At 43.0% G+C, this 57,671-nt stretch carries 48 protein-coding genes, 2 tRNA genes and 1 other RNA gene (2 of these 51 running past the window's edge); 29 read left to right on the top strand and 22 right to left on the bottom strand.

The features are described from left to right. The 4 genes in view from mnmA to CWD77_RS10940 are tightly spaced (at most 56 nt apart) and all read left to right on the top strand, a layout consistent with a single transcriptional unit that may run on beyond the window. Positions 1-624, top strand: the 3' portion of a protein-coding gene (mnmA, locus tag CWD77_RS10955) for a tRNA 2-thiouridine(34) synthase MnmA (RefSeq protein ID WP_101073614.1). 513 nt of this gene lie to the left of the window's left edge; 624 of the gene's 1,137 nt are visible here — the last part of the coding sequence; its start codon lies off the left edge, out of view; it ends in the stop codon at positions 622-624. A 56-nt stretch (positions 625-680) separates the two neighbouring features. Further along, a complete protein-coding gene (locus tag CWD77_RS10950) occupies positions 681-1,439 on the top strand; it encodes a hypothetical protein (protein WP_101073613.1) in 759 nt (252 codons plus the stop codon). A 10-nt stretch (positions 1,440-1,449) separates the two neighbouring features. Next, a complete protein-coding gene (locus tag CWD77_RS10945) occupies positions 1,450-2,184 on the top strand; it encodes a 5'-nucleotidase C-terminal domain-containing protein (RefSeq protein ID WP_101073612.1) in 735 nt (244 codons plus the stop codon). Further along, positions 2,181-3,119, top strand: coding sequence for a bifunctional metallophosphatase/5'-nucleotidase (locus CWD77_RS10940; protein WP_101073611.1), 939 nt, complete (start codon positions 2,181-2,183; stop codon positions 3,117-3,119). The genes CWD77_RS10945 and CWD77_RS10940 overlap by 4 nt, the downstream gene beginning before the upstream one ends. Here CWD77_RS10940 and CWD77_RS10935 read toward each other — a convergent pair. Next, positions 3,116-4,186, bottom strand: a complete 1,071-nt coding sequence (locus CWD77_RS10935) for a branched-chain amino acid aminotransferase (RefSeq protein ID WP_101073610.1) — start codon at positions 4,184-4,186, stop codon at positions 3,116-3,118. The two genes, CWD77_RS10940 and CWD77_RS10935, sit on opposite strands and share 4 nt — an antisense overlap. 93 nt (positions 4,187-4,279) lie before the next feature. Between CWD77_RS10935 and CWD77_RS10930 the strand changes: the two genes are divergently transcribed. From CWD77_RS10930 to CWD77_RS10910, 5 genes are all read left to right on the top strand, one after another. Then, complete coding sequence (locus CWD77_RS10930) at positions 4,280-5,623, top strand: M24 family metallopeptidase (protein WP_101073609.1); 1,344 nt, start codon at positions 4,280-4,282, stop codon at positions 5,621-5,623. 149 nt (positions 5,624-5,772) lie between these two features. Continuing rightward, a complete protein-coding gene (recQ, locus tag CWD77_RS10925) occupies positions 5,773-7,953 on the top strand; it encodes a DNA helicase RecQ (protein ID WP_101073608.1) in 2,181 nt (726 codons plus the stop codon). A gap of 58 nt (positions 7,954-8,011) precedes the next feature. Continuing rightward, positions 8,012-8,689: a uracil-DNA glycosylase gene (locus CWD77_RS10920; protein WP_101073607.1), complete on the top strand. Its 678-nt coding sequence runs from the start codon at positions 8,012-8,014 to the stop codon at positions 8,687-8,689. 55 nt (positions 8,690-8,744) lie between these two features. Beyond that, complete coding sequence (locus CWD77_RS10915; protein ID WP_101073606.1) at positions 8,745-9,593, top strand: LEA type 2 family protein; 849 nt, start codon at positions 8,745-8,747, stop codon at positions 9,591-9,593. 72 nt (positions 9,594-9,665) lie between these two features. Continuing rightward, positions 9,666-10,880: a PQQ-dependent sugar dehydrogenase gene (locus CWD77_RS10910; protein WP_101073605.1), complete on the top strand. Its 1,215-nt coding sequence runs from the start codon at positions 9,666-9,668 to the stop codon at positions 10,878-10,880. A 53-nt stretch (positions 10,881-10,933) separates the two neighbouring features. Here CWD77_RS10910 and CWD77_RS10905 read toward each other — a convergent pair whose 3' ends face one another. From CWD77_RS10905 to CWD77_RS10895, 3 genes are all read right to left on the bottom strand, one after another. Further along, positions 10,934-12,349: an NAD(P)(+) transhydrogenase (Re/Si-specific) subunit beta gene (locus CWD77_RS10905; RefSeq protein WP_101073604.1), complete on the bottom strand. Its 1,416-nt coding sequence runs from the start codon at positions 12,347-12,349 to the stop codon at positions 10,934-10,936. Then, positions 12,346-12,636, bottom strand: coding sequence for an NAD(P) transhydrogenase subunit alpha part 2 (locus CWD77_RS10900; RefSeq protein WP_101073603.1), 291 nt, complete (start codon positions 12,634-12,636; stop codon positions 12,346-12,348). Before CWD77_RS10900 ends, CWD77_RS10905 begins: the two co-directional genes overlap by 4 nt. 79 nt (positions 12,637-12,715) lie before the next feature. Then, the gene (locus CWD77_RS10895) at positions 12,716-13,840 is read right to left on the bottom strand and encodes a Re/Si-specific NAD(P)(+) transhydrogenase subunit alpha (protein WP_101073894.1); all 1,125 of its coding nucleotides are present in this window, start codon (positions 13,838-13,840) and stop codon (positions 12,716-12,718) included. Positions 13,841-14,036: 196 nt separating this feature from the next. Here CWD77_RS10895 and trxB point away from each other — a divergent pair, with 196 nt between their 5' ends. Continuing rightward, a complete protein-coding gene (gene trxB, locus CWD77_RS10890) occupies positions 14,037-15,017 on the top strand; it encodes a thioredoxin-disulfide reductase (RefSeq protein WP_101073602.1) in 981 nt (326 codons plus the stop codon). Between the two features lie 70 nt (positions 15,018-15,087). Here trxB and CWD77_RS10885 read toward each other — a convergent pair whose 3' ends face one another. Next, complete coding sequence (locus CWD77_RS10885; RefSeq protein WP_101073601.1) at positions 15,088-15,465, bottom strand: DUF4342 domain-containing protein; 378 nt, start codon at positions 15,463-15,465, stop codon at positions 15,088-15,090. Positions 15,466-15,555: 90 nt separating this feature from the next. Here CWD77_RS10885 and CWD77_RS10880 point away from each other — a divergent pair, with 90 nt between their 5' ends. Continuing rightward, positions 15,556-17,097: a YifB family Mg chelatase-like AAA ATPase gene (locus CWD77_RS10880; protein ID WP_101073600.1), complete on the top strand. Its 1,542-nt coding sequence runs from the start codon at positions 15,556-15,558 to the stop codon at positions 17,095-17,097. Positions 17,098-17,264: 167 nt separating this feature from the next. Here CWD77_RS10880 and CWD77_RS10875 read toward each other — a convergent pair whose 3' ends face one another. From CWD77_RS10875 to CWD77_RS10855, 5 genes are all read right to left on the bottom strand, one after another. Then, a complete protein-coding gene (locus CWD77_RS10875) occupies positions 17,265-17,987 on the bottom strand; it encodes an SDR family NAD(P)-dependent oxidoreductase (RefSeq protein WP_133120220.1) in 723 nt (240 codons plus the stop codon). An 11-nt stretch (positions 17,988-17,998) separates the two neighbouring features. After that, positions 17,999-18,562, bottom strand: a complete 564-nt coding sequence (locus tag CWD77_RS10870) for a DUF6580 family putative transport protein (protein ID WP_101073598.1) — start codon at positions 18,560-18,562, stop codon at positions 17,999-18,001. Positions 18,563-18,699: 137 nt separating this feature from the next. Further along, a complete protein-coding gene (locus tag CWD77_RS10865) occupies positions 18,700-19,305 on the bottom strand; it encodes a YceI family protein (RefSeq protein WP_101073597.1) in 606 nt (201 codons plus the stop codon). A gap of 155 nt (positions 19,306-19,460) precedes the next feature. After that, complete coding sequence (locus CWD77_RS10860) at positions 19,461-20,072, bottom strand: DNA-3-methyladenine glycosylase (RefSeq protein WP_101073596.1); 612 nt, start codon at positions 20,070-20,072, stop codon at positions 19,461-19,463. Beyond that, positions 20,072-20,992, bottom strand: coding sequence for a YihY/virulence factor BrkB family protein (locus tag CWD77_RS10855; protein ID WP_101073595.1), 921 nt, complete (start codon positions 20,990-20,992; stop codon positions 20,072-20,074). The genes CWD77_RS10860 and CWD77_RS10855 overlap by 1 nt, the downstream gene beginning before the upstream one ends. Before the next feature lie 167 nt (positions 20,993-21,159). Between CWD77_RS10855 and mutS the strand changes: the two genes are divergently transcribed. The 3 genes from mutS (at position 21,160) to CWD77_RS10840 (ending at position 27,017) form a co-directional block, all read left to right on the top strand. Then, positions 21,160-23,832, top strand: coding sequence for a DNA mismatch repair protein MutS (gene mutS, locus CWD77_RS10850; RefSeq protein WP_101073594.1), 2,673 nt, complete (start codon positions 21,160-21,162; stop codon positions 23,830-23,832). A gap of 5 nt (positions 23,833-23,837) precedes the next feature. Then, a complete protein-coding gene (locus CWD77_RS10845) occupies positions 23,838-24,731 on the top strand; it encodes a GntR family transcriptional regulator (protein ID WP_101073593.1) in 894 nt (297 codons plus the stop codon). Positions 24,732-25,094: 363 nt separating this feature from the next. After that, positions 25,095-27,017 (top strand): DEAD/DEAH box helicase, encoded by a 1,923-nt coding sequence (locus CWD77_RS10840; protein ID WP_101073592.1) that lies wholly within the window; start codon positions 25,095-25,097, stop codon positions 27,015-27,017. A gap of 257 nt (positions 27,018-27,274) precedes the next feature. On the opposite strand, the gene CWD77_RS10835 is transcribed toward CWD77_RS10840, so the two are convergent. Beyond that, entirely contained in the window at positions 27,275-28,069 is a 795-nt protein-coding gene (locus CWD77_RS10835; protein ID WP_101073591.1) for a tryptophan 2,3-dioxygenase, read from the bottom strand. A 252-nt stretch (positions 28,070-28,321) separates the two neighbouring features. Next, entirely contained in the window at positions 28,322-30,076 is a 1,755-nt protein-coding gene (polX, locus tag CWD77_RS10830; protein WP_101073590.1) for a DNA polymerase/3'-5' exonuclease PolX, read from the bottom strand. Between the two features lie 514 nt (positions 30,077-30,590). Between polX and CWD77_RS10825 the strand changes: the two genes are divergently transcribed. Both CWD77_RS10825 and CWD77_RS10820 read left to right on the top strand, forming a co-directional pair. Further along, positions 30,591-30,674: transfer RNA gene (locus CWD77_RS10825), tRNA-Leu, on the top strand. 116 nt (positions 30,675-30,790) lie between these two features. Then, complete coding sequence (locus CWD77_RS10820; RefSeq protein WP_101073589.1) at positions 30,791-33,151, top strand: DUF5686 and carboxypeptidase-like regulatory domain-containing protein; 2,361 nt, start codon at positions 30,791-30,793, stop codon at positions 33,149-33,151. Positions 33,152-33,230: 79 nt separating this feature from the next. Here CWD77_RS10820 and CWD77_RS10815 read toward each other — a convergent pair whose 3' ends face one another. Continuing rightward, positions 33,231-34,178: an OmpA family protein gene (locus tag CWD77_RS10815; RefSeq protein ID WP_101073588.1), complete on the bottom strand. Its 948-nt coding sequence runs from the start codon at positions 34,176-34,178 to the stop codon at positions 33,231-33,233. A gap of 138 nt (positions 34,179-34,316) precedes the next feature. On the opposite strand from CWD77_RS10815, the gene CWD77_RS10810 reads away from it, so the two are divergent. The 4 genes from CWD77_RS10810 (at position 34,317) to ffs (ending at position 38,138) form a co-directional block, all read left to right on the top strand. Continuing rightward, positions 34,317-34,390: transfer RNA gene (locus CWD77_RS10810), tRNA-Ala, on the top strand. Positions 34,391-34,956: 566 nt separating this feature from the next. Then, positions 34,957-35,682: a FecR domain-containing protein gene (locus tag CWD77_RS10805; protein ID WP_101073587.1), complete on the top strand. Its 726-nt coding sequence runs from the start codon at positions 34,957-34,959 to the stop codon at positions 35,680-35,682. A gap of 167 nt (positions 35,683-35,849) precedes the next feature. Further along, the gene (locus CWD77_RS10800) at positions 35,850-37,982 is read left to right on the top strand and encodes a CHASE2 domain-containing protein (protein WP_101073586.1); all 2,133 of its coding nucleotides are present in this window, start codon (positions 35,850-35,852) and stop codon (positions 37,980-37,982) included. Positions 37,983-38,038: 56 nt separating this feature from the next. Further along, an RNA gene (ffs, locus tag CWD77_RS10795) (signal recognition particle sRNA small type) lies at positions 38,039-38,138 on the top strand. A 4-nt stretch (positions 38,139-38,142) separates the two neighbouring features. Here ffs and CWD77_RS10790 read toward each other — a convergent pair. Beyond that, a complete protein-coding gene (locus CWD77_RS10790; protein ID WP_101073585.1) occupies positions 38,143-39,096 on the bottom strand; it encodes a YpdA family putative bacillithiol disulfide reductase in 954 nt (317 codons plus the stop codon). A gap of 42 nt (positions 39,097-39,138) precedes the next feature. Beyond that, positions 39,139-40,122 carry a YheT family hydrolase gene (locus CWD77_RS10785; RefSeq protein ID WP_101073584.1) on the bottom strand — a complete coding sequence of 328 codons (984 nt, stop codon included), beginning with the start codon at positions 40,120-40,122 and terminating at the stop codon, positions 39,139-39,141. A gap of 80 nt (positions 40,123-40,202) precedes the next feature. Between CWD77_RS10785 and CWD77_RS10780 the strand changes: the two genes are divergently transcribed. The 7 genes from CWD77_RS10780 to CWD77_RS10750 all read left to right on the top strand — a co-directional run bounded on the left by CWD77_RS10780 (position 40,203) and on the right by CWD77_RS10750 (position 50,016). Then, positions 40,203-41,762: a Ppx/GppA phosphatase family protein gene (locus CWD77_RS10780; RefSeq protein ID WP_101073893.1), complete on the top strand. Its 1,560-nt coding sequence runs from the start codon at positions 40,203-40,205 to the stop codon at positions 41,760-41,762. Between the two features lie 363 nt (positions 41,763-42,125). Next, positions 42,126-42,602, top strand: a complete 477-nt coding sequence (locus CWD77_RS10775) for an ankyrin repeat domain-containing protein (RefSeq protein ID WP_101073583.1) — start codon at positions 42,126-42,128, stop codon at positions 42,600-42,602. Between the two features lie 195 nt (positions 42,603-42,797). Then, entirely contained in the window at positions 42,798-43,907 is a 1,110-nt protein-coding gene (locus CWD77_RS10770; protein ID WP_165779136.1) for a serine hydrolase domain-containing protein, read from the top strand. Between the two features lie 84 nt (positions 43,908-43,991). After that, on the top strand, positions 43,992-46,442 hold the full coding sequence (locus CWD77_RS10765) for a zinc-dependent metalloprotease (RefSeq protein WP_101073581.1): 2,451 nt from the start codon (positions 43,992-43,994) through the stop codon (positions 46,440-46,442). Between the two features lie 111 nt (positions 46,443-46,553). Continuing rightward, on the top strand, positions 46,554-47,684 hold the full coding sequence (locus CWD77_RS10760; RefSeq protein WP_165779135.1) for a lysophospholipid acyltransferase family protein: 1,131 nt from the start codon (positions 46,554-46,556) through the stop codon (positions 47,682-47,684). Between the two features lies 1 nt (position 47,685). Further along, a complete protein-coding gene (locus CWD77_RS10755; RefSeq protein WP_101073579.1) occupies positions 47,686-49,068 on the top strand; it encodes a sodium/glutamate symporter family protein in 1,383 nt (460 codons plus the stop codon). Positions 49,069-49,098: 30 nt separating this feature from the next. Continuing rightward, on the top strand, positions 49,099-50,016 hold the full coding sequence (locus CWD77_RS10750; protein WP_101073578.1) for a serine hydrolase: 918 nt from the start codon (positions 49,099-49,101) through the stop codon (positions 50,014-50,016). 59 nt (positions 50,017-50,075) lie between these two features. Here the strand turns inward: CWD77_RS10750 and CWD77_RS10745 are convergent, their stop codons facing one another. From CWD77_RS10745 to CWD77_RS10725, 6 genes are all read right to left on the bottom strand, one after another. Further along, a complete protein-coding gene (locus tag CWD77_RS10745) occupies positions 50,076-50,648 on the bottom strand; it encodes a plastocyanin/azurin family copper-binding protein (RefSeq protein ID WP_101073577.1) in 573 nt (190 codons plus the stop codon). A gap of 84 nt (positions 50,649-50,732) precedes the next feature. Beyond that, positions 50,733-51,344 (bottom strand): SCO family protein, encoded by a 612-nt coding sequence (locus CWD77_RS10740; protein ID WP_101073576.1) that lies wholly within the window; start codon positions 51,342-51,344, stop codon positions 50,733-50,735. Positions 51,345-51,351: 7 nt separating this feature from the next. Further along, positions 51,352-53,043, bottom strand: coding sequence for a cbb3-type cytochrome c oxidase subunit I (locus CWD77_RS10735; RefSeq protein ID WP_101073575.1), 1,692 nt, complete (start codon positions 53,041-53,043; stop codon positions 51,352-51,354). Continuing rightward, a complete protein-coding gene (locus CWD77_RS10730) occupies positions 53,043-53,519 on the bottom strand; it encodes a cytochrome c oxidase subunit II (protein ID WP_101073574.1) in 477 nt (158 codons plus the stop codon). Before CWD77_RS10730 ends, CWD77_RS10735 begins: the two co-directional genes overlap by 1 nt. A gap of 3 nt (positions 53,520-53,522) precedes the next feature. Continuing rightward, positions 53,523-53,654 carry a hypothetical protein gene (locus tag CWD77_RS15720; protein ID WP_276307522.1) on the bottom strand — a complete coding sequence of 44 codons (132 nt, stop codon included), beginning with the start codon at positions 53,652-53,654 and terminating at the stop codon, positions 53,523-53,525. Between the two features lie 173 nt (positions 53,655-53,827). Continuing rightward, the gene (locus tag CWD77_RS10725; protein ID WP_101073573.1) at positions 53,828-54,769 is read right to left on the bottom strand and encodes a DUF4097 family beta strand repeat-containing protein; all 942 of its coding nucleotides are present in this window, start codon (positions 54,767-54,769) and stop codon (positions 53,828-53,830) included. Positions 54,770-55,040: 271 nt separating this feature from the next. Here CWD77_RS10725 and CWD77_RS10720 point away from each other — a divergent pair, with 271 nt between their 5' ends. Further along, entirely contained in the window at positions 55,041-55,892 is an 852-nt protein-coding gene (locus CWD77_RS10720; protein ID WP_101073572.1) for a proline dehydrogenase family protein, read from the top strand. Between the two features lie 85 nt (positions 55,893-55,977). On the opposite strand, the gene CWD77_RS15570 is transcribed toward CWD77_RS10720, so the two are convergent. Beyond that, positions 55,978-56,142: a hypothetical protein gene (locus CWD77_RS15570; protein ID WP_165779134.1), complete on the bottom strand. Its 165-nt coding sequence runs from the start codon at positions 56,140-56,142 to the stop codon at positions 55,978-55,980. A 732-nt stretch (positions 56,143-56,874) separates the two neighbouring features. Between CWD77_RS15570 and CWD77_RS10715 the strand changes: the two genes are divergently transcribed. Next, positions 56,875-57,671 carry the 5' end (the start) of a SusC/RagA family TonB-linked outer membrane protein gene (locus CWD77_RS10715; protein WP_101073571.1) on the top strand. The gene runs 2,392 nt beyond the window's last position, so the window shows 797 of its 3,189 coding nt (coding positions 1-797); its start codon is at positions 56,875-56,877; its stop codon lies beyond the right edge, outside the window.

The following is a 57,671-nucleotide window of genomic DNA, read 5'->3' as shown; positions in this document are numbered from 1 at the left end:
TTCCCGCTTGGGAAATATCATAAAACGGAAATTCGTCAGATGGCGGAAGATTACGGACTATTAAATGTGGCTACAAAGCCCGATTCGTATGAAATCTGTTTCATTCCGGATAACAACTATCACCGTTTCCTGAAAGAAAAAGTGGATGATCTCGAAGAGCGTGTTAGCGGCGGTGTGTTTGTAGATCAAAAAGGAAATATTGTTGGAAATCATAAAGGGTTTCCATTTTACACCATTGGTCAGCGACGAGGATTGGACCTTTCACTCGGTAAACCGGTTTATGTAACTCATATAGACGCAGAGAAGAACGTGATCACCGTGGGCGAAAAAGAGGATTTGATCAGCACAACCTGCCGGGCAAAGGAGCTGAATCTTATTAAATACGATAAAATTCCGAATGGTGAGATGGAGATTACCGGAAAGATTCGTTACAATGATGACGGGGCTATGGGAACCATCAAACAGCTTTCGGATGATGAAGTTGAAGTACACTTTCCTGCAGGCCGAGAAGCCATTACGCCCGGACAGGCCGTAGTTTGCTACGAAGGCGACGATGTGGTTGCCGGCGGATGGATCCACAAAGTAAATGTGGAGTTCAGTGAACCTGCAGAATTGAGCAGCTGAAACAAACCGGACGGCAGAGCGTTTACTTTTATGAATATTACTCTTAGTTCTCAATTATGAAATCATATATCTACTTCAGTCTGGTCATTCTTTTTTCTTTAGCAATTATACAGCCGGCATACAGCCAGTTTGAAGGGCAGGTTGAGTATCTGATTTTAAGTGAGGAAACCTCGCAGCCGGAGAGAACAAATCTGAATATGACATTTACCAAAGATCGCATCTTTGTTGAGTCAAGCAGTTCATTGGAAGTGATGTCTGGGATTAGCACGAATGGAATTTTGATTCGGAACGATCATCAGGATTTTATTTTCAATACCGGTGAAAATGAAGCCTTTAAAATTGCGAAGTACGATATCGACAGACTGGCGGATTTGATGAACAGAGTATCCGGAAAATCAGACAATGGAAATTCCTCCAATTTTGATTGGGAGAACAGGGTGGTTGAAACCGGTAATTCAAAAGAACTTCATGGATATACGATAAATGAGTTTGTGCTGCAAAGCGATGAAGAGAATAAATCAGTTTCAATCTGGTTAACAGATCAAATAAAAGTAGACTGGGGCTTACTCTATGAAGCATGGCAAACTACGGGGCGCAAACAAGTTGAAGAGGATGTACCTGTTGAGTTGATCATGAACCAAAATAGTTTTCCGCTTCTGATTGAAGGATTTGAAGATGACAAAAGGGTGTTTAAAGTAGAGGCTGCCGCTATCAATCAGAGAACATTTGACAGATCAAAAACGGAAATTTCACCCGATGTGGAACTACTGGGTTTCAGTGATTTGATGATGAATATGTTTAGACAAAGGAGATAGAGCGAACTTCATGCAGATTCGTTGGTTGCTCCCCATTTTTATTATTGCCGGCCTGTTCACCGGCTGCTCTCAGTACTCTTCAACTGAAGATAAAAGAAATTCGGTGTCGAATATCGAGACTACCTACCCAAATCCGGACCCTGAAATTTCTGCACTTCTTGAAAGCTATCGGGATTCATTAGATACGGTAATGGGGCAGAAAATTGCCACTGTTCACGATACACTTCGATTCAGCAAACCCGAAAGCCCGCTTGGAAATTTGGTAGCAGATGCATTGCGCTACAGAGCCGGGAGTGAACTGAAGGAGTTTGTCCACTTGGGCATAATCGGAGCTTCATCGTTTGGTCTTTATCTTACACCCGGTGAACTGACTCTGCACGAAGTGATGGAATTTATGCCCTACGAGAATCACCTGGTGATTTTAAAAATGCGTGGGTCAAAAGTATTTGAACTAGCCAATCAAATTGCAGAAATGGGCGGTGCTCCGGTCAGTGGTATACGCTTTCGTATTGAGGATGGTGAGGCTCGAGGTGTACTTGTTAATTCACAGATTTTAGACCACAGTACAGAATATATGGTGGCAACGAGTAGCTGGGCCGCAAATGGCGGAGATCGATTCCCCGCACTCTGGGACTATAACGACCGAATTGATTTATATGACGTAAATGTTCGGGATCTTTACACCGATTATTTTAAAAGCCGGCAGGATATCTACCCAAATTTAGACGGGAGGATAAGGTTTTGATATCCAGAAAAGAGTTTTTAAAGCGAGGTGCACTACTTGCTGCAGGAGCTACTATGCCGTTAGGTCTCACAGGTAAATTGTTGACACCAACGGCTTCGGCTATAACAATTTTGTATACAAACGATACACATGCCCGTTTGGATCCCTTTCCAGAAAATGCAGTTGATTATGCCGGGCTTGGCGGAATTGCAAGACGTGCCTCACTCGTTAAAAAAATTCGTACTGAACAGAAAAATGTGCTCTTGCTGGATGCAGGGGATGTTTTCCAGGGAACGCCGTGGTTTGATGTTTATGGAGGGAAAGTTGATCTGAAGTTGATGTCCGAAATGGGGTATGATGCCATGGCAGTCGGTAATCACGAATTTGATCGTGGTCCGGATGGTTTTGCGGAGGCGGCTGATAAGACGGATTTTCCAATTCTTGCTGCAAATTATGATGCTGCCGGTACGCCGATGAATCCTTACCTTCGCCGATTAATAGTACGTGAAATGGATGGGTTTAGAATCGGGATTTTTGGCTTAGGTATTGAATTTGAGGGAGTTATTCCTTCAGAACTTCATGGTGGTGTTAAAGACAGAGATCCCGTTGCGTGGGCAAACGGAATGACAAACAGCTTGCGGGATTACCACAAGTGTGATTTTATAATCTGTTTAAGTCATTTAGGATTTCAGTATAACAACGGAAGAATGGACGATATGAAGCTGGCTGAAAAAGTAGCCGGAATAGACCTGATCATTGGTGGCCACACGCATACGTTTTTAGACTATCCTGTTGGAGTGGTGAATCCGGAAGGTAATGTCACTCAAATCACACAAATGGGTCATGGTGGAGTTCGCCTTGGTCGAATTGACCTGGATATCAATTCCGGTAACCAAAAAACTAAAATGTCCGACCGATTCTATGTCATCGGTGAAGATTTTAATCTCTCTTCTTAATCCAAAGATATGGGATGAGTCCAGCCAAATGGATCGTCAATTTTGCCATATTGAATACCTGTAATAGTTGCGAACATTTTTTTAGCAAAAGGCCCAATTTTTTCCTCATCCAATCGAATGGTCTCGTCCCCATGTTGAATGACTCCGACCGGTGAAATTACCGCTGCAGTACCGGATCCGAAGACTTCTTTTAGTCTCCCGGATTTATGAGCTTCAATAATTTCATCGATTCCTACTCTACGCTCTTCAACTACTGTACCCCAATTTTTAGCAATTTCGATCACGGATCTTCGGGTAATTCCCGGAAGTACCGATCCGGATAGTTTTGGAGTAACCAGTTTCTCATCAATTTGAAAGAAGATATTCATAGTACCCACTTCTTCGATGAACCGTTTTTCTTTGGCATCCAGCCAAATAACCTGTGTAAACCCTTTCTTCTGAGCATTCTGGGCAGGTAAAAAACTTGCTGCATAGTTTCCGGCGGCCTTAGCTTCCCCGGTGCCTCCTTCAACAGCGCGTACAAATTTCTCTGAGGTGGTTAATTTTACCGGGTTAAATCCCTCGCTGTAGTAGGCTGCCACCGGACTTGTAATCACATAAAATCGGTATTCCTTCGATACTTTAGCGGCAAGGTATTCTTCGGCGGCAAACATAAAAGGCCGCACGTAGAGTGCGTGACCATGTTGCTTCGGTACCCACTGATGATCCAGGGAGATCAGCTCTTCAAGTCCTTCAATAAAGATCTGTTCATCAATTTCAGGCATGCATAGGCGTCTGGCTGAATTGTTTAGCCGTTGATGATGATCCTTAGGCCTGAAAAGGTGGAGCGTTTCATCATCCACATGATAGGCTTTCATCCCTTCAAAAATAGCCTGACCATAGTGCAATGCCTGCATAGACGGGGTAAATTGAATCGGACCGTATGGAATAATCTTTGGTTCGTGCCATTGGCCGTCTTTATAAACCATCTCAAGCATATGATCAGAAAAGATCCTCCCAAACTGCAGATGATTAAAATCAACCTCGGAAATTCTGCTTTGATCTGTTTCGGTAATGCTTATTTTCATAATGGCTTATTCGTTTACATTCAATCCTATTAAAGATAACAGGAATTTTTGTAAATCTTAGGCAAAAACTAATAATTCAGTCCTATTGCTCTTATGAAAAAGATCATTTTAATTACTGTTTTTTCAATATTTATGGCGGATGGCGCTTATTCGCAAAGTGTTAATGATATTACGCCTCATATCCTGTCTATGCGTGATAGAGCCGAGGTTATGGACCGGTGGGCAGAAAATCGATTAGACCATTTGGTACCGGAGTTGATGAGAAGGGAAGGAGTTGATATGTGGGTTTTGGTGGCCCGCGAATATAATGAGGATCCGGTGTTGTTAACCATGCTCCCTGCAACCTGGCAGTCCTCACGCAGAACAACAATTTTGATGTTTTTCGATCCGGGAAATGGTGAACCTTTGGAGCGACTGGCCGTAGCCCGGTATAACATCGGGTTTTTTGAAACGCAGTGGTTTCCGGATGAGGAGCCGGATCAGTGGAAACGGTTTGGACAGGTGGTTGCCGAGCGAAACCCGGATAAAATTGGGGTGAATTTTTCTGAAAACTTTGCCTTGGCTGATGGGATCAGCTATACAGACTATACGAATTTGAAAAATAGTCTGAGCTCTGATCTTCAAGATCGTATTGTCTCAGCTGAAAATCTGGCCATTGGCTGGCTCGAAACCCGCACAGAGGAGGAGAAAACAGTTTACAGGCAGATAAACCGAATTGCCCACAACATTGTAGCTGAGGGATTATCAGAGCGGGTTATTACTCCGGGAATTACAACTACTGAAGATTTGCAGTGGTGGTACCGGGAAAGAATACGCGACCTGAACCTGACAGCCTGGTTTCACCCATCCGTTTCGGTTCAGCGAAGTGAATCTGATGAACATGACGGAGACTTTTCGGATCGGTCCGGTGCGGATGTCATTATGCCGGGTGATCTTATCCATATGGATTTTGGAATTGAGTACCTGGGTTTGTCAACAGACACCCAGCGTCATGCCTACGTTCTGCGGCCCGGAGAGACGGAAGCTCCAAAGGGATTACGAGATGCTTTGAAAATTGGAAATCGCCTGCAGGATATTTTAACGAATGAGTTTAGAACAGGCAGAACCGGAAATGAAATTCTGACATCAGCGCTTCAAAATGCAGAATCTGAAGATATCAACGCAACAATTTATACACATCCGATAGGATATCAGGGACACGGTGCGGGCCCCATCATTGGGCTTTGGGATCAACAGGATGGAGTACCCGGCAAGGGAGATTATCCGTTGTATCCAAATACAGCTCACTCCATTGAATTAAATGCAGAAGTATATATTCCCGAGTGGAATCGATCCATTCGAATCATGCTCGAGGAGGATGCCATTTTTGATGGAGCAGAGGCCGCGTATACTGATGGCAGGTTGGAGGAGTTTTATCTGATACCGAGACAGAAATAAAGATTCTTACCGGTAAAATTTTGTACAAATACTCTATTTCTTTGAATGGATTGGATCTTTTTTGAATTGAATCTGTAAGGAAGCACTATATCCGGTATCTTATATATAGCTATCGAAGAATTGAAATTAGCACATAGGAAAAGGCAGATATGGTAAAGGAAGCGAAGCAGGTCCTGCAAGAAACGTTTGGTTACAATCAATTCAGACCGCTTCAGGAAGAAGTTATTTCAAAAGTTCTCAAGAAAAAAGATTCATTAGTGATCATGCCCACCGGCGGTGGGAAGTCGATCTGTTATCAAATACCGGCGCTTATTTTTGATGGCTTGACCATTGTGATCTCTCCGCTTATCTCGCTGATGAAGGATCAAGTTGAGCAGCTGGATGAGTACGGAGTACCCGCTCTTTTTCTGAACAGTACGTTGACACCTGAACGGTACAGTGAAAATGTCCGAAAATTAAAAAAGGGGGAAGCAAAACTTCTCTATCTGGCTCCCGAGACGCTTATGATGGAGAGTACACGCGAACTTTTAAAAGGGTTGACGGTGGACTGCTTTACCATTGATGAAGCGCACTGCATTTCTGAGTGGGGACACGATTTCAGGCCCGAATACCGACAGCTTGCAACGGTTCGGAAGGACTTTCCGGATGCGGTTTGCCTGGCCTTAACCGCAACCGCTACACCAAGGGTAAGAGATGATATCCAGCAGATACTGGAGATGAAAGATTCTGAAACTTTCGTTGCCAGTTTCGACCGAAAAAATCTTCTTCTGCAGGTTGTGGATAAGCAGGAGCCGCTGGAGCAGATTCTTGATTTTCTTTACACCCGTCCAAAGCAGTCAGGAATTATCTACTGCTTTTCGCGTCGTCAGGTCAATGAACTCTACAGCGATCTAAAACATGAGGGGCATTCCGTTCGCCCATATCATGCCGGCCTTTCGGAAGCACAGCGTACCCGGAATCAGGAAGCATTTATCCGGGATGACATTCAGATAATTGTGGCAACCATTGCGTTCGGAATGGGAATCAACAAGCCGGATGTACGTTTTGTGATTCACCATGATATGCCACAGAATATTGAGTCGTACTATCAGCAGATTGGTCGGGCCGGGCGTGATGGTTTGCAGGCAGACTGCATGTTGCTCTACAGCTACTCCGACAAGCAGAAAATTCAGTATTTCATCAACCAGAAAGAGGGTGAAGAGAAGAAAGTTGCAGAGAAACACCTGGACGCACTATTGCACTTTCTTGAATATGACGGTTGCCGCCGGAAACCCCTGATGGAGTATTTCGGTGAGGAGTATCCGCATGATGAATGTGGTATGTGTGATAATTGCCTGCAGTACAAAGACAACATGCAGAACTACACGGAGCAGGCGCAAAAATATATGAGCTGTATTGCCCGAACAGACGAGACTTACGGAGCCTACTATATTGCTGATATCCTGAGAGGATCGAAGCAGAAGAAAATTTTGGAAAACGGCCACGACAAGCTGTCAACCTACGGGATAGGGCAGGAGTGGACGAAAAACCAATGGATCCAGCTTTCCAGATTGTTGCTGAGGAAAGATCTCTTGAAGAAGGATCCGGAACACGGAAGCCTGAAACTAACAGCCGCTGCTACAGCTGTACTGAAAGGAGATGAACGCGTTGAAGGAATTCTGGATCGAACACAGGCAACATCAGATGAAGATAAACCGTCTCGAACCAGCACGGATGTGGAGAACAAACACAATGCGGATCTGTTTGAAAAACTCCGGGCAAAACGGAAAGAACTGGCGGATGAGCAGGAAATTCCTCCGTATGCAATTTTCCCCGATACAACTTTGATGGAGATGTCGTATTACTTTCCTCAGGATGATGAGAGTCTGATGGCTATATACGGTGTTGGATCCGTTAAGCTGAAAAAATATGGCGATGACTTTCTGCCGATCATCAAAGAGTTTACCGAAAATAATGACGTGGATGAGAAGTCGAAAGCCATCAAGAAAAAGGTTGAGAAAACCACAGAAAAGAAAAAATATGAATTGGTCGGGGAGGAGTTTAATAATGGAAAATCGATTGAACATCTCGCTGAACAGTTTGGCGTTAAAGCCGTAACCATTTTGAGTAATCTGAAAAAATATCTGGATGATGGGAATAAAATTGAGCCGGAAGGAATTTTAGAGGCTTCTACACTTTCTCAGCGTAAAATCGATGAGGTTTATGCTTCCATGGATAAGGTTGGGGCTGATATTCTGAAACCGGTTTACGAAGATCTGGATAAAACGGTGGATTACGGTGAACTTCGTGTTCTTCAGCTGGCCTACCTGGCTGAAAACGGAGCCTCTTAAACGCTCTACCGAATGATTTAGTAACGTTTTATTAATCTTTTTATAGCTTAACTGTTTTATGATTTCGAAGTTTGTTCAATCTTTGAAAAGAACCCCGCGCGGACTATTTAATCCCTGGTTTCACCAGGATAAAAAGAATGACCTGGTTCCCAATGCTCCGGATATCAGAAAAAAACAGCTGGAGACTTACCTGGAGGAGAGGAAAGACAGGGCAAAGTACCTTTTCATTGCCGAGGCGCTGGGGTATCAGGGAGGTCATTTTACGGGAATTGCTATGACATCCGAGCGGATTTTACTCGGTTTCCAGGAAGAGAAGTACGGAGTTAAGCCAGAGCACGTTTTTAAATCTGAAATACCGAACCGGACGAGCAGACCGGATTTGATTGAAAAAGGGATGAGTGAACCAACAGCCACAATTATGTGGGGTGCACTCAGAGATCTTAAAATTGACCCGTACGAGGTGGTTCTATGGAATGCCGTACCGTGGCACCCATACAATCCCGATAAGGGCTTGTTGAGCAATCGCACACCTTTGGCGGGTGAAATGGAAGCCGGGTTAAGGCATCTGAAGAGTTTCATTCGTCTTTTTAATGCTCCTAAAATCGTGGCTGTTGGGCGTAAATGTGAGCAGAGTTTGTCTGAACTCGGAATTGATTACATTGGTGTACGTCATCCCGCAAATGGAGGAGCACCAAAATTCCGTCGTCAGCTTGCCGAAATGACTAACCCGGGTTGAAACTTTTTACATCAAAAAGACTTTATTTATTACTATTAAAGCTGATATTAAGAATATGAAAAGAGTACTACTAATCCTTACCGCTGTATTAATCCTGGCTGGCTGTGGCACAATACGTGATGCTGCGGACATTCGGGAACCCGATGTTACTTTTCAGGATATGTCTATCGATCAAATTACTTTTGACGGTGTGACCCTTCTGTTTGACTTTGAAGTAAACAACCCCAACCGTTTTGGTGTTTCGGCCGAACAGTACAGCTATGAGTTTTTTATCAATGAGCAATCTTTTATTACAGGATTGCAGGAAGATCCTCTTTCTATTGGCCGGGAATCTTCTCAGTCTATCCAGGTGCCTGTAACATTGAATTTTTCTGAAGTTTATGAAACATTCAGTTCTGTAGTGCGCCAGGACAGCCTTTCGTACGCACTCTCTACTGAAGTTGAATTTGATATGCCGGTGTTAGGAATGCGAAAAGTACCGGTTCGAACATCCGGAGAGATTCCAATACCTAAAGTCCCCAGAATTTCAATGGGAGATTTTAATGTAAAAGAGATGTCTCTGAGCGGAGCGGAAGTTGAGGTAACGTTTAATGTCCAGAACCCAAATCCATTTGCAATATCCATTGCGAATGCCGCGTACGAATTAACCGTAAATGGACGTAAGTGGCTGGATACAACGCTCGGCGAAACCATTCGGGTAGGCGGTTCAGAACGACAAACAATCAGCATTCCAATTCGCTTGAGTTCGTCTCAAATGGGTTCAGCATTGATGGACATTATGAGAGGAGAATCAACTTTTAATTACGATTTGAAAGGATCGGCTGATATCTCAGCAGATCTGCGGGGATTCCGTGATGGGCAAACATTTCCATTTGATTTGTCCGGAACCTATACGCTGGATTGATAAAACGGAAATTTTCGTTAAGATAATGCAGTAGATAAGTTTATAAACCAATCAACCATAAACACCTATCTTATGACAGTTTTAAAGACAACAAAATTATTAACGCTTTTTACAGCTTTACTTCTGTTTTTGGCTGTGGGCTGTGCAGAAGCGTTGGAGACAGAATCTAATAATGGGTCAGACTCAGACTCAGATCCGGAAGAGTATTTTGCACTGCCGGATTCGCCGGGTGAACAAGTAGAATCTGAAGAGTTTGATTTTTACGTTCAAACGGTCGTAGAAAGTTTGGATCTACCATGGGCAGCTGCGTTTTTACCTGATGGCATTGTACTCATTACGGAAAGAGATGGTGATCTCAGAAAAGTGAAGAACGGTGAGCTGCACTCCGATCCAATTAGCGGTGTGCCTGAAGTATTTGCGAATAATCAGGGCGGATTGCTGGATATCGAACCCCACCCAAATTACGAGGAAAACGGCTGGCTTTATATAAGCTATTCAAAACCACAGGATGGAGAGGGACAAACAGCCATCATCCGCGCTAAATTTGATGAAGAATCACACAGCTTAACCGACCTCGAAGAGCTTTATGTAGGAACTCCGTTCACAAGCAGAGGCCACCATTTCGGAAGCCGTATTGTATTTGATCACGATGGATATATGTTCTTTTCAATCGGTGACCGCGGTGAAATGGAAACAGCTCAGGACTTAAGTAAATCGAACGGGAGTTTGTTTCGCCTGAACGATGACGGTACTGTTCCTGAAGATAATCCTTTTGTTGGAAGCGAAGGTTTGGATGAGATCTATTCATACGGTCATCGAAATATTCAGGGAATGGCAGTTCATCCCGAAACAGGGATTGTCTGGACCAATGAGCATGGACCGCGCGGCGGAGATGAGATTAATATTAACGATAAACCCGGTGCGAACTACGGCTGGCCTGAGATTACCTATGGCATAAACTATGACGGTACAACCATTACGGAAGAGACCGAAAGGGAAGGCATGGAGCAACCTGTACACCAATATACACCATCTATTGCTCCGGCAGGTATGGCATTTGTTACATCAGACAAATACCCCGGATGGGAAGGTAATGCGTTGATTGGTGCTCTTTCATTTCAATTGATCTCCAGGGTAGAGTTGGATGGAGACCAGTTTGTTAAAGAAGAACGTTTGGTTGAAGGGATCGGGCGTATTCGCCATGTTATTGAAGGTCCGGATGGCTACATCTATTTCCTTAATGAATCGAATGGTACTCTGAATCGAATTGTACCGATCTCAGACTAACTTCTATTGAAAAACTTGAAAAGCCCGGGGAGAGATCTTCGGGCTTTTTCTTTTTAGTCTAATTCTTTTAAAGCAGTGGCGAGTTCCTGTAGTGATTTTTTAGCATCTCCAAAAAACATCTGGTTTTTATCACTGTAAAACAGATCGTTATCAATACCGGCATAACCGGGACTCATACTTCTCTTGAAGACAATCGTTCTTTTTGCTTCATCCACGTTCAAAATTGGCATTCCGTAGATTGGACTGCCGGGCGACGTTTTAGCTGCAGGATTCACAACATCATTTGCGCCAATGATGAGTACTACATCCGTTGATTTAAACTCGGGATTAATCTCATCCATGTCGTACAGTTGGTCGTAAGGGACGTCGGCCTCGGCCAGCAGAACATTCATATGTCCCGGCATTCGGCCGGCAACCGGATGTATTCCATATTTTACGGTAACTCCGCGTTCTTCCAGAATATTAGCAACTTCTTTCAGGGTGTGTTGTGCCTGAGCAACTGCGAGACCGTATCCGGGAGTGATAACAACTTTGGAAGCGTAAGTGCATTGAATTGCCACATCGTCAGCAAATGTCTGCTGATAGGATTTATCTCCATCATCTGAATCACCTGCATCGGATACTCCACCGAAAGCTCCGAAAAGTACATTTATCAGTGTGCGGTTCATCGCTTTGCACATGATATTTGTAAGGATCAATCCGGCTGCTCCAACTAAAGCGCCACTAATGATCAGTAGATTGTTACCGAGTACAAATCCAGCCATAGAGGCTGCAATTCCTGAATAAGAGTTGAGCAGTGAAATCACAACCGGCATATCTGCGCCTCCGATTGGCAGTACAGTCAATACACCTATTAGCAGTGCAAGGCCAAAGAGTAACCAAAAAACAAGCTGATATTCGGGGTCAACAGCGAACCATCCAACCAAACCTAAGGCAATTGCTGTTAAAAGAAGGTTAATATAATTCTGACCGGGTAGCGCAATTCTCCCCCCGCCAATAAATCCTTTCAGCTTTCCAAATGCGATAAAACTACCTGTAAACGTAATAGAGCCAATCAGTATACTGAGGCCCGTTGTTACCAATCCTTGAGTATCAAAAATTGAAGGGTCCAGTCGTGTGAATTCACCCCAGGCAACCAGTGCGGATGCACCTCCGCCAAATCCATTGAATATGGCAACCATTTCCGGCATGGCGGTCATCTGTACTTTTTTGGCTGCAAATATTCCTATGAACGCGCCAATAACCATTCCTGCAATAATAAACTCAAAGGCAATGATTTCGCGATCAAAAAGTGTAACTACAACCCCAATCAGCATACCGAGTGATGCCAGTTGATTTCCTGATCGAGCGGTTGCGGGCGAGCCCAAACGTTTGATTCCTACAATGAAGAATCCCGTGGCAATGAGGTAAAAAATTTGTATCAGATTCGGTAAAAAGGAATGAAAAGCTTCAGGTAAGAACTGGCTCATTTTTCACCCTCCTTTTTCTTAAACATCTCGAGCATTCTGTCTGTAACCATAAATCCACCAACCACATTAATTGTAGCAAATATGATGGCGGCAAATCCAATCCACTGCGCATAAACAGAATCGGGTCCGCCGGCAATAATCAGGGCACCAATCAGGGTAATTCCTGAAATGGCATTCGCGCCGGACATGAGGGGAGTGTGAAGAGTGGGAGGCACTTTTGTGATCAGTTCAAATCCTACAAAAGAGGCCAGCACAAAGATAAAAAGGTTGAAAATGAAAGCTTCCATAGTTTTATGCAGTAAGTCATGAGTTTGAGTACAGGCAGCTCTATTTAACAGAACCGGCTGTAATTTGATGCCGTTGGATTTATTTCATGTTTTCCTTCACAAATGGAGAGATGAGTTCTCCGTTATGGGTTACGGTAGCATTTGCAATGATTTCATCATCAAAATTGAAATTCGGTTGACCATCTTTGATCAGCAGATCAAGCAGGGACAGTATATTTTTTGAGTAGAGTTTGCTTGCGTGATGGGCAAGACTGCTCGGCAGATTTAAGGGCCCGTCTACAATTACTTCGTTGTGTCGGATCGTTTTCCCGGGTTCAGTCACTTCACAATTCCCGCCTTGCTCCGCAGCAATATCAATAATTACAGAACCTGCTGACATATCTTCAACCATTTGGCGGGTAATCAGCTGAGGAGCCGGTTTTCCGGGAATTAACGCTGTTGTAATCACAATATCAGATTTTGCCACATGCTTGTGGATTACTTCACGCTGTTTCTCCTTGTTTTGGTCTGATAGCTCCTTAGCATAGCCACCCTTGGTTTCAGACTCCTCCTCGAGCGGTACCTCTACAAATTTAGCACCTAAACTCTCTACCTGCTCTTTTACAGCTGGACGTATGTCGAAAGCTTCAACTACGGCTCCAAGCCGTTTTGCAGTTGCAATGGCCTGAAGACCGGCAACTCCGGCGCCCAGTACAAGTACTTTTGCGGGAGGTATGGTACCGGCAGCGGTCATCATCATGGGTAGATATCTGTCCAGGTGATTAGCTCCGAGAAGTGCTGCTTTATATCCTGCAATATTGCTCATAGATGAGAGAGCGTCCATCGATTGGGCACGGCTTATTCTGGGAATCGTATCCATCGCCATTCCGGTCAAATCGGCGTTCAGAAGGAAATCAACATACTTCTTATGCTGCAGAGGCCACAAAAATGCTATCAAGGCCGAATTCTTCTTCATTTTCTCAAGATCTTCAGCAAGAGGAGCCTGAACGGCCAATAGCAGATCCGTTTCTGATAAGATCTGATTCCGTTTTTTAATCTCTGCACCTGAATCGATATACTGTTGGTCAGAATAGCTTGATGCCAATCCGGACTCGCTTTCTATATAAATGGTGAGCCCCATTTTAGAAAGTTTTTCAGTCCCCTCAGGAGTAAGAGCAACACGCTTTTCAAGAGCCTCTGTTTCTTTGCAAACACCGACGATCATGACACGCCTCATTAATTTATTTTAGATAAACATAACCAATTTTAAATAATTTGCAACAGTAATGGCTAATTAGAACCCAAATTTTGGGTGAAGTAATATATGTGAGGGTCTATACATCTGATAGACAAGATTGACCAAAATTGAGTTGAATAATTGTTACATTTCGTTTAAAGAAAAGTAAAATCAAACCAATAAAATGAAAGATATTCAAGGAAAAACATTTGATGTAGTAATTGTCGGAAGTGGTCCGGCAGGATTGACTGCAGCAATTTATGCTGCCCGTGCCGATCTTAATCCAATCGTTTTTGAGGGACCCGAGCCCGGCGGGCAATTAACCCAGACGACTGAAGTAGACAATTATCCGGGTTATCCCGAGGGAGTGATGGGGCCAAAAATGATGGAAGATTTCCGTCAGCAGGCTACGCGCTTTGGAGCAGATTGCCGATACGGTTATGTTACCAGTATTGAGTTCGATGAGAGACCCTATAAGCTAACCGTTGATGAAGAGACGGAGATTTTTGCTAAAGCGATTATTATTGCTACCGGTGCATCGGCCAAGTGGCTCAATCTGCCAAGTGAGCAGCGTTTGCGCGGTAAAGGTGTGAGCGCCTGTGCAACCTGTGATGGGGCATTTTTCCGCGATCAGCATGTTGTCATTGTTGGTGGAGGAGATACGGCAATGGAAGAAGCACTCTTTTTAACAAAGTTTGCGAGCAAGGTATCTGTGATTCATCGCAGAGATGAACTGCGCGCTTCCAAGGCAATGCAGAACCGTGCATTTAAGAATGATAAAATTGAGTTTATCTGGAATTCAGGTCTTCTGGAAGTTCTTGGTGATCAGGTTGTGGAAGGTGTGAAAGTGAAAAACAAAAACACCGGTGAAGTTTCAACGTTAGAAGATGTAACGGGAGTGTTCATCGCTATTGGCCATAAGCCAAATACAGATCTGTTTAAAAACGTTCTGACAATGGATGATGTAGGCTATATCCAGACAAAAGGACAGTCAACAGAAACAGACCTTCCGGGAGTATTTGCCAGCGGTGATGCAATGGATCCGATCTACCGACAGGCTGTTACAGCTGCGGGAACCGGTTGCCGTGCTGCACTGGATGCAGAACGTTTCCTGTCCGATACATTAGACAGTGAAGAAGCAATTGCGCAAAAGCACTGGAAGTAAGAGGAGAGTTTTAGTCACTTATTAAAAATGAATAGTAATGGCAGGTATCTTCGAGATATCTGCCATTTTTTTATGGTTTTTTTCCTACAGTTTTATCCGTGGGATCATCGTTTTTCTTTTCATCTTCATCATCCTGAATATCGATGACTTCTGCATCTATTTCGTACTCGTCAGAAGATTCATTAATCTCTTTCTCTACAAAAACACGGACATCACTGACATAAAGCACAAGAGTGGTTATGGCTGTAAATATCGGTGCGTAAATTGCTAATACAGCAGCTCCGGCAACACCAAGCGTCAGTCTGCTTTCCAATAGCACATTGCCCTTTCGGTTTTTTACAATCACCCGTTTGGCATCTCCTTTACGGATGAGCTCCTTAATTTGTGAAATGATTTCCTGAACGGTTCCCTGAATCTCTTCGAGGATAGTTTTCTCTGTTTTTTCCATGATTAATCTCCATCAGTTTGAATTAAAACTGTAAGGAAGTTTGAATTCCTGTTTCATACTACGAGAAACCAAATAAAAAGATTCAGAAATATGCTATCAAGAGTTTATTGTGCGTCAACGATAGGAGTAGATGCACGTCTGATTGAAGTGGAAGTAAACCGAAGCGGAGGATTACCAAAATATTTTTTGGTAGGATTGCCCGACCGTGCCGTAAGTGAATCTAAAGACAGGATTGATGCCGCCTTAAAAAACGCAGATGCTTTTTTCCCTCGTGGGAGAATAACTGTCAATCTTGCACCGGCTGATCTGCCGAAGGAGGGGAGCGCATTCGATTTACCCATAGCAGTAAGCTTGTTAGCTGTATCGGAACAGGTAAAAACCGAAAAACTGGAAAAGTCACTGATTCTGGGAGAGCTGGCACTGGATGGGAAGTTGAGGCCGGTAAAAGGTGTATTGCCAATGGCTGTGGAAGCAAAAGAGCGAGGATTGAAATATATAATTCTCCCCGAAGAAAACGGCCCGGAAGCAGGTGTGGTGGATGGAATCGATGTATTGCCGTTTAAAGATTTGCGTGAAGTGATGAATTGGTTTGAGGATGAGCGTACAAAAGAACCGTTGATTATTGATCCAAAAAATCTGTTCAGCAAAAATGGAAAAGCTGAAGTGTTGGATTTTGAAGATGTACGTGGTCAGGAAAATGTAAAGCGCGCCCTAGAAGTTGCTGCTGCCGGAGGCCACAACGTTATTATGGTAGGCCCTCCTGGGTCCGGGAAAACGATGATGGCAAGACGGCTGCCTACAATTTTACCTCCGCTCACTTTGGATGAAGCTCTTGAGACCACGAAAATTCATTCGGTAGCCGGAATACTGGAAAGCGGTAAATCATTGGTAACTCATCGTCCATTTCGAAGCCCGCATCATACCGTATCGGATGTGGCTCTTGTTGGAGGGGGAAGTATACCCATGCCGGGAGAGATTTCAATGGCACATAATGGAGTTCTGTTTCTGGATGAATTGCCGGAGTTTAAAAGAAGTGCACTTGAGGTGATGAGGCAACCATTGGAAGATGGGAATGTAAGTATTTCGCGGGCCAGGATGAGCGTGAATTATCCGAGCAGAATTATGCTTGTGGCTTCGATGAATCCTTCGCCAACGGGTGACTGGTATGATCCGGATGATGAAAGTGGTTCAACACATATGCAGATGCAGCGATATTTGAATAAAATCAGCGGGCCAATGCTCGACAGAATAGACCTCCATGTGGATGTTGAGAAAGTGAGTTTTGATGAGTTATCAAATAAAAATAAAGGGGAGAACTCAACCAGTATTCGTGAAAGGGTGATTGAGGCCCGGGAAATTCAAGACCGACGTTTTATGGGTATTAGCGGTGTTTATTGCAATGCACAGATGAATACAAAGATGGCCAGGAAAATTTGCAGAATTGATGAGGCCGGAGAGCAGATGCTAAAAAAAGCGATGAATACCCTTGGACTGTCGGCTCGTGCTTTTGACCGAATACTCAAGGTTTCAAGGACGATTGCGGATTTGGATCGATCGGAAGGCATACTGTCAAATCATATCGCTGAGGCAATCCAGTATAGAAGTTTAGACAGAGAAGGCTGGTTAGGATGATCTAATCGGAAGTCTGAAACAATTTTAACTATTTTCGGTTATAAAAAAGAAAAGCTATGGAAGTTAGAGAAACAACGAAATATCATTCTTCTGACTGGGTGTTTACACTCCCTTTCATTCTGTTTCTGCTCTATTTATTGTTATGAGAGAGCAATGTAAAAGCAGAATTATATCCGGTCAATAACCCAATTTGGGATGAGTTTAATAAACCACGCGATGAGCCTCCATCTACGTGTGATGTAGGAGTAGGATTTCTTCTTTTCAATATCCTTTAAAATTTGCCGTACTGCCTTTTCAGTCTCGGCTACCCAAAACAATCCCTTCTTTCCCTCAATCATTTCACTTTTAACGAAACCCGGTTTTACATCCGTAACAGTGATATCGGCCTTCAATTTATTGCATCGTTGCCGATATGCTTGCATGTATGTTGAGATAAAAGCTTTGGAAGCGCTGTAAGGTGCAGCCCGGGACGATCCAAACAGACCCGCTATAGACGACATGCCTACCAGTTGTCCATGTCCCTGTTTTCTGAAATAAAGAAATGCTTCTCCAAAAAGCTGTACGAATCCGCTTATATTTACATCGATCACCTTCTGCTCCATTGCAATAATGGAAGAAGCAGGATGATTTGAGATGCCTGCATTCAGAACGATGATGTCCATGCCTCCCATCTGTTCTATGAGGGAATGAAGGGTAGATCGAGATTCACTAAAATGGGTGACATCCATCTCAGCGTAGTAGAATTGATTCCCCAACTCTTCTCTTAATTCTTTCAAACGGTCGATTCTGCGTCCGGTACCGCCAACAGTGTATCCTTTATTGACAGCGTGCCTGGCGAGATGTTCACCGATGCCTGAAGTTGCACCGATGATGATCATTCGTTTACTCACTCAATTGAGAATTAAACTTGAGATTCAACCGGCTGAAGGGATGGGTATTGTACTTTCAGCCATTCGTAAGCTCCAAATAGAAGAGCACTGTAGACCAGGTTTCCTCCAAGTGTATTGTGGAAAAATGGAATAGCTGCTGTATAGCAAGCAATCAGTCCTTCAGCGCTTAACGGGTATAATGGGCTTGAAATCCATACACCAAAGTTACTAACGATAAAGAAAATCAGAGATGCGCCGAGTGCGCCACCGATAACTCTGCCAATGGTTACTTTCTTGAGAAGGTAATACCCCAAAACAGCGATCATTGCAATACTACCGTATAGGTAGAGAAATCCACTGGTAAACCATGTGAACCCTTCGTAGTAGGCTGAATAGAAAAGATTGTTCAGGAGTAAGTCACTGATCCAAAAAGCGGTAATGGGAATGATAAAAGCCCATTTTTTATCCTTGAAGTAAGCAGCTCCGAAAAGAGCAATTGCACCTAGAGGGGTAAAGTTATAAGCATGTGGTAGCAGACGTGACAGTGCTGCGAAAAGTATAAAACCGGAAAGTATGTAAAATGTCTTCTTATTCATGAATATTGGTAGCCTTTTGATTCAACGTTGTAAATATAACAGTTGAAGAGCAAAAGTGTGAGGATGAAATCAGATTTCCTCAAAATAAAAAAACCCCGGTAAAAACCGGGGTTTGATAAATCTGTAAAAGGTTTTTTTTAGTTGGAAGCATTCAACTCGAGCTGTAACTCAATGTCTACTTTATTTCCAACAACTGCTGTTGCGGCCCAGTCGCCTACACCTACTCCAAAATCGTTGCGCATCAGTTCAGCATTAGCAACTATACCGGCTACACGTGTATTTTCCTGCATTGGATGATCCATTACACCTAAAAGCTCAAAAGGAAGATCGAATTCCCGGGTAACGTCACGAATAGTAAGTTCTCCACGAGCAACAAATTGATTTTCTCCTGTCTGCTCAATTGAACTGCTTACAAATTCCATGTTAGGCCACTCCGAAGTATTAAAGAAATCTTCAGACTTCAGGTGATTATCTCTTCGCTCATTTCTTGTATTCACGCTCTCAATTGGTATTGATACATCAAGGCTACTTTCGGCAAGGTTTTCCGGATCGAAATTGATTGTTGCATCAACATCATCAAAAGTACCGGTTACCGGTGTAAAGAAATGATTGATCGTAAATTTAATGGTACTGTGTGCTTTATCTACCTGCCAGCTTGTGGCTTCTCTGTCGATTGTTGTAAATGCAGCAAACGCAGTAAATAGAAATGCTGCAAGTGTAATATATGTCGCTTTTTTAAACATAACTGTATTGTTTTATTTTGAATTGTTCAATGTTAAACTAAATAGAATTTTATAGAATCCAAATACCTATTGGAATTATTCTCTTTTGTTTTAATTGATAATGCTTACGGTAGAATTACCGTTTCATCATTGGGTTAATTAATTATTAAGATGTGCTAAACTTTTAACTTCTTACTCAAACTTTTTGAGATTTCGAATCGCCATAGGCGCTCTGCATGATCGCCGGCATATTCTACCCCAATACGTTTGGAGGGAGCAATTTCTGTTGATGGGATTTCAACTCCACGATTTTCAATCCAGACCGGCGGATTTATTAGGTATGTTTTATTCAGGTCGGTTGTTATTCCCAGAGCCTGGGTGAGCTTTCCGGGTCCGTTGGCTAAATTGACATGATTTTTAACGGTTCTTCTCTCTATGATTTGATCTAAGCCATCAACCGGTAGAATACTTCGAATGAGTACGGCATCAGCAAATCCTGTGCGGTTGGTAACTACATTGAACAGGTGGTGAATTCCATAACAGAGATAGATGTAAGCGTGACCCGGCTTGCCGAACATCACTTCTGTTCGGTCTGTGCGCTTACCGTTATTTGCATGGCAGGCTTTATCATTGCGCCCACAATATGCTTCAGTTTCAGAAATAATACCGGCGGTGAAAACCCCATCAATCATACTACACAACACTTTCCCCAATAGTTTTTGTGCAATATCCACTACATCGGGATTGTCGTAAAATTCAACAGGCAAAACGTCTTCTTCAGAAAACATCAGGAAATTTCGGTATATGGATTTCTATCGGCTACTGGCGTTTTAAGATAAACTTCCTGATAGGAACGTGCCATAATGGATGTGATTACAAAAAGAACTGCGGCATAGAATACCCAAAAAACGATAATAATCAGAACAGTATAACCCTGGTAGAAATAGCGATAAGCGGTCAGAGCATATTCAAGATATAAGCTGATTCCATACTTGGCTATCTCAAAGAGAACGGTATAGGTAATGGCCGACCAAAAGGCGACTTTCGGGCGCATTCGTCGTTCACTGATGTAACGAAAAATGGCATAGAAGAGTAAAATCATAAAAATGACCGGAATCACATTGGTCAGAAAATCGGCCACCCATCCAAGTTCAATTACAATATCCGTATATGGGATATCAATTTCATTAAATGAAAACAGGGAGATAATGGAGATAGCCATACTAAAAAAAAGAAATACACCTCCAATCACACCAAATGCAAAAAAGTTATGTATTAATTCAAGGATGGGGTGTTTTCGGTCTTCAACATCAAATACGTCGAATAACGCATGTTTCATGGTGTGGAAAAGTCCTTGAGAAAAGATCATTAAGATAGCAATACCTGCTAAACCAAAGATTGTTCGTGCGTTAACCAACGGTTCAATGATGGTTTCAAGAGTAATTGCACTGCCAATAAGATCGCCCGATTGCCCCTCATAATTAAGAGTTGGAAGTAATTCCCTTCCATATCGAATCAGCTCTTCAAAGGCAGTATCAATGGATAATACAAATCCAATGATAGAGATGAGAATAAGAGTAAAAGGGATAGAACAGATAAAAAGGTTAAATGTAATAGCTGATGCATTAAAGAAGACATGCTTCTTCATTGCGAGATCAGCAACCATTTTCCAGTACGCCCGAAATTTATGTTTATCGAATAGCTGCATATTTATATAAAAATAAATGTAATTGGGTTGAAAGCCAATCAACTGTTATTAAGAATGCAGAATTAAAATCAGTCATTCAGATTTGCCAACTTATTGATCTTAAAAAATGATTGAAATTCAATACCTTTCAGACCTGTGGAAATAAACACATATAAGGAATTTTCTGAATGGGTAAGAAGAAGAAAAAGCAGACGCCATTGATGCGTCAATATTTTGAAATTAAGGAGAAACACCCCGGGACTATTCTGCTGTTCAGGGTGGGTGATTTTTATGAGACATTTGCCGATGATGCCGTTTTGATTAGCAAAGAGCTGGGAATTACTCTAACCAAACGAAATAACGGTGGAGATCAAACTCCGTTGGCAGGATTCCCCTATCATGCACTCGACTCCTATCTTCCCAAACTCGTGAAACGTGGATTTCGTGTGGCCATCTGTGAGCAGACTGAAGATCCGGAAACTGCGAAGAAAGCCGGTAAGAAAATTGTGAACCGGGAGGTAACGGAGATTACCACCCCCGGGGTGACCATGTCTGAGAAGCTGCTTGATCATAAGCGAAATAACTATATCGTCTCGATTTTCTGGGCGGGAGGTACTGTCGGAGTTGCATTCTCGGATATATCCACCGGTGAGTTTGGTTTGAGTCAGGTCGGTAAAACGGAATTGGACAGTTTAATTCAGTCGCTGCAGCCGTCGGAAGTGTTGATTCAGAAAAAATTAAAGAACAGCGTTCCGGAAATTCTGAAATCAAACAACATCACCTTTATTGAAGACTGGGTGTATGAAGGGGATTACGGCTATAAAATCCTGACCGAGCATTTTAAAACACACTCCCTGAAGGGCTTTGGCGTAGAGGACTTGGAAATTGCACATCATGCAGCCGGTTCGTTGTTGCATTATATGCAGGAGACACAGAAATCTTCGCTGGGTCATCTGAAGCGGCTCTATGCTTATGAAAACAGCGAATATATGTCGCTGGACGGATCGACCAAACGAAATCTGGAACTGACGTCGAGCATGCAGGAGGGGGGAACCGACGGAACACTGGTTTCCATTCTGGATGCAACGTCTACGGCGATGGGGGGGCGTTTGCTGAGAAAGTGGATAATGCGTCCTCTGAAAAAAGCAGAAACGATTGAGAATCGGCTTGAGGCGGTCGATGAGCTGGTTAAAGACCACACATTGCGCGAAGAGTTGCGGGATGAGCTGGATCAGGTTGGCGATCTCGAGCGGCTAATTAGCCGGATCAGCGTGGGGCGAACCAATGCGCGAGATTTGAAACAGCTTCAACTTTCCCTAGCACAAATTACCGCAATCAAGAGAATTATAGGTCAGAGTGGAAGTGTACTTATCAAATCAATCAACAAACGGTTAAAGCTTTTGATTGATGTTCAGGAGCGAATCAACGGGGCTCTGGTGGAAGATCCGCCCGCGAGTATTCGAGATGGAGGAATATTTGATGAGGGATTCAATGAAGACCTGGATGAACTGCGAGAGATTGCCCGAAACGGGAAAAAATACATTGCCGAGATTAAAAATAAATTGGCCAAGGATGCCGGAATTCCATCCCTCAAAATTGGATACAACAAGGTGTTTGGCTACTACATTGAGGTGACCAACACGCACAAGGATAAAGTGCCGGAACATTTCATTCGCAAGCAGACACTGGTGAACTCCGAACGCTACATCACACCTGAGCTGAAAGAGGTGGAGGAGAAGGTTTTGTCGGCCGAGGATAAAAGCAAAACGCTGGAGGGCGAACTGTTTGAAGAGTTGCGACTCTATGTAGCCGAGTTTGCCGAGGATGTTCAACAGATTGCCACGGCCATTGCGGAATTGGACTGCATTCAAAGTTTTGCAGAGGTGGCCTTCCGGAATAACTACGTAAAACCGGAGATCAATGAAGAAGATGTGGTTGATGTGAAAAAAGGGCGTCACCCGGTAGTTGAGAAAACCCTGGAAGCAGGAGAGCCTTTTATTCCGAATGATATCTATCTGGATAACAGCGAATTTCAAATATTGATGATTACCGGGCCGAACATGGCCGGTAAAAGTATTATTCTGCGTCAAACGGGATTACTGGTTTTGATGGCGCAGATCGGTTGTTTTGTACCGGCCGAAAAGGCCACAATCGGACTTGTGGACAAAATATTTACCCGGGTTGGAGCCTCAGATAATCTGGCTGCAGGAGAGAGTACCTTTCTCGTGGAGATGAATGAAGCGGCCAACATTCTGAATAATGCCACACCAAAATCCCTGATTCTATTGGATGAAGTTGGACGCGGAACCAGTACATTTGACGGGCTGAGTATCGCGTGGTCGCTGTCGGAGTATCTGCACAACAAACCAGAAGTAGCTGCAAAAACACTTTTTGCGACGCACTATCATGAGCTCAACGAGTTAGAGGAGCGTTACGAGCGGATCAAGAACTTCAACGTACAGGTGAAGGAGCACGATGGGAAAGTGATCTTTCTGCGGAAATTGGTTCGCGGCGGCGCCGATCACAGCTACGGAATTCAGGTGGCCAATATGGCCGGTCTGCCGGATGTAGTGATTAATCGTGCGAAGGAAATCTTATCAAACCTGGAGAGTCACACGCTGGATGTGAGTCACGATGGAAACGGGGCAATGGCTCAATCAGCCAAAAAGAAAGAGGCGGCAAAGAAAGTGACCAAAGAGGTTGAGAAACAGGCAGAATTACCTCAGATGACGCTATTTGGATCGCAAATCGATCCGAATGTGGAAACGCTATTGAATAAACTGGAAGCCGCCGATCCTGATCGAATGACGCCTATTGAAGCGATGCTGATGCTGAGTGAACTGAAGCGTTTGGTAAAATAATCTGAATGAAACACTCCGCCAAACATATCTCAGACCGTATCCGCCTGATGATTGCCACCAAGCAGTTTCAGGTGGGGGAGCTGCTTCCCTCAACCCGGGAATTGGGCCGGCAACTGGGGGCCAGTTTTCATACCGTGCGCAAAGCGTACCATCAGCTTGCCGATGAAGGATTGATCACGCCAGAGCAGGGACGCGGTTTTGTAGTGAACCGGCAAAGTACCTCGCTCGATAAAACCCAGCGAATTGAGATGGGAACCGAGAAGATGCAGGAGCTGCTGGAAGAACTGATCGGTTACGGTCTGGATGAAAAGGAGATCGAAGCGATTTTTGAAGAGCAGATCAGCTACATGGAGTGGCCCGACCGAATTCAAAGTATTGCAACCGTGGGGGAGACAGTGGAACTCGCCAAGCTATTGTCAGACTCGATTAAGAATCAGATCGGCGTAAAGAGTGTACCGATATCGGCTGATAATTATGATAGACTGGTTAAGTACGATGCTCTTTTTGTACCGATTCATCTTGTAAGCGAGTTTCGATCGCTGAGTAACACCATTCGCCTGTTGCCGGTTGTTTTTCACTACGATGCGGATGTACTTCTTTCCATTGTGGATCGCTCGGGCATCGAGGCGATTGGCCTGGTTACGGCCGAAGAGGAATCGATCTCAAAAATTATTGACGAGCTAAAAACACTCATGAACTTTGAAGGCGCGTTTGTGGCTGGTGCCACCTACGGCAAATCCCTGCCACTTTTTGTGCGAAATACCGATCTGATTGTCTATACTCCCGCCAGTGCCCGGCTAGTGGAACAAAAAGTGCCGGAAGTTAAACGGATCAAATTGGAGTACATCATTTCAGAAAAGAGCGCGCAGATGATTCGGTCGGAGTTGTGGGATCAGTAGATTTTTTGTGGCGAGAGGGTAGATGCTAGAGGCGAGTTCGTTTTCTGAGTTTGCCAAACGTGAAAAATTGCAGACCAAATTGGGGGCAAATAAAGTTCGATTGTACTTAATGAAACTGTTAGTTTCTATTTCTGAAATAAATTAAACCATGAGTTCGATTGATCATCTGTTTAGTGGACTTAGGGGTGGTTAAAAAGAATATTTGAGTCTCATTTATCTAATTTCGTCTTGGGACAACCACCCCCGCCCCCTCCTTACACAGGAGGGGAGTGTTGTTACCTTAGTTTAAAATCGAACTCAAGTTAAAACGAGTGAGAAAGAATTTGATTTCTCACTTTTCACGTTTGCCGTTTTACCCAAAAGATGGATATAAAAAAACTACTCGATCAAGCCATAACCGCCCTCGAATCGGAGATTGAAACGGTTCGGGAAAAACCGTCATCGGATGTACTCTTTGCAGGAAAAAGAGAGAAAGTAACCGCTTCAGACAGTGTGAACTACAAGTTCGAATCTCATCAGCCTGCCATTCGGTTTGCGGAGGAGATAAAAGCGATGGCCGGTGAAAAAAGCTGGACGGTTCATCCCGTTTCGTTTGAGGACAAAGAGGTTACCTTACAATTTCCTGAGGATGTTGGCAGTTCTATTTCAGAAGTACACGTGGAGTGGGAAAACGACTTTATTCTGAAGAAAACCTTGTCTGAAATCGCAAAACTGAACAGCCGGGAAAAAAGTGAACTGGAACGCCTCGAACATCTCTTTGAACCGAATGGTCAAGCGATTCCCGGTCCGGATGAAGTGGATGACGATGGCATGCGGAACGAAGCGCAGCTTGACGCGATTCGAATGTCTATGAATCGCAGGGCGACGTTTATCTGGGGGCCGCCCGGAACCGGTAAAACCGCTACGCTGGGATATATTATAGCCAACTACCTGAAGAACGGAAAAAAAGTCCTCTTTGCATCGAATACCAACAGAGCCGTTGATGTTGGACTGCTGAGTGCACTGGATGCAATTCAAAAGATTGGGCTGAATATTCCACAGCATAGAATCACACGTTTTGGGGAGGCCGCGCTGGATGCTTCTGAACTGGAGCCGATTCTCTTTTCCAATCAGCTTGAACAGACGATTCGTAAGCGGCAGGAGCAGGCCGGAGAGTGGATCGGATTGATGGAGCGCAGAAAGCAGGCGCTGCAGGCCGTTGAAAAACGTTTCCGAAATGGTAAGCAGCCAACAAACAATCAGGAGCTGGAGATGAAGCTGATTGAGCAGAAAATTGAGGATGCCGGCGGACTGGAGGAGTTGGAAGAGAAGCTTGAGGAGTTAAGTCAGGTGAACGACCGAGCTGAGCTGTGGAAAAAACAGCTTGTGGCCACAACATTGGCTAAGGTATGTACGTCTGATCTGTTTCATGATCTCGATTTTGATGCTGTTGTAGTAGATGAAAGTTCGATGGCGAATCTTCCCTACATGATGGTACTCGCGGCTCATGCCAAGTGGCACATGGTGGTTGTGGGCGACCCGATGCAGCTTCCACCCATTGCTTTGACATCCGACCGAAAATCCCGCGAGTTTTTGGAGAAAGATATTTTTACTACGGTTTCCGGCGCCGACTCATCAGAAGCCCTCTTTCGCTGGCACGACGAGCATCCCGAATTCACCGCCTTTTTTGATACGCAGTACCGCCTGGAAGAGTCACTTGCCGATGTGATCAGTACTGTGTTTTACGAAGGCCGATTGAAAACCGGCAAAATTCAGGATCAATCGCTAGGGGAGCTTTCTGATCGCGCCTTTCATTTGGTCAACACTTCTAAGTATGGGCCGTTTCTGGAGCAGAAATCCGGCGAACGGGGATTCAAGCCGATCAACATGGTTCATCAAGAGGTGGTTGAACGACTGCTGAAAAATATGGGTGGTCGCGGCATTTTCATGGAAGATGTTGGGGTGATTGTGCCGTTCCGAAGTGCAGTTTATGATCTTCGAAATCGTCTCTATGAAGCCGGCATCCGGAATGTTGAAGTGGGAACCATTCATACCTTTCAGGGTCGGGAAAAAGATTACATCATTTTTGATACGGTGATGAGCGGTGAAAAACAGAGAGGCACCAAACGTCACTATTCCGTACGTCCGCTCGATGAGGAGAAAAACGGTTTGAGTGTACCGCGGCTGCTGAATGTGGCTTTCTCAAGAAGCCGGAAAGAGCTTGTGGTTATTGCCGATATGGATCATGTGGAGAGGGTGTACGGCGGAAAGTTTTTAGGAAAGCTTCTGAAAAGAATTGGTGGGTGATTGAGACCTGTCAGCGTTCAGCGCTAGCTGATCCTGACAGCGTCTGGTTACACGCATTAAACACACTCCTCGCCCGACTGAACAGAGCTTTGCGCTTTCATTCGAACTTTTCCCCTCTCGAGAGGGGAAATGTGCAGTGAGCGTTCAGCGAACAAGCAAGGGGTGTGTTGAAGTCTCTTCGATATAGCTTTGATCATCCCCCCGCCCCCCTTCGAAGGGGGAGCTTATGCTGTCAGGTTTGACTCTAGCCAATCAACTTAAAACTTCGAGCGAATCGCCCAAAGATCCGGGAAGATGGGGTTATTCAATGTTCGGTGGAGATACCCGGCGCCGTCTGATCCACCGGTGCCTTTTTTGGTGCCGATGGTTCGCTCTACCATTTTTACGTGGCGGTAGCGCCACTCCATCAGTCCCTCGTCGTAATCGATAAACAGTTCGCAGAGCATGGCCGCTTCGGGGTCGTTGTTCATAATATTGACCAGCTCGGTTTGATTGTGATCAGACGGTTCAAAAACCAAACCATGCTCATTTACCCGTTCCGGTATCTCAATGTCATGACCGCGGTGTTGCAGGTATTTGCAAAAACTTTCCCAGAGAGTGAATTCTTTCTCCCGGTCAAGTAGATTCTGTTGAAGTTCCGGCTGGTCTTTGTGCACATCGATGATGTGTTTTGATCTCATGCCGCAGACAATCTCCATCTCGCGAAACTGTACCGACTGAAACCCGCTGGCACTCTGCAAAAATCCCCGGAAACTGTTGAACTCTAAAGGAGTCATTGTTTCGAGGATGTCAATTTGGGAGACCATCGTTTTCAAAATGGTCAGCACGCGTCGCATCGTTTTGGTGGCGCCCCAGGTATTTCCGGTCTCCAGATCAGCACGAAGCTTATCAAATTCATGCATGATCTGTTTGAACCACAATTCGTATACCTGATGAATGATAATGAAAAGCATCTCATCGTGCTCTTCCGGTTTCGATTCCGGCTGCTGCAGTTCAAGCAGCTCTTTTACTTTCAGATAGGATGTGTAAGTCAGACTTTTGGATTCGCTCATGTGTTTGGCTCAGAATGAGATTCAGGTTTTGGGGAATATAAGAGTATTGAGTAGAAAGTATCAGGTATTGAGTTTTGAGAACGCAGACCTGTCAGCATTCAGCGTTGGCTGATTCTGACAGCGTCTATTTTGTGATAAGGCGAAAGTTAAAAGTTAAAGGAAAAAATCTCCCCTAATAAGGGGAGAATAAGAGGGGTGTATTTAAGATAAAGTTTGTCTTACCAATTCCTGATACTCAATACTCAGTACCTGCTACTTCTTTTTACACCACTTCTCAAAATCCTCAGCCGATTTAGTATTCAGCACCCGTGCCGGCTCAAATTTTGCCTTTCGAGCGATCATCACACCGTAGTGAATATCGTCAATTCCCTCTACAGAGTGGGCATCCGGGTTGATGGAGGTTATCAAGCCAACTTCTTTCGCCTTGTTTCCATACCTCCAGTCGAGATCGAGCCGCCATGGACTGGCATTGATTTCGATTACGGTGTTGTGCTCAACAGCAAGCTCAATCAGGCGGTTGAGGTCCAGTTTGCTCTCTTCACGTTTCAGCAGTAGACGCCCGGTTGGGTGACCCACAATTCGTGTGTAAGGATTTTTGATGGCGTTCTCAAAACGGTTCATCATATCCTCCAGAGACATACTCAGTCCGCTGTGAACACTGGCAATCACAAAATCGAATCCGGCGAGGATTTCATCGGGATAGTCTAATGAGCCGTCACTTAAAATGTCCGACTCCATCCCTTTGAAGATCTTGAACTTTTTCCCGGATTCTTTGAATTCCTCGTTTAGCCGATCAATCTCCTCCCACTGCTGTTTTACCTCATCGGTCGTCAAGCCTCCGGCGTAGGCTGCTGTTTTGGAGTGATCGGTCAGGCCAAGATATTCATAGCCACGTTCCATACACGCTTCGGCCATCTGTTTGATGGTATATTTTCCGTCACTCCAGGTACTGTGGGCGTGAACTACGCCTTTGATGTCGGAATCAGAAACCAGCTCCATCGATTTGTGCTCCTCATAAAACTCAAACTCACCGCGATCTTCCCGATGTTCGGGCGGTACAAAATTCAGCCCAAGCTTTTCGTAGATTTCTTCTTCAGATGAGGTTTTTACGGGCTGATCAAAATCGGTTTCTTTTTCATCATTGAGCTTAAAAAGTCCATATTCATTCAGAGCCATCCCACGCTCGCGGGCCCGCTGACGCATTACGATATTGTGCTCTTTACTGCCGGTGAAGTACATCAGAGCGGCAGGAAACTCGTTCGGTTTTACAATCCGCAGATCCACCTGTCGGCCATTTTCTGTTCGAACCGAACTCTTTGTATCACCGCGTCCCAAAACTTCAACGACCAGCTCATGATTTACAAATTGATCAAAAATGGCTTCGGCATCATCCGTATTCGCCGCAACAAGAATATCGATGTCACCAATAGTTTCGCGGGATCTCCGAAGTGAGCCGGCAATCTCACACTGTTTTACCCCATCAATATTTTTGACGAACTCAAAGACCGGTTCGGCGATTTCAAGAGCCTGATCGAGCCGGGCCCGCTGCCCGAATTTTTCCAGATACTCAATCGATTTGATAATTTTGTCAGCAGATTTCTGACCTAAACCTGGAAGATCAGCAACCGCTCCGCTCTGGCACGCCTCCTTCAGTTCGACGATTTCGGTAATGCCCAGTTTCTGGTGAATTTTAACAATGTTCTTGGGACCCAATCCCGAAATGTTCAACCATTCGATTAACCCTTTTGGCACGCGCTCTTTCAGATCTTCGAGCACGGGCATGGTTCCGGTTTCCGCATAGGCCAGGATATCTTCAGCTATCGACTTCCCGATTCCCTTGATGTCGGTGAGAGTACCTTCTTCAATATGCTTGGCGATCTCGTCGTTGAGTCCCTCAATGGTCTGAGCAGCCCGATCGAATGCTATAGCCCGAAACCGGTTCTCCCCGGCAAGCTGCATCAGGTTATAAATTTCACGGAGTTTTTCGGCTACTTCCTGGTTGGTCATAGAATTCTTTGTTTTGGTTTTTCTAAACTCGTGGCACGACTTGGAGTCGTGCCACGAGTACACTCTTTTATTTGATATCCTTCAACACAAAACTACGAAAAACCAATTCATCCCGACAGTTGTCGGGAGAAAAAGCTGTGGTTTTTTGAAAAAGGCACTTTCCATTTAGTTTGAAAATCCCCTATCTTTACAAACTCTGATTCAAATGGAACATTTGAATCATTTTTTTTACCAATAAGCCCCGGTGGCGGAATTGGTATCCCGAATGCTTTCGGGATTGAGTGCTTGTGTCCCGATAGTTATCGGGACGTGATGATTCGACTCGATTTACAGTAGAGTTTTGAAATTTTGGTAAGTAACAGTTTTTGTCCCGATTCCTGATACGCTGAACAAGGACAGAATTGGTACCCCGTAGTTTTACGAGATTGAAGGTCGTGTGTCCCGACAGCTGTCGGGACGTGGTGGTTCGACTCGATGCACAGCAAAGATTGAAATTTTGATAAAAAACTTTTTTGCCCCGGTGGCGGAATTGGTAGACGCGCACGCTTGAGGGGCGTGTGGCCTAACGGCCGTGATGGTTCGACTCCATTCCGGGGCACAATTAAAGGCTCATAACGTTCATCGTTGTGAGCCTTTTTTATTTCCACCAAGTGAAACGATCTGTCCGGTTTGTACGTAGAGTAGATTCAAATTTACTTTCACGGAAATAGATGAATGAGATTTCGACTGATTAGTTTTACGATTCTACTGCTGCTTACCCCGGTTTATGTATTTTCTCAAACTGAAATTTCAGGAACCATTTATGATGGACAGACCGGTGAGACTCTGCCGGCGGCTACTGTTATTCTTGAAAATAGCCTTCGGGGAACAATTAGTAATGAAGAGGGGAAATATTCAATTCAGGTCGATCAGCTCCCGGTAACAATTCGTGTAAGTTACATCGGCTATGAAAGCTTCAACGTTGTGGTTGATGAAAACAGCCCCCGGGTAATTGATGTTAGATTATTTCCTTCAGTTACGCAGATGGAGGAAATTGTGGTTACCGATAGAGATCCCGGACTCACCATTATGGAGCGAGTGATTGAAAGGAAAAAGCTATGGCGGGCAAATTTAGATTCCTATCAATCGGAAGCATATACCCGGCAGATACTGGAAAATGACACGTCGATAGTATCTATTACAGAGAGTAGTTCAACGTTGTACTGGCAGAAGGGAGAAGGGCACAGGGAAATTCAAAAATCAACCCGCCAAACGTCCAATATAAACGCAGACGAAAATTTTGCAGGTGTCCGCTACCTACCTAATTTTTATGATGACAATGTTGAAATTGCCGGATATAACATTGTGGGCATTACTCATCCCGATGCACTTTCCTACTATCACTTCAAGCTTTTGGAAACACTGCAAATGGACGGTGTTCCGGTCTACAAAATTGAGGTGACTCCCAAAAGAAAACTCCAGCCAACATTTAAAGGCGTGGCTTTTGTACTTGGCAGGCAGTATGCCCTTGTGGATGTTGATTTAAAACCCAACGAGGTAGTGAATTTCCCACCTCCGGTTCAGGACTTTGATCTATCCTACAAGCAACAATTCAGTAACTATGGGAGGGATTTTTGGTTGCCGGTGGATATGAGAATTGAAGGGCGTATTCGTATAGGTTTAATCGGATTACAATTTCCGGCTATTAATTTTAAGCAGGTTTCCAGGATTTCTGATTATCAGGTCAATGTTTCTATACCTGATTCAATCTTTAATAATCAGGACACATTTACCAAGGCTGATACCACCTATAAGGAAGAAGTTACCTTTGTTGAAATACCTTTAACTGATGAAGAGCGTCGTGCATATGAGACGATAGACAGCACTCAGACTATGGAAGAAGCGTTCAGACCGGAGGGTTTTTTAGCCAGGATGCTTGATGATGAGGAAGAAGAAAGATCAGGCCCATTATCGGGTATTGGGAATCTTTTTCCTGATGGAGTAGGTCTACGGGCGAAGTATAATCGGGTAGAGGGTGTTCACATAGGATTGAATTATCAGAATGAGATCTCAAATCTTAGTTTAAATACTAAAATTTTCGGGGGCTATAGTTTTAACAGTGAAACATGGGATTATGGAACAAACCTCGTGAAGCAAATCGCAACGCTGGATAGGATAAGTCTGGATTTGCACTTGCAGTATCAGCAGACAATGGATACCCAGTATCAATCCAACAACTATACAGTTGGGATGAATAGTTTTGTGACCTTGATTGGAGGGGATGATTATTTCAACTATTTCCGAAATGAACAGCTTGGGGTAGGTGTTGAAGTCAAAAATATTTTAGACAAGACTGATCTGAAAATAATGGGTAGACACGAAATTCACCGGTCCACTTTAACTGATGAAGTTGTTGACTTCAGACTATTTGATTGGGTAAATGAAAGAAGGTTGAATCCGGGAATTTCGGAGGGAACGGTTCGATCCGTTTCAGCGGAAATTGGATATAATGTTCAGGAAAGAAACTTTGGATTTGCAGGAAATCGCCAGATTCTGTTAAAAGGGGAGTTTAGTAATTCTGCTTTAGGTAGTGATTTCGATTTTTCTTCACTTATGGTGAGCATTGACTGGAATTTCGGGACATTTTATCAACGCAGGCTGTTTGCCAATACGCTGGACATCCATCTATCCGGAGGTACGATATTGGGTACACCTCCAATTCAGAAACTGGGCTCAATCGATGGGTCACTGTCAAGATTTACCCCGTTCTCGATTTTAAAGACAAAACCTTACACGCCGTATGTGGGTAATAATTTTGGACTGGCCGTTGCGGAGCACAATTTCAGGACTATTCCCTTTGAAATTCTTGGATTGAACTATTTTGTAGAGAAGGGCTGGGGCATTATTCTCTTTGGAGGTGCCGGATTTGCTGAGGGAACAGATGAATTTTCCGGACTGAGTATGCAGTCGGATGGAATTCATTCTGAAGCCGGGGTAAGCCTGAATAGCATATTTGGAATATTGCGGCTCGATTTTGCAAAAAGACTAGATGCTCCGGGTTACTTTTTCGGTTTTAGTGTGCCACGGTATTTTTAGAGATTTAAATCAAAGAAATGCTTAGAAATAAAAAAAGGCGAGCTGAATTTTCAGCTCGCCTTTTAGATTGAAAACTAAATTAGTTTCCTGGTGAGAATGGGTATGGATTCAGAGGATGAGACTCTGCACGTCGGTTTTTCTCACAACCGGGTGTGTCCGAATCTTTTTCAGCTTCAGCACATTCTACCGGAGCTTTTCCAAGACCTCTGTATTCGATTCTGTCTTCTGCAATACCGTTGTCTTTGTAGAAATTAACAACTGCATTTGCTCTTCTCAGACTAAGTCGCTGGTTGTATTGGTCGCCACCAATGTGGTCAGTATAAGCGTCTACACGAACTCTGAAAGCTTCAACTTCCATCAATTGGTCAACGTTTTCAGAAAGTTTTCTTGCATCACCATCTCTGATGTCAGATTTGTCAAAATCGAAGTTGATGGTATTCAATTCCTCAATATAGGGAGGGTCATTTGAATCGAGTGGATCTGATCCCATTTCAATTTCTTGACCGTCAGTAAATCCGTCTCCGTCAGAATCTGGATCCAGTGGATCAGTTCCTAATTCATTAACCTCTTCTCCGTCAGAGAGTCCATCTCCATCAGAATCGGGGTCAAGCGGATCAGTTCCGTAGTTATCTACTTCCTCTCCGTCAGAGATTCCGTCTCCATCCGTATCGGCACTTAGCGGATCAGTTCCGTAAACATTTACTTCATCTCCATCAGAGATTCCGTCGTCGTCGCTGTCCGAATTTAAAGGATCAGTTCCGTAAGTGTTCACTTCTTCGTAGTCAGTAAGTCCATCTTCATCCGTGTCCGGTGCGAGTGGGTCTGTACCATAAACGTAGATTTCATCGTAATCGGAAAGCTCGTCTCCATCACTGTCACGCTCCATCAGCTCTTCGTCAGAGAGGCTCATGAGGTATTCGAGTGTTAATGGATCTGGATCCCCTTCAGGTTCGCCGGTACCGCAAGCTTGAAAAACAAGCACTGAGGCAAGCAAACCAATGAATAAGTAAGTTGGTGATTTAAACATTGTTATTCTCCTGTACAGTTAGTGTGAGGTTTTAAGTTAGAAATTATTCCACTTTAACAAAAAATACATAACCAACAATCGCAAACAAAAATGTTTTTTTGACAAATGCTTGTGAAAGGTGATATATTCTGCCTCGATGGGGCTATAGCTCAGCTGGCTAGAGCGTCGCGCTGGCAGCGCGAAGGTCCGGGGTTCGAATCCCCGTAGCTCCACAATGGTTTGTACATAACAGAGAATATTTAGCGGGTTTTAAGTACGAACAAACGGTGAGTTTGTCAGTCTGAAAAGCATCGTATTTATTCTCCATAAATGGTATTTGTTTTACGTTAGTAGCAGTTAGCGAATGTTCCACATCTTTTATTTATGAAAGCATGACTAAATCGGCCATTGTGAGACAATTTTTGTAACTGCTTTTTTCCATTCTTGTTCCAATTAAATGTAGCCTTTCTCAATCTGTCGGTTTTCATATCGAAATTACTGCCAAACCACTCATTAAAAATACCCAGACCATCGAATTGTCGATCTTGGCAATTACAGATGGAAATTCTTTGGGTAGATTGATAATTATTCAGTACCGGTGACTGCTAGCTGCTCGTGAGCATATTCAAATGGTGGGAACCACAAAACAGTCAATAGAAGAGACGGGTTTTCTCTATTTCAAATTGACTTGAATGAGCAGATATTTAGTAGGGAGTCGATAAAAAAAAGAATCTATGGAACTAGTTGATAGAATGCGTAGTAAATAGATCTAGTAAAGAAATGAATCGTCAAGCTGAGAATGAACTTTTTTAATACAATAGCCCCCATATTTATCTTTCTGCTCTTCGGAATTGGATTGGTAACCGAAGAATCGGTAAAGGCAGATAGCCCTGAAAGGGAAATCGCCATTGTTCTGCATTTTGATCCCAATGTTGATGTTAAAGATTCATCAAAGGATACATTTGACCAACCCGGTAGATCCCTTTTTAGCGGCGATACACTGACAACCGACGAAAAAGGATATGCACTGGTTACGTTTATGGATCAAAGCGTAGTAAAAGTATGTCCGCTATCAGAGTTGATAATCCGGGGTGAGATGGATCGTAATCAAAACGAAAATATCCGCATTGATCTGAACAGAGGTGGAGTTTTTCTAAATGTAAACCGGCAGGTTAGCAGTGAATTTGAGATTACTACTGCATCTACAATGGCTACCGTTAAAGGGACTTCTTTTGGCGTAATTTCTAACGGATATTATTGGGTTGAGCAAGGTATGCTTGAAGTGATGGCGTTACAATCCGGCCAAACTATATCGGTGCGCAAAGGTATGTTTGCACAGGTGGATGAGAGCGGAACGGATATTACAACGGGTCAGCTGAGTGAAAAAGAGCTTGGCAGGCTTAATTCGCAATACAACGCATTGGACGAATCGCTGATTCAAAGAAGGTTGATATTTAGTCTTCGCGCTGCGAATGGCCAAATTCTTGAAGAGGGTGTTGAGTTCAACGAGCCAAACAATAACTAACATCATGGTTGAATCGATTGCAGATCTAATATTCAATTCATCAGAACGGTTCATTTCAAAAAAATATTAACTACTCAAATGTAAACGATCTTGGATCTGATTTTGCAGCATTGCCAAATGATCGTATAATGCAACTTCGACACATTCACAGATTTTAAGTTGTATTCATGAGTAAACATGTCTCATCTGTATTAACCCTTGTTTTAGCAGCATTAATAATGCTGTTTATATTTTTTCTACCCCCCATTCAGACTGCGGACCTGAATTCAAGAGATCTACTATTTGAATTGCGGGGTCCGTTGGATCTTTCACATAGCGATATTGTAATTGTAGAAATCAGCTCCAGGGCGGATGATGAAATTCCATACAAATATCCCTGGCCCACCAATGTTTACGCAAAATTAGTTGAAAATCTGAACAAGGCGGGTGCCAAAGCAATTGCGTTTGATATTCTTTTCGATCAGCAGGATTTGTACAATCCCCGGAATGACACACTTTTTGCAAATGCTGTTGAAGAGGCCGGTAATGTGCTTTTTTCCGGTAGGGTAAGGCAGGAACCGGAACGGAGATTTTTGGGTGGGTTTGTTGCAGATCAACGAACTCCGTCATTTCCCCGGCAAATATTTCTAAATGCAACCCCATGGAATATCGGCTTTGTAGATATGCGCCCCGATTTGGATGGGTTTATTCGCAGTTATCCATTTCAGTATAACTATATAAACGATACCTACTACTCACTGGCACTGCAGATACTGCCTCTTATCAATGGAGAAGAGACTGTATTGCAGAACAGGGATGAGGTATATGAAGCAGCAGACCGTCTGATACCCAAAACTGAACGGTCTCGCATGATCATTAACTATTATGGCGGTTATCGGTCGTTTGATTACGTAAGCTTTGAAGCTGTAATAGATGATTCCGAATTTGAAACAACGACAGAAAGAGAGGCTTTTGATATAAACGAATTTGATGATCCGGATTACGGCCTGTTGTATAAGGACATCCTCAAGGATAAAATTGTTTTGGTGGGAACAACGATGCCTGAACTGCAGGATTTTCACTCTGTACCCTACCCGGACCGCAGCGGTGAATACGCAATGGCAGGTGTTGAAATACATGCTCATGCGCTTCAAACCATTTTAGATGGCCGTTTTTTAACGGAAGTGGGTGTATTGAACAGCCTGTTGATTACTCTTCTACTGCTGTGTGTAAGTTACTTAATTACATCCCGTTTTGTGGGCTGGTCCGGACTGACGATGACCTTGCTGATCGGAATTGTTTGGGCAATCACTGCTTTTATGTTCTTTAATTATGCAAGCCTTTTTATTCCAATTGTACCGGTACTGTTAGCGGTGGTAGTAGGATATATAGGATCAGTAACTCATAATGTGATCTATGAAGAGCGTGAAAAGAAGAAGATCAAATCGATGTTTTCATCCTATGTATCCCCGGAATTGGTAGACAAGATGATCTCGGATGAGTTTGATTATACCCTCGGGGGGCGGGAAGATGAACTGACAGTCATGTTTTCTGATATTGAAAACTTCACAACACTTTCTGAATCATTGTCGCCCCGTGAGTTGGTTTCTATGATTAACAGCTATTTGAACACATTTACAGAAGTGATCAACGAAGAAAACGGAACACTTGATAAGTATATAGGTGATGCTGTAATGGCCATTTATGGCGCCCCGGTTCCTATCGAAAATCAAGCTGCCTGCGCATGCAGAACGGTTTTGAAGACTGAACAAAAATGGGAAAAGCAGTCTTATGACCTGATGGGGGTTCAGATTAGAACTCGATACGGAATTAATACCGGGCCGATGCTTGTAGGGAATATGGGTTCCGAACGTCGCTTTAACTACACGGTGATGGGAGATCAGGTGAATCTGGCGGCTCGATGCGAGTCGGCTTGCAAAATCTTTGGTGTTTATTCTATTGTTTCCGAGAGTACAAAAATCCAGGCGGAGAAAACGAATGAATTTGTATTCAGGAAGTTGGGTAAGGTTCGGGTTAAAGGGCGTAATAAATCAGTGGTGCTGTATCAGTTGGTTGGGTTTACAGATCAATACGATCTTTCGGTCCTAAACCTGATCAAACAGTTTGAATCGGCTCTTGATTTATATTTTGACCGGAAGTTTTCAGAAGCACTTTCAATCTTTGAAAAACTCACCTCAAAAGAGGTTGCGAACTTTCATGTAAATAAAAATCTCAACCCTTCACTTTTCTATGCAGGTCTTTGCCGGGAATTAATTGAAAATACGCCCGAGAACGATTGGAACGGTGTTATTGAAAGGTAAATTTCTTGGGATTTACCGTTTATATTTAATACCAAAGCCCTTATATTTATTGCTCGGGGCAAGTTCCATACAGCCAGCTCCCTATGAATTCCGTCAGGGTCGGAAGGCAGCAGCGGTAGTAGGTCGTAGCGGCGTGATATGGGTAGCTTGCCCTCTTTTTTTATCTGCTCTTCTCAATGTGATCCGCAATATGTTCTGCGTGAATTCTGCTGTTTTCGATAAACAGACTGCTGGTATCCATCCCCCCACAAACCACACCGGCTACATACAATCCTTTTCGGTTCGTTTCTAACGTCTCTTTGTTGTAAACCGGCATCTTCTTTTCATCTTCTGTTAAGTTGATACCCATCTTTTGCATGAGATCAAAATGAGGGCGATAACCTGTCATCGCCAGAACAAAATCATTCTTTATGGTTTTTTCCCCATCAGGCGTCTGGATGTCCACCTCTTTTTCACGGATCTCCAATACTTCAGAATTAAAATATCCGGTAATGGAACCTTCTTTGATGCGATTATCAATATCCGGTTTCACCCAATATTTGATGGAAGGCTTAAGCGTATCGTGCTTTACAAGAATAGAAACATTGGCATGGCATCGATAGGTTTCAAGTGCGGCGTCTGCAGCAGAGTTTCCGCCTCCTACAACTAAAACATTTTGCCATGCGTATCGATGGGGATCATCATAGTAGTGAAGAACTTTAGGGAGCTCTTCGCCGGGCACATTCATCATATTGGGTTTGCCATAAAATCCGGTAGCGAGAACCACTTTTTCAGCCTTGTATTTTCCCTTGTCGGTAATCACTTCGTATGAACCGTCTTCACCGTTAACATTCGTCACCTCTTCAAAAAGGTTGATGTTCAGATTGTAATGTTCCGCAGCTCTACGGTAGTACTCCAAAGCCTCCTTACGTGTTGGTTTTGGGCCGTGAGAAATAAAAGGAATATTCCCAATTTCAAGCTTATCCGATGTGGAGAAGAAGGTCATGTTGGTTGGGTAATTATAGATCGAATTAACCAAGCATCCTCTTTCTATGATGAGTGACTCAATTCCTTTCTGTTTTAGCGCAATTGCTGTGGCTAGCCCTATTGGACCTGAACCTATTATGATGACCATATTGTATACTTAAGAAAATGTAGTTTGTAAATTTTGTTGTAATCAGTTCCCATTTGAGGAGTGTTCAAAATAATCGCCTATTGTTTTGTTGAGCCAACCGGATGGTAAACTCCAAAAGCCGACATGTCCTCCCTCTTTTGGGAAACTGGTTGTAAGAACAGGATTTTTCTGAATATCGTTGATTGGAGTCCATTGAAAAGGGCACAGCGGGTCATCCTGGCTGTGAATGACGAGAGTTTTTGTGCGAATTTTATCCATAAAAAAAGCACTTGAGCAGCTTTCATAATAGTGATCCGCATTCTCAAATCCGTGAATAGGTGCAGTTACTTGATCATCGAACTCATAAAGCGTGTTGCCGGTATAATCAGGAAGATCGGGAAAGACCTTCTTTTTGAGTTTTAATTTTTTTTCGAGCGTTACCAAAAAGCTTTTAGAGTAGAGCCTGTTGAAACCATTTTCCAGATTAAGTGAACCTCTCCGCAGCTCAAATGGCGTAGAGATTGCCGCTACTCTGTCGAGCAGATGATGTTTCCCGTGTTTGTTCAGGTAATTTAGCAGTGCACTGGCACCCAGAGAAAAACCCGCTGCTGAATAGAACTCGGCATTTGGGAAATTCTGATCAACCCATTCAAATACAGTATGCAGGTCTTCTGTTTCTCCGGAATGGTAATACTTTCTGTTCCGGTTCATCGTGCCACCACAACTCCTGAAATTGACGGCAACTACACTGAAGTTTCTTTCAATCAAATGTTTAGACAGCTGCTTGATGTAATATCTTCGGGCGTGCCCCTCAAGGCCATGGAAAAGTATGGCAACCGGACTGGATTCATTCAGTCGAGTAACATCAAGATCCAAAAAATCTCCGTCTGGAGTCTCGATCCGTACTTTTTGTGCTTTGATATGCGGTGCCTGAAAAAACAGGGAGCAGAGAATAGTGTGCACATGACCGTTTACACACCAGGGAGCAGAATTGAATCCGTTCGTGTAAACTTCGGTCTGCGAATTTTGAGAGTCAGAGATTGTCATTATTTCTAATAATAAAAGAAATTGCGGCGCACATTCTGTATTATTTCATAACTAATTATGAAGATAAGGAAAGTTATTTGATGATGAACCAATCAATTCCGAGGCACCCCGTAAAGAGAATTGCGGCAATCGATTTGGGAACCAACTCCTTTCATGCTCTGATCGTAGATATTTTTTCAGATGGAAGTTTTTATACCGTAGATAAATTGAAAGAGATGGTTTTGCTGGCCGAAAAAGGGCTGGGTGACAGACTTTCTGATGAAGCTATGGATAGGGGAATTGATGCATTGGAAAAAATCAAGGTGCTTGCTGAACATCAACAGGCTGAATCGATATTGGCTTATGCCACCAGTGCGATTAGGGAAGCAGAGAATGGCGGTGATTTTATTCAGCGGGCGATTGATGAAGTTGGTGTAAAAATTAATGCCATCCCCGGGAGAATAGAAGCGGAATTGATTGGATTGGCTGTTCAACATGGCGTTCAAATGCCGGACCGACCCGCATTAATCATGGACGTTGGAGGTGGCAGTGTGGAATTTATCATTGCCGATCAGGAAAAGTTCTATCATCTGAGCAGTAAAAAATTGGGTGTGGCACGGATGACAGCCAATTTTATTTCGCATGATCCCATCACAAAAAGTGAAATTGATGTACTGAATAATCAGTATAAAAATCAGCTGACGGATGTGGCGGAAGCTTTTGCTCACCATCGGTCCGATGTTTTAATCGGTTCGTCCGGTACAATGGAGAACATCGCATTGATGATAGCGCACAGAAATAATAAAACTCCAAATTTGACTGTCAATGAATTGGAGTTTACGGCAAGCGAGTTTTTTGAGTTTTATGATGAAACGATCAAGCTAAATGAAAAAAAGAGAGCAAAGCTGAAAGGTCTGGATGAAAAACGGGTGAAGTTACTCCCCGCGGGTTTAGTTCTGGTTCACTACATTCTGAAGCAATTTGCAATTAAACGGGTGAAAATATCCTCGCAGGCACTTCGGGAAGGGATTGTGTTAAGATATATCAAAAAAGAGCTTAGCGAGGGGATCCGAATGCAGCTGGAGGAAAATCCCCGGCGAAGAAGTGTGCTTGAATTGGTTCACAAGTGCGACTGGCACGAAGACCACTCTCGCCATGTAGCTGAACTGGCAAAAAATCTTTTTGATGAGTTGTTTGATCAGTTGAAGTTAGAGGAAGGGGATCGTGAACTATTGGAATTTGCGGCCTGGATGCATGATATCGGTTATCATATTTCTCATCGTAAACATCATAAACACGCGCTTTATATAATCAACAATGCAGACTTAATGGGTTTTAAAGAGGAGGAAATTGATGTGATGGCAAACGTGGCCCGATATCACCGTAGGTCAACTCCAAAATCGAGACATCCCCACTATAAAAAACTGGATAAGTCGGTTAAAGAGAGAGTGAAAAAACTCAGTGCCTTATTGAGGGTTGCAGATGGTTTGGATCGAAGTCATTATCAAAATGTTCGATCGTTCGATTTAACGATTCATGATAAGAGTATTAACCTGACTTTAAACACCGAAGCCGATCCAAATCTTGAGATTTGGGGTGCCATGAGAAAACGAGCCCTTTTTGAAGAAATAACCGGTAAAGAACTGACGATTACGGGATAGGAACTGAGATAGAAATAAATGCACCCGGGAAAACTCAATAAAAAAAGTTATACGCGCAATTTCTTAAATATTTTTGGTGATTTAGGCTTTTTGAGACGTTAATACTTTAATCATCTAAAGTAAAAAAGCCATTTCACTTAATAAATTAGATACCCGGAATTTACTTTTTTACACCTTTTTAGTCAGTGGATTTACTTTTTCTGTATCGGTAAAATTTACCCTAAAATCTGAAACCTTCCGTATTTTTAAAACGTTACAATTCTCACAATTAGAGGCCGGCCAAATTGACTAAAAAAACTACTGGTGAAAAACCCGGCATAAGAATAATAAATCAGGAAAAAATAAATCTACACGAGAAGAAAAATGAAGTTCATAAGTAAACTAATCATGAGTTCTGTACTGCTTATTTCACTATTTGCAGGAACAGCTCAATCCTCAACAACTGACGTTGTAAAGGATGACATCTTTGAAGCGATTCAAAACATCGATATCGTGAGTCTGAATGTTCTGCTTGCAGAAGATGCAGATATTAATTCGGTTGATGAAAATGGAAACACAGCATTAATGCTGGCTTCAAGAATTGGAAATCCAAGAATGGTAAAAATAATACTGGCTCATAATCCGAATTTAAATCTTCAGAATGATAAGGGTTACACAGCACTGATGATCGCATCGGAGCAGGGACAAATTCATATTGTAGAGCAGCTGATGAAGCTGGGCGCTGATACCTCCCTAAAAAACATGGACGGTTTCACTGCAGCTGAATTGGCAATCCGTAACGGACAACCACAAACAGCGGATCTGCTGAATGGTAAAAGCCAAAACAGCGTAGCCAGATAATTTTTTGATTCTGACCGATTAAACGGAAAGCCCCGGATTGCCTTGCAGTTCGGGGCTTTTCTGTTTTTATGCGGAATTGTTGGCTAAGTTGTTTCGGTGCGATATTTTAAAACGGATGATAACTTATTTGATGCCATGCAATTATTACGCTTTCAACTGTTCTCTTTTTTGTTAATCATAACCGGGTGTTTATTTATGAATGCAGCTGCTCAACAGAATCACGACTCGTTGGACTGGAGTGAAATTGAAAATCATTTTATAAAAAAAGCTTCTGATTATGAGGTTGTAGGAGGCGCTTTAGTTTATTTGAAAGACGGTGGAATAAGCGAAAAGGTTTATCACGGCTACGCTGATTTGGAGAGTGAGCGCAGAGTGAATGAAGAAACAATTTTTCACTGGGCATCTATTACCAAAACATTCACTGCTGTTGCCATTATGCAGTTGCGGGATCGGGGATTTCTTTCACTGGATGATCCTTTGACAAGCTTTCTGCCGGAGTTGGAAAAAATTCACAACCCGTTTGGCAGCATGGATGAGATCACTATTCAAATGGCGCTGAACCATTCTACAGGACTTCGAAATTCAACCTGGCCGTGGGGTGGCAGTGAGGACTGGCATCCGTTTGAACCAACCCAATGGGAACAGCTCGTAGCCATGTTTCCCTATACTGAAGTTGAGTTTGAACCGGGAAGCAAGCATAGCTACTCCAATCCGGCAATTATTTTTCTGGGTAAAATAATTGAAAAACTGAGCGGTGATCCCTGGGAGGTGTATATCGACAAGAATATTTTGAAGCCGTTGGGAATGCACCGATCCTATTTTAATCACACTCCATATCATCTGCTTTCGAGGCGATCCAATAGTTATCAAATCAAGAATGACACTCCTGTTGCTCGAGGGTTCGACTTTCATGCAGGAATTACCACTTCCAATGGCGGTTTAAATGCTCCACTCATCGATATGATTAAATACCTCAATTTTCTGCTTGGGGTACATCGTTCAGAACATGAAGTTTTGAGCAGAGCATCATTTGATGAACTTTGGCAAAAAGAGCTTGAAATTGAAGAGAAAGACGGAGTAAAATCATCTGCGGCACTCTCTTTCTTTTTGGAAGAGTTCAACGGTATGCGGGTTATTGGCCATACCGGCACCCAGTTCTCTTACTACTCCTGGTTTTATGTTCATCCTGAATCGAATAGAGCCGTAATTTCTGTGACAAATACAGACGGCAAGCATAATATGTTTCAATTCAGGGACGAGTTTACCCGGTTTCTGTTTAAAAATCTTTTTACAACATTTGAGTGAGCAGGCGGTATTTAAGGGAAAACATTCTTTTCTATGCAGTGAACATTTCGTTTATTCAATGAAACTCAAATAAATAGATCTTGGATGAAAAACATACTGCTACTGCTCTTTTCTTTTTTACTCTTACCACTTGGAACTTCTGCTCAGGACAGCATATCTGAGAAAACTGCGAATATGGAGAGGCATGAAGGCCTTTTTGATTTCTGGTGGGATGATGATACCGGAAAAATCTGGCTGGAAATCGACAAACTTGATCAGGAGTTTATCTATGTAAATTCAATGGCCGCCGGAGTTGGTTCGAATGATATCGGACTGGATCGAAGTCAGTTGGGTAATACCCGGATCGTTAAATTTGTGCGAGTGGGTCCAAAAGTGTTGATGGTTCAGCCCAATTACGACTATCGTGCATCGTCTGAGAATTCTCTTGAGCAGAAATCCATTGAAGAGGCTTTTGCACAGTCTACACTATACGGTTTTGAAATTGAAGTACGCGAAGGGGATAGGGTATTGATTGATATTACTGACTTTTTGATGCAGGATGCACACGGTGTGTCTGACCGTCTCCGGAGCAATAATCAAGGAAATTACTCTGTAGATAAATCTCGATCCGCAATTTATTTGCCGGGGACATTTAATTTTCCGAAAAACTCGGAGTTTGAAACAATGCTAACATTTACCGGGAATGGAGCCGGCGGATGGCTACGTTCTGTAGCTCCTTCGTCTGATGCCGTTACCGTTAGGCTGCACCACTCATTTGTAGAGCTCCCCGATGATGGATACGAACCTCGTGAATTTGATCCCCGGTCAGGTTTTTTCCCGGTTACTTACCAGGATTACAGTGTACCCATCGGCGAGGATATGACAAAACGGTATGCCGTTCGTCACAGGCTTGAAAAGAAAAATCCGGAAGCAGATGTGAGTGAACCTGTTGAACCGATTGTCTTTTACCTGGATAATGGAACTCCTGAACCTGTTCGAACAGCCCTGCTTGAAGGTGGTCGCTGGTGGAATCAGGCTTTTGAAGCGGCCGGCTATAAAGACGCTTTTCAGGTGAAAATGTTGCCTGATGATGCTCATCCACTCGATGTGCGTTATAATGTTATCAACTGGGTGCACCGTTCAACCAGGGGATGGTCGTACGGCTCATCTGTGGTTGATCCCCGAACGGGAGAGATTATCAAAGGAAATGTACTGCTTGGATCACTGCGGGTTCGTCAGGATTATATGATCGCCGAAGGATTACTGGCTCCATACGAAGAGGGTGTTGAGCCGGATCCTGAAATGCTGGAGATGGCACTCAACCGAATTCGCCAGCTTTCCGCACACGAGATTGGACATACTTTAGGAATTACACACAACTTTGCTGCAAGCGTCAATAATGTAGCTTCCGTAATGGATTATCCTCACCCAATGGTCTCGTTTGATGATGAAGAATTGAATTTGTCCGAAGCCTACGACATGGGTATTGGTGAGTGGGATAAACGCACCGTGATCTGGGGATATCAGGACTTTCCGGAAAACGTAGACGAGAAAGAAGCTCTTGAAGATATTATTTTAGAAACCATCGACCATGGACACCTGTTCCTGTCAGATGAAGTAGCTCGCCCTCAGAGTGGTTCTCATCCCGATGCTCACCTCTGGGATTATGGAGTGGATGTTGTGGATCAAATGGATCATATCCTGAACGTTCGTGAAAAAGCACTCAATCAGTTTGGGGAAAATAATATTCGAATGGGACGTCCAATGGCTTATTTACAGGATGTGCTCGTTCCAATCTATCTCTTTCATCGATATCAAACTGAAGCTACGGTAAAATTGGTAGGCGGTATGGATTATTCCTATCAGATTCGCGGGGATGGCCAGGCAGGACCTGCAGTAGTTGACGCTGAGACTCAACGTGCCGCACTGGATGAAGTGATGAAAACCCTGCAAGTAGAAACGCTTGCCCTTCCAGAGTACTTATTAGATTTGATTCCTCCAAAACCGATGGGAATGGGTGCATCTCGTGAAAACTTCAGAGGCTATACCGATCCGGCAATGGATCCGGTAGCCATGGCAGAAGTTGCAGCAGATCATACCGCATCACTTCTTTTTAACCCGCAGCGTGCAGCCCGCCTTGTTCTTCAGTCATCACGGGATAGTGAAAGTTTAGGATATCACGATCTTTTACGCAGTACAATTCACGGCACAATTATGGGTGAGAAAACGGATGGGTACGAAGGAACCATTCAGCGAGCAATTAATGTAGCGGTGTTACGAAATTTCATGCGATTAGCAGGTAATGAAAATGCAACACCTGATGTAATAGCACTGTCCAGAAGCATGCTGAGTCATCTGAAAGATCAACTGGCAGAGAAATCGTCGGGTGAAAGTGAGATGATATGGAAAGCCCACTACTCGCAAGCGTCAGATATGATTGAGAATTTTCTGTCAGGTGATGATTCATACTCGATTCCACCGGCTCCATACACTCCTCCCGGATCTCCAATCGGGAGCGGTGAAACTGGAAATCTTCATCTTCGGTGTGATTTTTAGAATCGGAAGCTCCCATTTTTCAGTATTGAATACGCTTAAGTAATATTTATGACAGACGGGTTTACATTTAGCAAAAATGATCGCGGGTTCTCGGAAAAATCATTCGCTTTTTTGCGAAAAACGATTATTCCGACGGCGAAGTATCTTTTTAAACCGAGGATAACCAATCCTGAAAATCTACCTCAAACAGGACCTTGCTTTATCTATGGCAATCACTCCAATTACTTTGATCCTTTTTTGATCAATGTGAACATGTTTAAAGAGCCCACAGCGGGTGTAATGACGAGGGACCAATTTCATAAGACAATTCCACGCATTTTTATGGATAGCATCGGAATTGTGCCGACCAGCAAATATGTGCCAGAGCCCGGAATTATTCGAAGTGTGATGAAGATGATTGATCAAAATCGAATGATCGTCATTTTCCCGGAAGGTGGTCGTCGATGGGATGGAAAACCCAAACCTCTGATTGAAACGACTCTCAAACTGTTCTGGAAAATGAATATTCCGGTTCATCCGGTTCAAATTCATGGTTCATATCTTGGGTGGCCCCGATGGGCAGATCACTATCGGAAATGCAGTATGGAGCTCCGTTTTATGGATCCGCTTCATGCTTCGGACTTTGACTGTTATGAAGAGTTTGCCCGGTTATGCCGCAATCAAATTGAATTTGATGAGTACCATTCACCTATTGATACCCGTCCGCCTCAATCAAAAAAGCCTGCTGCAGGTGTGGAGCGCTTTCTTTACAGATGTCCTAAAACGGGTGAAAACGGCGCGGTATACTCGCCGGATGGCGAACGAGTGTGCAGTAGAACCTCCGCGATGAGCTACCGGATGACTGCATCGTCAAGACTTGTTGATGCGGACGGTGAAGAGCACTCTTTGATTGATCTTTTTGAGAGGATTAATCAAATGCCGATGGTTTTTATGAAAGATGATTTACTGCTGGAAAAATCAGGTGCCGAATTATACAAGATTGATGAGAATCATAAGTTGGTAAATGTCGGACGATCAAATACAGAACTACGGAAAGATGTCTTAAAAATTTTCAGTGGGTCAGATCATTTTGAGATCCCAATTCAAGACATTCAATACACTTCGATTGAACAGAATCACAAACTTACAGTGACAACTACAGAATCAACTTTGCAAATTAACCTGGAGGGTCAGAGTGCACTGCAGTGGCAGCGGTACATTCGAAGACTTAACAAAGGTGAAAATGCGGTAAAGAGTATATAGCATGGAATCCTGGACGTTACAGTTTACTGCGGCACAATTTTTCCTCGATTTTGCATGGCTTGGAGCGCTGCTTATTGCCGGTACACTGTTGAGAAAAAAGATTCCTTTTTTACAGAAATATCTGATTCCCGCTAATCTTCTTGCCGGAACGGTTGGGCTATTTATTGGGATGAACGGGCTCGGGTGGATTGATTTAACTTCTGAACGACTGGGTGTGTATGTTTACCATCTGCTTGCACTTCTTTTCATTGCTCTGGGTTTACGGGCTCCCAAAAAAAGGCTGGGATTGTCGTCCGTAAAGTTCGGATTGATCTTCATTTCATCCTATTTAATACAGGCTATCATCGGCCTGGCTATCGCTTTTATTTTAATCTACACCATCATGCCGGATCTTTTCGCGGGAATCGGCCTTTTAGCTCCCCTCTCATTCGGGATGAATCCGGGAATTGCATTTTCTATTGGTCAGAACTGGGAGCAGTTTGGTTTTCAGTCCGGTGGAATTGTAGGGCTTACATTTGCTGCGTTTGGATTTTTGGCAGCATATACGATGGGAATCTGGCTGGTTAGAGCAGGAATTAGGAATGGAGAGGCCAAATATGTGAACTCAGATGAGGGGCTTTCGGAAGATGTACGGTCAGGATTAGTAAAGAATCCGGTGGGAAATTCAGAGGAAAAAATCACTACGTCGCCGGAATCTATCGAGTCTTTTACTTTTCATATTGGATTGATTGGGTTCACCTATGTCGTTACATATGGTGTTTTAAAAGTGATGGAAGCGGGATTGGTTTGGATTGGGTCTGAGCAAGAGGTAACAACCTTATGGTCATTCCATTTTATCGCAGCGGCGATTATTGCCATTAGCATGCGAAAAGGATTTGATTCAATTCAGGCGAGTAAATACATCGATGATGTTACAATGACCCGATGTTCAAATCTTTTTATGGATTTTATGATTGTGGCATCTGTGGCTGCAATCAGTTTTGCGGTAGTAGCGCAATACTGGGTTCCGTTACTCAGTATTTCTCTTTTTGCGATCTTAGCTACCTGGCTACTGATACAGATGATGACAAAGAGTGCATTTAACCAGTTTAGGCTGGAGCGATTTGCGGCAATTTTTGGAAATATGACCGGTACACTGCAATCCGGATTAGTTTTGCTTCGCATACTTGATCCAACAATGAAATCTCCTGTCAGTTTTAATCTGGTTTATGGTAGCGGATTGGCCCTGATATTCGGATTTCCACTTTTAATTCTTATCAATGCACCGGTTCACTATTTTTCTGATATCAACGAGGGGTTTTTGGCCGTACTGTTTACGTTAATTTTATACCTGGGACTGATCTCTTTTTTCTGGCAGTATCTTCGAAAACCTAAAAAACAATAGTTACTTCTTAGAAAATCCGCGGAGAGGTTTATGAAATATCGCAAGGTTACTCTTTTCATACTGTTTATTTCAATTGTGGGCTGCAACGGAAATGACCGATCAGATTTGCCGACAGAGCAAATACTTGAATTAACCAAGGGATTTAATGGTGATATCGGGATCTATGTTAAGGATCTGGAAAGTGGTGCAGAGTTTGAAGTAAATGCCGATACGATATTTCCAACAGCGAGCATGGTAAAAATTCCAATTTTGGTGAAGATTTTTGATAAAATTGAACAGGGAGAGTTAGAGTATCAGATGGAACTGGACTACGGTCCTGAACCGGAGTATGAATACTCGGGAGATATCATCAGTAATTTGATTCCGGGTACAGAAGTATCTCTATCTGAACTGGTTCATATGATGATGTCTACATCCAATAATACTGCAAGTCTTTGGAATCAATATCTAGCAGGGACCGGAACGGAAATTAATCAATGGTTAGCAGACCATGGCTACGTGGCAACCCGTGTGAACTCACGCACTGAAGATAGGGGTGAGGACTTTGAAACTTACGGTTGGGGTCAGACTACTCCTCGAGAAATTGCACGGCTTGTGGGGCAAATTTACAGAGGTGAGGTGGTGAGCTCACATGCCTGTGAACAGATGTATAGAATAATGTCGCGCAACTACTGGGATGGTGAAGCTCTTTCTCAAATACCGCCAACAGTGAATGTTGCTTCCAAAAATGGGGCTGTCAGGGCTTCCCGGTCTGAGGTTTTATTGGTAAATGCTCCATCAGGGGATTATCTCTTCTCAGTCATTACAAAAAATCAGGAAGACAGTAGCTATGAGTATGATAATGAAGCGTGGGTACTCATCCGGAATTTATCGGCACTTCTATACAACCATTTTGAGCCAAATTCCAACTGGGTGCCTAACCGGGAGTTGAAACGATATCACAAATAAAAAAAGGCTGTGAATCTTTCGAATCACAGCCTTTATCACAGTGAAGTGATCTTGTTAATTTACTCAACAATCAGTTTACCAACCATTCCACCTGCAAAGTGTCCTGGGAAGGTGCAAATAAAGTCATATTCGCCCGGCTCATCAGGTACTGTAAAAGTAACTGTGTCTGATTCACCGTTTCCTAACATTGAAGTAGAAACAATAATGTTATCCTCAAAATTTGGTGAGATGTAGTCATTATCGCGAGCGCCTAATGATTCTCTTGCAAACTCATCAACGTCTGTTCCCATTTCAACTAAAACGAAGTTGTGAGACATTGCAGTTGGAGGCATTGTACTTTCAGTTCTCAGATTAATTCTGATCTCTTCGCCCGGAGCGGCTTCAATAGCTTCCAGGATTACATACTGGCCTGTTGTTCCGCCGGTAACGAGTCCTTCTTGCTCTCCTTCAACAGCGAATTTTAAATCATCAGTACCTATAAGGTTTATAGTTCTTACACCATCATCTTCAGCTGCTTGCTCTCCTGCTGCCTGCTCTTCTGCTGGTGCCTGTTCCGTTGATTCCCCTCCGCCGCAAGCTGCGAAAGCAACGACAAATAATAGTAGAAATGAATGAATGAGTACTTTTTTCATCTTAATGTTTTGTTCTTTTATGATTAGTTGTTGATTATATCCTATATATAAACAATAATAAAATATATAGCATTCACAGGTTAACTACGAATCCTGTAATAATCTTAAAATGTCAGCTTTTACTTCATCGGCATTAAACTCACTTCCTGAATAATGTTTCCTGACATTTCCGTCTCTGTCAATTAAAGTAACTCGATCGGTATGATCAATAAAATATACCGGTTTATCCTCTTCAGTAAAGCTTGTGGGTGTTTTTATCGTGATTATATTTAAAGTTTCAAGAAGAGATTCAACTTCAGATTTATCCCCGGTTAGAAGTTTCCAGGAGCTTTGATCTAAACGATAGTTATTAGCGTAATCTTTCAGAATTGCCGGTGTATCTCTATCCGGATCAAACGAAACGCTGACTAGCATAAAATCATCCTGATCTGGAAGGGCACGCTGAACATCCCGCATGTTGTATGTGATCATGGGACAGATATCAGGGCAATGAGTATAAACGTACCCAACCAGCATCACGTTACCGCTGTAAACTTCGGGAAATGATACCGAGCTGCTATCCTGATCAACCAGCAGGTATTCATCCTCACTGAGAGATTGTTTGATAGATAAGCTATCGCAACCGGGGAAAGTGACCAGCACAATCCCCGCTGCAATAGTAAGCCAAACGTAGAAGAGAGTTCTTCTTTTTAACATGATACAATTACCTCAGTGGAACCGGGCTATTAGGTGAAAATGGCAATGATGTATCGTAAGTGGTTGTGATAACATCATAAATTACCGGTGTGTACGACAGTACGATTAAGATGATTACCATGATAATAAACGGCTTAAAGTTTCTTAGCCATGTTGCAGGTTCATCATGAAGCGGTTCTGAAATCGGAAAAGTAACAACGGAGCCTTCTTCCGAAGAATCGCTTTTAGAAAACACAGTTCCGAAAAATGATATCAGATAGATCACAATCCCTATAAACATTATGGAGCCGCCTATCACACTCATATCAATATATGCTATCCAGTCAGGCTGGTAGAGAACACTGTCCGGATTGGCATAGGAAGCGCCGGTATTGGTTCTTCGGGGCATGCCTTTTAGTCCGCCAATTTTTAAACCGTACGACATGATGAGCAAACCTACCGTGTAAATGTAGGGTGTAATCATGGCCAGGCCCTTTAAGCGAATTTTTTTGCCCATAAACTGGCCAACCAAATACAAACTACCTCCCAGGAAGGCGAGTAATACCGGGCCGGCTACCGTAAGGTGAAAGTGACCGGGCACCCAAGCAGTATTGTGAACAACCGTGTTCATGGAGTATGAAGCGTTGATGATACCGCCAATTCCACCAAAGATAAAGATGATCAAACCGGTAATGAGGAATGAGAAAAACCATTTTTCTTTATCGAAATAGGGGAGTTTCCACATCCAACCGAACAATCCTTTAGCACCGTTGTTTCGTCCTGCATGTTCGAGTGAGGCAGCAAGTGTGAATGCGGTAATTAAACTTGGCAGTGCTACGGCAAACGTGAAAATACCATGGAGGAGTTTCCATTGTGAGCTAATTGCAGGATCCATGTACTGGTGGTGTGTACCTACCGGTATGGAGAATACGATAAACAGCATGAATACTAAACGTCCGGCCATGTCTGAATAAAGCTTACCACCGGCCAGTTTTGGCATAAATACATAGTACATCACATATGCAGGCAGTAGCCAGAAGTAAACCAGCGGGTGACCAAAGAACCAGAAAAGTGTTCTGGCTAGCATAACATTTACTTCATCAACCAGGCCAAGAGACCAGGGAAGAAGCATAAACAGAATTTCTGTTGCAACTGCCAGTGTCGCAATAAACCAGATAATAAATGTGGTAAACATCCCAACAACGGCAAGCGGTGTTTTTTTGCCCTTATTTTCATGTCGCCACTCGAGATACATTGGAATCCAGTTGTAAAAGGCAACCCAGGAGCCCACAACCAACAGTGTAAGACCTATATAAAATAGCGGATGTGCTTTTAGCGGTGGATAGAATGTGTAGAGTACAGTGGCTTCTCCAATTAATATAACAACTGCTGCAACCACAGAACCCACCAACATCATGATACCCGATGCCCATGCAATCTTTGTGTTCAACTGTTTTTGGAGAGAGTAAGAAACAAGCGCATTACCGAGTGCTACAGCAAAAAATGTGGTAAAGACAATTGCGTTTAAAACACCATGAAAAGTGAGTCCTTTGTAATAGTCGCCACCTACAAAGGGATCGCTTTGAATGATACCTGCCCTGAATAAAGTTTGCATGAGTCCACCATAAACCCCGATGAACAACAGGATCATAGGAATGATAATCAGAGTGGCGTTCAGGTACTTAGATGATTTGGAAAATCTGAATGAGTAATCGCTCATTATAATTTACCTCCTATGGTTTCAGGTTCATCTACATTCTCTTCAATTACAAATCGGCCTGCCATTGTGTGGTGAGCTGCACCGCAAAATTCGTGACAGGCAAAGAAGTATTCACCCGGTTCATCAAATTTCACTCTTATATAATTGATAGCTCCGGGTACAGCCATGAGGTTTACATTTTTTCGTTCAACCTTAAAACCGTGGATGATATCCTGAGAGGTAACATAAAGATCTACGGTTGATCCTGCCGGAAGCCGAATGGTTGATGGCTGAAATGCCCACATTCTGGCAACCATATGAATTTCGTATACATCTTCACTTGTTTGGAATAGTGTGTCACTCGTAAATGGGTCCATGTCTGTGATACAGGTAGGTACCTCAACATCCTCTGCAACAGCTGCGTACATGAGCGCTCCAAAGAATACTAATAGAAGGAGCCCGCTTAGAGATAGAGCTAATTTTTCTGACTTATCCATGGCTTAGATCCTCCCCATCAGTTCGAAGTAGAGTGCAAACCATACAACAGAAAAGAAAATCATTAATAGAATGAAGAAAGCAACAGCGCCTTTTGGACGAAATTCCTCATCGTGTTCTGTGTCTTTATTCCCCATATTGTCTCCGTTTTAAGATTTTAAAAATGACAAAATCGAAAGTAAGAGAATTAATACGTTAAAGTAAAAAGACAAGCTTGTCCAAAAACAAAAAAATTATAAAAAGGAGAGAAAAAAATAGTCCCCCATTTCGTAATGGAAGACTATTCAAGTGGATACAGTAATTTTGCTTATTAAATGTAATTCAAAGTAATTCTTCCGCCTGAGGTTCTGGCGGTTATTTTCGGTCCGCCGTTACCAATTTTTCCGTTGATTGAGTTGCGTTCTGATCGGCCCGTAAAATTACGCAATTCAGTTTCTACTCTCGTAGCACTCAGGTCAAGATCAAAATGCTCGGTTGGGGGGATATTTATGCGGATACTTCCACCACTGGTTCTCAAATCGATATCGTCGGTGAATTCTGAGAAATCAGCGCGAATAGAGCCTCCGCTTGTTGATGCCGATAATTTTCCTCCACTGTCACTGATACGAACAGACCCGCCGGAAGTTGACAGATCAGAAGTTCCATAAACCCGATCGGTGGTTATAGAACCGCCACTGGTTTTTGCAGATATCGACCCCGAGAGATCCTCAAGCGAAATACTGCCTCCGGAAGTTCGTAAAGAAATATTTCCGGATGCGTTACTGGCAGTGATGCTGCCACCACTTGTGTTCAGAATCAGGCTATTGTGAATATTTTCTGCAGATACACTTCCGCCGCTCGTATTTCCTTCAACCGAGGTACCTTCAGGGGCATAAACTTCAAATGAAATTGAGACATTGTTTCCACCCCTGAAAAGGTTTAAAAACCGACCCTCACGTTTTGCGGATGCTGTTATGTGATCTCCGGTTTGTGAAATATCAACTTCGATTTCGTAATCGGATAAGTCTGTATTGGATGGAGATAGAAAACTTCGTCCACGCTTAACGTACATCAAAACTTTCACTTCGTTGCTTTCGTGTCCGTGCAGAGTTATTGAACCTCCTGAGGTCTTTATGTCGACAGACGGTGCATTTGAAGTGGAAAAAGTTTCAACTCTGTAAGCATCCTGCTCATTTTGACCATAAAGTGAGGTTGCAGTAAAAAAAAGCAGTGCAATCAGTAACAAATAAAAAGGTAGAATTTTATGACTCATAGCAGAAAAAAAGATTAAAAGTTTAACAGGATTAGTATATACAGCAAAATCAAACTTGCTGTCAGTTTGTATATGTAAACATGTTCTTGGTCGAGGGATAGGTGATTTTTCATGGCTTCTTGATTTAAATTGAAACTTATTTCTTGTTACGAGGCCAGGTGTAGAAGTGTTTCAGTATGTTTAAAAAGAATTTCGTATCAGGAATTGCCTGATGTTTGTGACGACTGATTTCATTATTATTACAACCGATTTTCTACCAAAATAAAATGACATGAAATTACCCTTTATACTTGCAAAACGGTTTGTTGCCGGAGAGACGTTTGAGTCTGCTGTTCCAAAAATTAAAGCCCTGAATAAAAAAGGAATTAAAGTAACACTGGATCTGCTCGGTGAGAACGTAAAGAAGAAAACGACAGCGGATGAAACAGTAAAGGAGTATATCCGACTGTTGAACGATATTAGTGATGCCGGTCTTAAAAGTACTATTTCAATCAAGCTGACCATGCTTGGGCTGGATATTGATAGCGAGTACTGTAGAGAAAACCTGTACACGTTACTGGATGAAGCTAAGCGATTAGACTCTTTTGTCCGGATTGACATGGAAGGATCGGATTACACTCAGCAAACAATCGACATCTATAAAGAGGCATTTAAGCAGTATGGAAAACATGTGGGGATTGTTATTCAGGCATACCTGCACAGAACCAAAGAAGATATTGCCGATCTAGCCGAATTGGGTGCCGATGTTCGACTATGTAAAGGTGCCTATAATGAACCGGAAAGAGTGGCACTTCAAAATATGCCCGCCATACGGGAAGCATTTAAAGAGTATACAAAAGTACTACTGGAGAAAACGACCTTTCCGCGAATTGCCACCCACGATGATGAATTGATTGAATGGGTAAAAGAGTACACCGAAGAGAATAAGATTGGTAAAGCGCGTTATGAAATTCAGATGCTGTACGGACTTCGCGAAGAAACTATGGAGCAACTCACCAAAGATGGATACAATACCCGGGTTTACGTGCCGTATGGAACCATGTGGTTTCCATACTTTAAACGTCGCTTGTTAGAGAGAAAAGAGAATATCTTTTTTGTTTTTAGCACAATGTTTAAGAAGTAAAAAGATAGCTGCGGTATATTGACATGAAACAAAAAAGGCAGAGCTTTAGACTCTGCCTTTGTTGTTTTAAGTGCGGGTAAGCTGATTAATCACTTACCGCCGTTACGCTTACCGCTTTTGCAACAGCTTCTGCAACTCCTTCTGCAACTCCTTCATCAAAAGGTCCCGGTATGATTTTATCTTCATTCGGTTCCTTCACAACGTCAGCGATGGCATACGCTGCGGCAATGTAAATTTTAAATACGGGCACGAAAGATGCAATCAGCCTGCTGCCACGATGAATTCAAATGAGTGCGGAAATTTTTGCTACGAAATCCAAGAATAAACCCTCGATTCGCTTTTTGAGACTACTGAATTTTATCGTTTGCCATTATCATTGGATTTTTCAAATTCTATGATTGGAAAATTGACAGAGAAATGAATTTAAATTGAGATGATCTGATAGTGGTTGCCACCGAACCAGTCAGATAGATCGGGTGAAGGCATATTTAGTAAAAAACTGGTAATTATTTTTAATTCAGTTTCTGATGAAACTTAAGATTCTAAAATCAGAAATTTAAGTTTTACCCCACTAAGGAAAATGTTTTGATACGCTTCAAGCAGCAAAAGACATTTTTCTTAAAGCGGAGAAAAATTGTGTATACATTTCAAATATAATGTATGATAAATAATGTTAAAAAAGCGCTTTTCTTGAGAGTATACAGTTTGATCTTGTAGTTAAAGGCAAGATAGATTCTTAGACATGGGCATGAAATTCACTTGTTAGATTTGGAAATCAGATATATAAAACCATTTAATTGAAATTGCAAGGATTAAACAAAGACCTGATTTAAGGACTTATAAGCCGATTTTTATACTGAATAGTTGATTAATCATTTTTGTATGACTTACTTCAGTTCAAACACGAATAACAATGCTCTAATTACCAGGGTAAATGTTAATTTAGTTTGGTGTGGTTAAATTTAAATTTAAATCTCGATAGATGATGAAATACTTGTTACTACCTATTCTAGTTATACAGTTGTCAATTCAACTTGGATTTGCTCAAAGTGGTACCATTCAAGGAAATGTTACTGATATTTCAGGCGAACCATTGCCAGGAGTTAATGTAATTATAGATTTAGAAGATAGAACGATTGGTGCTTCAACAAACTTAGATGGCTATTATGAAATAACAAATGTTCCAGTTGGTTTTGTAGAGGTAAGGACTAGGTACATTGGTTATCAGCCGGTTACAAGAGAAGTAGATGTAAATGATGGTGAAATAACAGTTGTTAACTTTGAATTGAGCCAAGCAACTGTAGGTTTAGATGAGCTCGTTGTTACAGGTACTGGTGGAGAGGTATCAAAAAGATCTCTTGGCCACACAGTTTCTTCAGTTGACTTTGAAGGAGAAGAGTTCGCGGCATCTAGCTCTATTCAGGATGCACTGCAAGGGAAAATTGCGGGAGTAAATGTGAACCTTCAAAGTGGTATGGTGGATCAGGAGCCAAAAATAAGAATTCGTGGTACTTCGAGTATTTCTATGAGTAACCAGCCAGTAATCTACGTTGACGGCGTTCGCGTACAAGGACTTGGTGGTTTCGCCCCTGGTGTAGGAGCCGGTGGATTAGGTGCTCCTTCTGCACTTTCCAATATTAATTTTGATGCTGTAGAAAGGGTTGAAATCTTAAAAGGACCTGCTGCCGCAACGCTTTACGGCTCTCAGGCTAACTCCGGAGTAATTCAGATTTTCACAAAACAAGGTGCAACTGAGTCTGCACCAAGATTTAATGCTGA

This window comes from Rhodohalobacter barkolensis, from assembly GCF_002834295.1.
Taxonomy (GTDB): domain Bacteria; phylum Bacteroidota; class Rhodothermia; order Balneolales; family Balneolaceae; genus Rhodohalobacter; species Rhodohalobacter barkolensis.
The sequence above is the reverse complement of the archived record's forward strand: the minus strand, read 5'-3'. Positions and strand labels throughout refer to the sequence as shown.

Bases quoted from the DNA above. Each gene is read 5' to 3' on its own strand.
- CWD77_RS10895 (WP_101073894.1), bottom strand. From the start codon at position 13,840: ATGATCGTCGGTGTTTGCAAAGAAACAGAGGCTCTTGAAAAGCGTGTT.
- CWD77_RS10920 (WP_101073607.1), top strand. From the start codon at position 8,012: ATGATTTCGAAGTTTGTTCAATCTTTGAAAAGAACCCCGCGCGGACTA.
- CWD77_RS10950 (WP_101073613.1), top strand. From the start codon at position 681: ATGAAATCATATATCTACTTCAGTCTGGTCATTCTTTTTTCTTTAGCA.
- CWD77_RS10805 (WP_101073587.1), top strand. From the start codon at position 34,957: ATGAACTTTTTTAATACAATAGCCCCCATATTTATCTTTCTGCTCTTC.
- CWD77_RS10865 (WP_101073597.1), bottom strand. From the start codon at position 19,305: ATGTTTAAAAAAGCGACATATATTACACTTGCAGCATTTCTATTTACT.
- CWD77_RS10745 (WP_101073577.1), bottom strand. From the start codon at position 50,648: ATGAAAAAAGTACTCATTCATTCATTTCTACTATTATTTGTCGTTGCT.
- CWD77_RS10835 (WP_101073591.1), bottom strand. From the start codon at position 28,069: ATGAGCGAATCCAAAAGTCTGACTTACACATCCTATCTGAAAGTAAAA.
- CWD77_RS10910 (WP_101073605.1), top strand. From the start codon at position 9,666: ATGACAGTTTTAAAGACAACAAAATTATTAACGCTTTTTACAGCTTTA.
- trxB (WP_101073602.1), top strand. From the start codon at position 14,037: ATGAAAGATATTCAAGGAAAAACATTTGATGTAGTAATTGTCGGAAGT.
- CWD77_RS10740 (WP_101073576.1), bottom strand. From the start codon at position 51,344: ATGTTAAAAAGAAGAACTCTCTTCTACGTTTGGCTTACTATTGCAGCG.
- mutS (WP_101073594.1), top strand. From the start codon at position 21,160: ATGGGTAAGAAGAAGAAAAAGCAGACGCCATTGATGCGTCAATATTTT.
- CWD77_RS10900 (WP_101073603.1), bottom strand. From the start codon at position 12,636: ATGGAAGCTTTCATTTTCAACCTTTTTATCTTTGTGCTGGCCTCTTTT.
- CWD77_RS10725 (WP_101073573.1), bottom strand. From the start codon at position 54,769: ATGAGTCATAAAATTCTACCTTTTTATTTGTTACTGATTGCACTGCTT.
- CWD77_RS10770 (WP_165779136.1), top strand. From the start codon at position 42,798: ATGAATGCAGCTGCTCAACAGAATCACGACTCGTTGGACTGGAGTGAA.
- CWD77_RS10930 (WP_101073609.1), top strand. From the start codon at position 4,280: ATGAAAAAGATCATTTTAATTACTGTTTTTTCAATATTTATGGCGGAT.
- CWD77_RS10885 (WP_101073601.1), bottom strand. From the start codon at position 15,465: ATGGAAAAAACAGAGAAAACTATCCTCGAAGAGATTCAGGGAACCGTT.
- CWD77_RS10815 (WP_101073588.1), bottom strand. From the start codon at position 34,178: ATGTTTAAATCACCAACTTACTTATTCATTGGTTTGCTTGCCTCAGTG.
- CWD77_RS10880 (WP_101073600.1), top strand. From the start codon at position 15,556: ATGCTATCAAGAGTTTATTGTGCGTCAACGATAGGAGTAGATGCACGT.
- polX (WP_101073590.1), bottom strand. From the start codon at position 30,076: ATGACCAACCAGGAAGTAGCCGAAAAACTCCGTGAAATTTATAACCTG.
- CWD77_RS10935 (WP_101073610.1), bottom strand. From the start codon at position 4,186: ATGAAAATAAGCATTACCGAAACAGATCAAAGCAGAATTTCCGAGGTT.
- CWD77_RS10765 (WP_101073581.1), top strand. From the start codon at position 43,992: ATGAAAAACATACTGCTACTGCTCTTTTCTTTTTTACTCTTACCACTT.
- CWD77_RS10945 (WP_101073612.1), top strand. From the start codon at position 1,450: ATGCAGATTCGTTGGTTGCTCCCCATTTTTATTATTGCCGGCCTGTTC.
- CWD77_RS15720 (WP_276307522.1), bottom strand. From the start codon at position 53,654: ATGGGGAATAAAGACACAGAACACGATGAGGAATTTCGTCCAAAAGGC.
- CWD77_RS10820 (WP_101073589.1), top strand. From the start codon at position 30,791: ATGAGATTTCGACTGATTAGTTTTACGATTCTACTGCTGCTTACCCCG.
- CWD77_RS10905 (WP_101073604.1), bottom strand. From the start codon at position 12,349: ATGAGCCAGTTCTTACCTGAAGCTTTTCATTCCTTTTTACCGAATCTG.
- CWD77_RS10775 (WP_101073583.1), top strand. From the start codon at position 42,126: ATGAAGTTCATAAGTAAACTAATCATGAGTTCTGTACTGCTTATTTCA.
- CWD77_RS10845 (WP_101073593.1), top strand. From the start codon at position 23,838: ATGAAACACTCCGCCAAACATATCTCAGACCGTATCCGCCTGATGATT.
- CWD77_RS10840 (WP_101073592.1), top strand. From the start codon at position 25,095: ATGGATATAAAAAAACTACTCGATCAAGCCATAACCGCCCTCGAATCG.
- CWD77_RS10915 (WP_101073606.1), top strand. From the start codon at position 8,745: ATGAAAAGAGTACTACTAATCCTTACCGCTGTATTAATCCTGGCTGGC.
- CWD77_RS10735 (WP_101073575.1), bottom strand. From the start codon at position 53,043: ATGAGCGATTACTCATTCAGATTTTCCAAATCATCTAAGTACCTGAAC.
- CWD77_RS10870 (WP_101073598.1), bottom strand. From the start codon at position 18,562: ATGAATAAGAAGACATTTTACATACTTTCCGGTTTTATACTTTTCGCA.
- CWD77_RS10750 (WP_101073578.1), top strand. From the start codon at position 49,099: ATGAAATATCGCAAGGTTACTCTTTTCATACTGTTTATTTCAATTGTG.
- CWD77_RS10860 (WP_101073596.1), bottom strand. From the start codon at position 20,072: ATGTTTTCTGAAGAAGACGTTTTGCCTGTTGAATTTTACGACAATCCC.
- CWD77_RS10780 (WP_101073893.1), top strand. From the start codon at position 40,203: ATGATGAACCAATCAATTCCGAGGCACCCCGTAAAGAGAATTGCGGCA.
- CWD77_RS10790 (WP_101073585.1), bottom strand. From the start codon at position 39,096: ATGGTCATCATAATAGGTTCAGGTCCAATAGGGCTAGCCACAGCAATT.
- CWD77_RS10755 (WP_101073579.1), top strand. From the start codon at position 47,686: ATGGAATCCTGGACGTTACAGTTTACTGCGGCACAATTTTTCCTCGAT.
- CWD77_RS10800 (WP_101073586.1), top strand. From the start codon at position 35,850: ATGAGTAAACATGTCTCATCTGTATTAACCCTTGTTTTAGCAGCATTA.
- recQ (WP_101073608.1), top strand. From the start codon at position 5,773: ATGGTAAAGGAAGCGAAGCAGGTCCTGCAAGAAACGTTTGGTTACAAT.
- CWD77_RS10855 (WP_101073595.1), bottom strand. From the start codon at position 20,992: ATGCAGCTATTCGATAAACATAAATTTCGGGCGTACTGGAAAATGGTT.
- CWD77_RS10720 (WP_101073572.1), top strand. From the start codon at position 55,041: ATGAAATTACCCTTTATACTTGCAAAACGGTTTGTTGCCGGAGAGACG.
- CWD77_RS10730 (WP_101073574.1), bottom strand. From the start codon at position 53,519: ATGGATAAGTCAGAAAAATTAGCTCTATCTCTAAGCGGGCTCCTTCTA.
- CWD77_RS10785 (WP_101073584.1), bottom strand. From the start codon at position 40,122: ATGACAATCTCTGACTCTCAAAATTCGCAGACCGAAGTTTACACGAAC.